This is a genomic window from Pseudomonas sp. G3-19 (assembly GCF_054855875.1).
On the sequence record NZ_JBMPIQ010000003.1, the window covers coordinates 5496680 to 5553878 of the forward strand.

The window sequence follows — 57199 nt, forward strand, 5'->3', positions numbered from 1 at the left end:
TGAACAGAGAGTTGGACATGTGAATACCTCTAGCAATAAGTGACGGGCTGCTTACTTGAGTGCGGCCGCGTAGATGTCTGGCTTGAAGCCAATCAGGGTTCGGTCACCGAGATCGAGCACCGGGCGCTTGATCATCGAGGGTTGAGCGAGCATCAGTTCGATGGCTTTCGACTGGCCGAGATCGGCTTTACGTTCGTCGTCGAGTTTGCGAAAGGTCGTGCCTGCACGGTTCAACACCGTTTGCCAGCCGTGCTCGTCACACCATTGGGTCAGGTGCTCACGGTCGATACCGGCGGTTTTGTAATCGTGGAAGTCGTAGCTGACAGCGTGTTCATCGAGCCAGGTGCGCGCCTTCTTCATGGTGTCGCAGGCTTTGATGCCGAAAAGGTGCAACGTTTTACTTGAAACGGTCAAGGAATCGCCCCCTTTACAGGTGCTGGAAAAAAATGGTGTCGGATTATGCCATGACCAAACGGTTTCGCGGCGCCGAGGTTTATCTGCTTGCAGATTACCCTGTGGGAGCGGGCTTGCTCGCGAAAGGGCCGTGTCAGTCGAAATCATTGCTCAATGACCCACCGCATTCGCGAGCAAGCCCGCTCCCACAATGGGATTTGCGACAGGGCGTGCGACATAGGTGCAACGGTCAGACGCATCCTAAGCAGCTAATATGGCAGTTCAACGCTGTCGATTGTCTGAGATTTCCGCTTTATGCAAACCGCTTATACCGTCCTGATCCTGCTGATGCTGGTCAGCGTTTCGCGGCTGGTCGGACGGGTCGTCCCGCTGCCGCTGCCCCTCGTGCAAATCGCCGCCGGTGCCTTGCTGGCCTGGCCGACACTGGGCCTGCACGTCGCGCTGGACCCCGAATTGTTCCTGTTTCTGTTCTTGCCGCCGCTGCTGTTTTCCGACGGTTGGCGCATGCCCAAACGCGAATTCTGGCATCTGCGCGGGCCGATCCTGACGCTGGCGGTTGGCCTGGTGCTGTTCACCGTGGTCGGCGCCGGTTACTTCATTCACTGGCTGTTGCCGAGCATTCCGCTGCCGGTGGCCTTCGCGCTGGCCGCCGTGCTCTCGCCGACTGACGCCGTGGCGGTCTCGGCGATCTCGCAGAACCGCTTGCCGACACCGCTGATGCACATCCTGCAAGGCGAGGCGTTGATGAACGATGCCTCGGGTCTGGTGACGTTCAAGTTTGCCTTGGTGGCGGCGGTGACCGGGGTGTTCTCGCTGGCCAATGCTAGCCTGACGTTCGTACTGGTGGCGGTCGGGGGCTTGGCCGTCGGCGTCGCGCTGAGCTGGCTGGTCGGGCGCTTGCGCGCGTGGATGATTGCCCGGGGCTGGGACGATCCGGCCACTCACGTGGTGTTCATGTTGCTGCTGCCGTTCGCCGCCTATGTATTGGCCGAGCGACTGGGTGCATCGGGGATTCTTTCGGCTGTCGCGGCGGGGATGATGCAGAGCTGGCTTGATCTGTTGCCACGGCAGACCAGCACCCGGCTGCTCAATCGCAGCGTCTGGTCGCTGCTTGAATTTGCCTTCAACGGCCTGATCTTTCTGCTGCTGGGTCTGCAATTGCCGGACATCATCAAAGCGGTGGTCAGCCACGAGCCGACGTTGTGGCCGACGCTGCTGTACCGTGGCCTCGACGTGGTGGCGATTTTCCTCGCGCTGGTGCTGTTGCGCTTTATCTGGGTACAGAGCATCTGGCGTCTGTCGGTGCTGCTGCGACGGTTGCGCGGCAAGGGCGACCTGACGCAAGTGCCGACCGCGCGATCCTGCTGGTTGCTGACTGTCGGCGGAGTGCGCGGGGCGGTGACGCTGGCCGGTGTGATGTCAGTGCCGATGTTGATGGGGGCCGAGGCGTTCCCCGAGCGTGATCTGCTGATTTTCATCGCCGCCGGGGTGATTCTGTTGTCGCTGATTTGCGCCTGCATCGCCTTGCCGTTGCTGCTGCGCGGCATCGAGAAAAGCCCGGACGACAAACGTCGTCAAGAAGTGCGCGACGCCTGGCGCAAGACCGCCGAGGCGGCGATCCATGCGCTGGAAACCGAAGAGGTCGGCCCGCAGGATGCGGCGCAGGCCGCACTCTCGGCGGAACTCAAGGCGCGGATCATGTCCGAGTATCGTCATCAGCTCGACGTGTTCAATGATTCGGCCGAAGCCCAGGCGCTGGCGTTCCAGATGGATCTGCTGGAACGCCGCTTGCGCTTGAAGGCGTTGCGGGCGCAGCGCCTGGAGTTGTATAGCCTCAGTCGTCAGCACCAGATCGGTGATGACGTGTTGCGCGAGGTTTTGGCAGACCTGGATTTAAGCGAAGCGAATCTGGGGCAGGTCAAATAGCCGACACGGACCTGATGCGCTCATTCACTCGCGGGGCAGGGATACGCGTTTGCCATGAAGATTTTGTCCTTTTCGCTGAGATCCAGATTAATGAAGAGCTGGAAGTCTCCGATGGTCCAGGACTGGCTGATGCGATAGTGCATGATCGACTTTGGATCGTATTCCGAATAAATGCTTTCGTCGGGATTGCCGCGGTCAAAGTACCAGTCGTGCAGGCGTTTGCGCGTCACGCTGGCCTGGGAGTCGTCTTCTTCCGGGTCGGCGGTGATTCCAAATTGTGCATAGATGGCTGGCTTGTCCCAGGGAATATCTGCCGTGGGATTGGTCTGTTCATGCTCCGCGCCCAGCATGTGACCGAACTCATGCATGACATTGGCTGCGAAGTAACGTGGCAGACCCGGATGCGGCCAGAGTGTCATGGTCGGCTCATCGGGATGTAGCAGAGCATCCGTACCTATCCGGGAGGAAAACGTTCCTTCCTGACTGAGTATGCGGATGTCGCCCACTTCACCTTCAACGAAATCGAATTTCAAGTTGATGTGCGGCAACCAGTTGCTGGCAGCGGCAATGGTCGCGTCCTTGAATTCCTGCGTACCGTTGAGGAAGGCAATGCGGAGAGTGCTGCCGGGAGTCCAGAATTTTGCCGGATTGTTTTTAGCCCACATTTTACTGAACCTCCGAAGTGCATTTGATGTTGCGGGAGGTGCGTGTGGTTTCGGTTTTTTTGTTTGGCTGAAGCCGGGTTGAGTGCATAACTGAACATCCATGTTTTCGTTCGTCATATGTAACTTCTCGGGTTGCTTGTTGTTCCCGGAAAGTCGCTTTGAATGAAGGATGCTAGTTGCTGCGCCTGAGCAGGTAAATTGGATATGTGTACGATTTTATGACGGATTACCGTGCCAACAGAACTGGCACGGTAAAGATGTGATTCAACGTGGGTAAATCAACTGCATGAGCTGTTTGTCTTTATCACTGATTTCGCGATTGATCGGATTCGCCCAATTGCCAAGCGTCAAATTGTTGGGAACAGGATGGTGCATGATGGATTTTCGATCGTATGGCAAGTAAAGCGCGTCGGCATCGTCAAAAGGCGTAAATATATTGTCGTCAACTTCGCCTCGCGACAGTGGATTCATCGGTCTGTTCTGGTAGTAGTTGTAAACATTTTCTTTATTCCAGGGGATTTGCGCCTTGGGGTGCTGGTGTTCGTGCATCGCGCCGAGTGCGTGGCCAAACTCGTGGATGACGACCGTCTCGAAGTCTTCGTGTTCGGGGTCGATGCCAAGGTTCATGGTTGGCGTGTCAGGAAACATATCCAGTGCATCGGTACCCAGAAATGAACTGTTCACCACACCCTCGGTGGCGATTCGGATCTCACCCTCTACGCCTTCAACGAACTCAAACTTCAAACTGATATAAGGAAGCCATTTTTCGGCGGCGGCAATGATTTTATCTTTGTGTTCCGGAGTTGGGTTATCCATGAAAGCTATTTTCAGAGTGTGTCGGCTTGGCCAAAGTTTGTCGTAGTGCACCAATGAGCGTTTTTTTCGGCTGTTGTTGAGGGTGCTGGATTTGAGTTCTTTAGCCGGTTTTTGCGGCGTGCAATATTGAAAGTTGTCCATGCTTTGTCTTGCTCCTTGATTTGTTTTTTGGGTTATTTCGCGCATGCAAAAAACCACTGCGCGAGATTAAGCTTCGGGCAGTGTCTGGAGTAGTCGTAAAGTGGTTTTAAATGTAACTTGAGGGGTATGTCCGTGCCAGATGACTGGCACGGATATTAAAAACTCAGTGTTGGCGGGTGATGAAGTCGCGGATCCGTTCTGCAGCTTCAACACATTCAGCCAAAGGCGCAACCAGTGCCATGCGCACGCGCCCGGCGCCCGGATTCACGCCGTCGACCTCGCGCGACAGATACGAGCCTGGCACGACAGTCACATGTTCCTGCTCGAACAGGTCGCGGCAGAATGCGGCATCGTCACCGGCCACGTTCGGCCAGAGGTAGAAGCTGCCGTCCGGACGCTGTACGTCCATCACCGGGCTGAGAATTGCCAGCACTGCGTCGAACTTCTCGCGGTACAGCGCACGGTTGGCGCGTACATGCACTTCGTCATTCCACGCCGCAACGCTGGCCATTTGGGTTTGCACCGGCATCGCGCAACCGTGGTAGGTGCGGTACAGCAGGAAACCTTTGAGGATATCTGCGTCACCGGCGACGAAACCGGAGCGCAGGCCCGGCAGGTTGGAGCGCTTGGACAGGCTGTGGAACACCACGCAACGCTTGAAGTCCTTGCGGCCCAGTTCGACGCAGGCGCTGAGCAGGCCTGGCGGCGGGGTCTGTTCGTCGAAGTACAGTTCGCTGTAGCACTCGTCGGCGGCGATCACAAAGTCGTATTCGTCGGCCAGGGCGATGAGTTTTTTCAGTACATCAACCGGGATCAGCGCGCCGGTCGGGTTGCCTGGCGAGCACAGGAACAGGATCTGGCAGCGTTTCCAGATGTCCGGTGACACGGCGTCGAAATCCGGGTTGAAGCCGTTTTCGTCCAGGCAAGGCAGGTAGTGCGGCTTGGCCCCGGCGAGGAACGCTGCGCCTTCGTAGATCTGATAGAACGGGTTCGGGCTGACCACCAGTGCATCGTCGCCACGGTTGACCACGGTCTGGGTGAAAGCGAACAGCGCTTCGCGGGTACCGTTGACCGGCAGCACATTGCGCGCCGGATCGATCCAGTCGCTCGGTACGCCAAAACGACGTTCGCACCAGCCGGCGATGGCTTCGCGCAGGGCCGGGATGCCGAGGGTGGTCGGATACACCGCCATCTGATCCAGATTGTTCGCCAGCGCTTCGGCGACAAAGCTTGGCGAGCGATGTTTCGGCTCGCCGATCGACAGGGCGATCGGGCGTTTGTCCGGGTTCGGCGTGACCGTGCCAAGCAGGGCGCGGAGCTTTTCGAACGGGTAGGGCTGGAGCTGGTTCAGAGCGTTGTTCATGGGGGCCTCGTTCAATGTGGGAGCGGGCTTGCTCGCGAAAGCGGTGTGTCATTGAATGATGTGTTGCCTGACACACCGCTTTCGCGAGCAAGCCCGCTCCCACAGGGGGGAAGTTGCTGGATCAAATACTGATGCGCGAAAGCTTGATATCCGGTTCCTGATTGACGCTCAGTTGCTCGACGATTGCGTCCTGCAGGCGACTGCACAGCAGCGGGTCGGAGAGCGGCTGGTTGTGGGCGTCGGTGATGAAGAACACGTCTTCTACGCGTTCGCCCAGGGTCGCAATCTTGGCGTTCTGCAGCGACAGGTCGAACTCGAGGAAGATCCCGCCGATCCGTGCCAGCAGGCCCGGGCGATCCGGTGCCGTCAGTTCCAGCACTGTCACCGGACGCTGAGCGTCGTTATGGATCGTCACCTGCGGCGCGAAGGCGAAGTGCTTGAGCTGGCGCGGCACCCGGCGCTGGATGATTGTCGGGTAATCGTCCGGATTGCGCAGTGCTTCGGTCAGGCCGTCGCGAATCTGTTTGACCCGCGCCGGGTTGTCGCCGATCGAGTCGCCGTCGGTGTCGAGCACGATGTAGGTGTCGAGGGTGAACTGGCTGCTCGAAGTGATGACCCGGGCGTCGTGAATGTTCAGGTTGAGCTGGTCCATCGCGGCCACGGTCACGGCGAAGAAATCGTGCTGGTCCGGGGCGTAGATGAAGATCTGCGTGCCACCTTCGAACTCGCGCTGGGTGGTTTCCTTGATCAGCACCAGCGGACCGCCATCGGCCGGCTGCTGCAGGATCGCGTCACTGTGCCAGGCCACGTCGCCGGCGGTGTGACGCAGGAAATAGTCATCGCCCAACTGCGCCCACAACTGCTCGACGTCGTCCGGATCGGTGCCGCCGCGCACGAGGATGTCCAGCGCCGCACTCTGGGTCTGGCGGATCTGCTCTTCGCGATCCACCGGATTTTCCAGGCCACGGCGCAGAGCGCGTTTGGTCTCGGTGTAGAGCTGGCGCAGCAGGCTGGCGCGCCACGAATTCCATAGGGTCGGGTTGGTGGCGTTGATGTCGGCCACGGTCAGCACATACAAGTAGTCCAGACGGGTCTCGTCGCTGACGATCTGGGCGAAATCGTGGATCACCTGCGGATCGGACAGATCCTTGCGCTGTGCGGTGGTCGACATCACCAGGTGGTTCTGCACCAGCCAGACGATCAGGCGGCTGTCCCACAGGGGCAACTGATGGCGCTGGCAGAACGCTTCGGCATCGACTGCGCCGATGTCCGAGTGATCGCCATGCCGGCCCTTGCCGATGTCGTGGTACAGACCGGCCATGTAGATCAGTTCAGGCTTGGGCAGTTTGGCCATGAGCTTGGCGGCCAACGGGAATTTTTCCGACACCTGGGTGTATTGCAACTTACGCAGGTGTTTGATCAGGTTCAGCGTGTGCGCATCGACCGTATAGATGTGGAACAGGTCGTGCTGCATCTGCCCGACGATGAAACCGAATTCCGGCAGGTAGCGCCCGAGGATGCCGTAGCGGTTCATCCGGCGCAGGTTGCGGTGCACGCCGATCTTGCACTTGAACAGCTCGATGAACAGGCTGGTGTTGCGGATATCGTTGCGGAAGTTGTCGTCGATCAGGTGCCGGTTCTCGCGCAGCAGACGAATGGTGTCAGCGCGTACGCCTTTGATTTCCGGCTGCTGGGCCATCAGCACGAAGATCTCGAGCATGGCGAACGGTGTGCGGCGGAACACGTTGTCGTTCCGTGCCTCGATGTAGCCGTCGTGCAACTGGAAGCGCGAGTTGATCGGCTGCGGCGGTGCTTCGTCTTCCGGGGCGAGGATGACTTCCTCGAAGTGCTGGATGATCAGGTCGCTGAGTTGGGCGATGCTCATGACCACGCGGAAGTACTGCTGCATGAAGTTTTCGACGGCCTGTTTGGCGTCGTCGCCTTCAAAGCCGAGCAGGCCGGCGATGGTCCGTTGATGATCGAACAACAGGCGGTCTTCCGAGCGCCCGGCGAGCATGTGCAGGGCGTAACGCACTTTCCAGAGGAATTCCTGGGACGACGCCAACAGGGCGTTTTCGCTCTCGACCAGGAAACCTTCACCGGCGAGGGCGCGCAGGTTCAGGGTGCCGTACTGACGCCGGGCCACCCACAGAATCGTCTGGATATCCCGCAGGCCACCGGGCGAGCCTTTGACGTTGGGTTCCAGGTTGTATTCGGTGTCGTTGTACTTGTGGTGACGGGCCTTTTGCTCGGCGCGTTTGGCCAGGAAAAACTCCTTGGCCGGCCACATGTGCGCGGTGCTGGTGACATCGAGCATGCGCTGGCGCAGGCGTTCGGGGCCGCAGATGGTGCGGCTTTCCATCAGGTTGGTGACCACCGTCAGGTCGGCGCGGGCCTCTTCGGCGCATTCGTCGACCGAGCGTACGCTCTGACCGACTTCCAGGCCGATGTCCCACAGCAGCGTCAGAAAACGCTCGATGGAATCGCGGAAGACTTCGTGATCGGCGCTGTCCAGCAGGATCAGCAGGTCGATGTCGGAATAGGGGTGCAACTCACCACGGCCGTAGCCGCCGACCGCGACCAGTGCGATATCGGCGTCTTCGCTCCAGTTGAACTGCTCCCAGGCTTTTTGCAGGATGTTGTCGACGAACCATGCACGGTCTTCGATCAGTCGGCGGATGTCGCGGCCGCTGCGAAAACGCGTGTCGAGAACCTCGCGCGCCTGGCGGATCGCCTTCTTGAACGCCGCGATGGGACTCGCTTTCAGGGCCAGTTCAGCCTGGAACTGGCCGCGGTCGAAGAGTTCGGGATCCACCTGCGGCATCGATTGGCTTTCCTTCTATAGGGCTGGGAGCGTTCTTGGGATCAGGCCGAGACGCGCGGGATGGTGTCGTCGGCGCGCAGGGTGAAGATCTCGTAGCCGGTGTCGGTCACCAGCAGGGTGTGTTCCCACTGCGCCGAGAGCTTGCGGTCCTTGGTGATGGCGGTCCAGCCGTCGCCCAATACCTTGGTGTCGGCCTTGCCCTGGTTGATCATCGGTTCGATGGTGAAGGTCATGCCGGCCTTCAGTTCCATGCCGGTGCCGGCGCGACCGTAATGCAGGATCTGCGGCTCTTCGTGGAACACCTTGCCGATGCCGTGGCCGCAGAACTCGCGAACCACCGAGAAACCGTTCTTTTCCGCGTGCTTCTGGATGATCTCACCGATGTCGCCGAGGCGGCAGCCAGGTTTGACGATTTCGATCGCCTTGTACATGCATTCCTGAGTGACCTGCGACAGGCGTTCGGCCCAGACCGGCACTTCGCCAACGTGGAACATGCGGCTGGTGTCGCCGTGGTAGCCGTCCTTGATCACGGTGACGTCGATGTTCAGGGTGTCGCCATTCTTCAGCGGCTTGTCATTCGGAATGCCGTGGCAGACGACGTGATTGATCGAGGTGCAGATCGACTTCGGGTAGCCTTTGTAGTTGAGCGGCGCAGGGATGGCCTGCTGCACGTTGACGATGTAGTCGTGGCAGATCTGGTTCAGTTGATCGGTGGTCACGCCCGGTTTGACGTGTTCGGCAATCATTTCCAGCACATCGGCGGCCAGTTTGCCGGCGACACGCATGCCAGCGATGTCCTCGGGGGTTTTGAGGTTGACGGTCATACAGGCTCTCTCTGCGCTCGGCGGCGCTTGCTGATACGGATAGGGTGGCAGGTGTGGGATTTGCGACCCTGAAAAACGCGATTCTACCAGACGAAAGGAGCAAATCCGCGCCTGCGTGCATCGCGTCTGTCTATACAATGATGCGCTTGAAGGCGATTCCAAGGGGGCTGCGCCCATGTCCCTGGTGCGATTGCAGATTCCGGGTTCCGTTTCTGTGCACCCTGTGGTATAAAATGCGCCGCTTTCCGGGGATACCCCGAAAAGCTTAAATCCACACACGTGTCGACACGATGACCTGGGTGCTTTTGGCTTTATGCCACTGGTTGGTCATTGGGATACGTGGAGGCCAAACCCGACTTATTAAGGAACTATCATGTCCCAAGTCAACATGCGCGATATGCTGAAGGCCGGTGTGCACTTCGGTCACCAAACCCGTTACTGGAATCCGAAAATGGGTAAGTACATTTTCGGCGCGCGTAACAAGATTCACATCATCAACCTTGAAAAAACCCTGCCAATGTTCAACGAAGCTCTGACTTTCGTAGAGCGTCTGGCCCAGGGCAAAAACAAGATTCTGTTCGTCGGCACCAAGCGTTCCGCTGGCAAGATCGTTGCTGAAGAAGCAGCACGTTGCGGTTCGCCGTACGTCGATCACCGCTGGTTGGGCGGCATGCTGACCAACTTCAAAACCATTCGTGCTTCCATCAAGCGTCTGCGTGACCTTGAAGTTCAAGCCGAAGACGGTACTTTCGCCAAGCTGACCAAGAAAGAAGCGCTGATGCGCTCCCGTGACCTGGAAAAGCTGGATCGTTCGCTGGGCGGCATCAAGGACATGGGCGGTCTGCCAGACGCACTGTTTGTGATCGACGTTGACCACGAGCGCATCGCGATCACCGAAGCCAACAAGCTGGGCATCCCGGTCATCGGCGTTGTCGATACCAACAGCAGCCCGGAAGGCGTTGACTACATCATCCCAGGCAACGATGACGCAATCCGCGCTATCCAGCTGTACATGGGTTCGATGGCTGACGCAGTGATCCGTGGTCGCAACAATGTTGCTGGCGGCACTGTTGAATTCGCAGCTGAAGAAACTCAGGCTGCAGCTGAGTAATCGACGCCCTGGCGTTGACTCAGTAAGCAAAAAGGGGGCTTGGCCCCCTTTTTGCCACCTCGAAAACCGTTTGTTGGCGCCCACTTGTGGCAGCGCACCTCCTGCATTTGTAACGTGCAGCAGCTACAAGGTGTTTCGGGAAGAATTGAACGCCCGTTCGATCGGGTGGAATGGTTGAAAACCTATCCAAGAGGAATTTGAAAATGGCAGCAATTACTGCAGCGTTGGTTAAAGAACTGCGCGAGCGTACCGGCGAAGGCATGATGGACTGCAAGAAAGCCCTGGAAAAGGCTGACGGCGACATCGAAAAAGCCATTGATGACATGCGTGCTTCGGGCGCGATCAAGGCTGCGAAAAAGGCTGGCAACGTTGCCGCTGAAGGCGCAATCGCAATCAAGGACGACGGTAAAGCTGCCGTTATCCTGGAAGTGAACTCGCAGACCGACTTCCTGGCTCTGCAAGACGACTTCAAAAACTTCGTCGCTGCCAGCGTTGAAAAAGCTTTCGCTGACAAGCTGACCGACGCTGCTCCGCTGATCGCTTCGCAAGAAGCTGCTCGCGAAGCACTGGTTGCCAAAGTAGGCGAGAACGTCAACATCCGTCGTCTGGCCCGTATCGAAGGTGACGTTGTAGGTTCGTACCTGCACGGCAACAAGATCGGTGTCGTTGTGGCTCTGAAAGGCGGTGACGTCGAGCTGGCCAAAGACATCGCGATGCACGTAGCTGCCAGCAACCCTGAGTTCCTGCTGCCTTCGCAAGTTTCGGCTGAAGCGATCGAGCGTGAAAAAGCTGTGTTCCTGCAGCTGAACGAAGAAAAGATCAAAGGCAAGCCAGAAAACATTGTTGAGAACATGGTCAAAGGCCGTATCAGCAAGTTCCTGGCAGAAGCAAGCCTGGTTGAGCAGGCGTTCGTCAAGAACCCTGAAATCAAGGTTGGCGAGCTGGCCAAGAAAGGCGGCGCAGAAATCGTTTCCTTCACCTACTTCAAAGTAGGCGAAGGCATCGAGAAGCCGGTCGACAACTTCGCTGAAGAAGTTGCTGCCCAGCTGGCTGCCGCCAAGCAATAAGACGGTTTTTCAACTGTCGCCCGAAAGAGGCTGCCCGCTCACGCGCGCAGCCTCTTTTCAGATGGGGTTACCATTTTTTAATTGGTTTCCACTGGGAACTGAATTACAAAGCCAGGTTCCGATGGCGCTGAAGCAGCGCCAAGCTAGAGTGAACGGCAGCTGTAAAACAGCTTGCACAGAATTTTTTAAATACGCCGCAGGAGAGATTGGCAATGGCTCAGCAGGGCAGTGGTTATCAGGCTCGCTATAAACGCATTCTACTCAAGCTTAGCGGCGAGGCCCTGATGGGCTCGGAAGAGTTCGGGATCGATCCAAAAGTGCTGGATCGGATGGCGCTGGAAGTCGGCCAACTGGTCGGTATCGGCGTACAGGTCGGTCTGGTGATCGGCGGTGGCAACCTGTTCCGTGGCGAGGCCTTGAGCAAGGCTGGCATGGATCGGGTGACAGGCGACCACATGGGCATGCTGGCCACTGTGATGAACGCCCTGGCCATGCGCGATGCGCTGGAACGTGCCAATATCTCAGCCATCGTGATGTCGGCCATTTCCATGGTTGGCGTGACCGATCACTATGATCGCCGCAAAGCCATGCGCCACCTGAACTCCAAGGACGTGGTGATCTTCGCCGCCGGTACCGGTAATCCGTTCTTTACCACGGATTCGGCAGCCTGCCTGCGTGCCATCGAAATCGATGCCGACGTCGTGCTGAAAGCGACCAAGGTTGATGGCGTTTACACCGCAGACCCGTTCAAAGACCCGCATGCCGAGAAGTTCGATCATCTGACTTATGATGAAGTGCTGGATCGCAAGCTGGGTGTAATGGATCTGACTGCTATCTGCCTGTGCCGCGATCACAAGATGCCGCTGCGCGTATTCAACATGAACAAGCCCGGCGCCCTGCTGAACATTGTGCACGGCGGCGCTGAAGGGACTTTGATCGAGGAAGGCCAACAATGATCAACGAAATCAAGAAAGACGCCCAAGCGCGTATGCAGAAATCCCTGGAATCTCTGAACCACGCGTTCGGCCAGATTCGTACCGGCAAGGCTCACCCGAGCATCCTCGGCAGCGTCATGGTGCCTTACTACGGCACTGACACCCCGCTGAGCAGCGTGGCCAACGTCACCGTGAAAGATTCGCGTACCCTGCAAGTCGTGGCCTTCGAGCGCAACATGCTCGCTGCCGTCGACAAGGCGATCCAGAGCGCCGGTCTGAACCTCAATCCGACCAACCTGGGTGAGTTGCTTTTGATCCCGATGCCTGCCCTCACCGAGGAAACGCGCAAGGGCTTCACCAAGCAGGCTCGTAGCGCAGCGGAAGATGCGCGCGTTGCCGTGCGCAACATTCGTCGTGACGCATTGGGTGAGCTTAAAAAGCTGGTCAAGGACAAGGAAATCAGTGAAGACGAAGAGCGTCGTGCCATCGCTGATATCGATAAGCTGACCAAGGAATCCGAGGCCCAGATCACCAAGGCCACGGACGAGAAAGAAAAAGACCTGATGGCCGTATAAGGGTCGAGCTTTTAATGGACAAGACCAAGCAGTCTGCGCCGTCCGCGGTGCCGCGCCATGTCGCGATCATCATGGATGGCAATAATCGCTGGGCGAAAAAACGCTTTATGCCGGGTGTCGCCGGGCATAAGGCCGGCGTGGATGCTGTGCGGGCAGTGATCGAGGTGTGCGCTGAGGCCAAGGTCGAAGTGCTCACCCTGTTCGCCTTCTCCAGTGAAAACTGGCAGCGCCCGGCCGATGAAGTCAGCGCCTTGATGGATCTGTTCTTCAAGGCGCTGCGTCGTGAGGCCAAGCGTCTGAACGACAACAACATCAGCTTGCGCATCATTGGCGATCGCTCGCGTTTCCATCCTGAGCTTCAGGCAGCGATGCGCGAAGCGGAAGCCATGACCGCCGGTGCCAACCGCTTCATCCTGCAGATCGCCGCCAACTACGGCGGTCAGTGGGATATTGCCCAGGCGGCGCAGCGTCTGGCGCGTGAAGTTCAGGCCGGGCATCTGCGTCCGGAAGACATCACACCGGATCTGCTGCAAACCTGTCTGGCCACCGGCGACCTGCCGTTGCCGGACCTGTGCATCCGCACCGGTGGCGAGCATCGCATCAGCAACTTCCTGCTGTGGCAACTGGCGTATGCCGAGTTGTACTTCTCCGACCTGTTCTGGCCGGACTTCAAACACGAAGCCATGCGCACCGCGCTGGCCGATTTCGCTTCGCGCCAGCGTCGCTTCGGTAAAACGAGCGAACAGGTCGAAGCTGGAGCCCGGGTTTAATGCTTAAACAACGAATCATCACTGCGCTGATCCTGCTGCCGATCGCTTTGTGCGGGTTTTTCCTGCTCGAAGGCTCCGGTTTTGCGCTGTTCATCGGTCTGGTCGTGAGCCTGGGCGCCTGGGAATGGGCACGCCTGGCGGGCTTTACCGCGCAGTCGTTCCGTGTCGGCTTTGCCGCTGTCGTCGCGCTGATGCTGTTCGTCATGTACGTCCTGCCGGGCCTCGCCCCTTGGGTGTTGGGCGCTTCGGTGTTGTGGTGGGCGGTGGCGACGTACCTGGTCCTGACGTACCCGCGTTCGAGCGAGCACTGGTCCACGGCGGCCACCAAACTGGTGATCGGCTTGCTGATCCTGTTGCCGGCCTGGCAAGGGCTGGTGCAGATCAAACAGTACCCGCTGGGTAACTGGCTGATCATGGCGGTGATGGTGCTGGTCTGGGGGGCCGACATCGGTGCCTATTTCTCCGGCCGTGCTTTCGGCAAGCGCAAGCTGGCGCCGCAAGTCAGCCCGGGTAAGAGCTGGGAAGGCGTTTATGGTGGTCTGGCGCTGAGTCTGGTGATCACCGCGATCGTCGGCCTGGTGCGTGACTGGACCGTGGCCGAACTGCTCAAGGGCCTGATCGGCGCTGCATTGATCGTATTCATTTCTGTGGTGGGCGACCTCACCGAAAGCATGTTCAAGCGCCAGTCCGGCATCAAGGACAGCAGCAACCTGCTGCCCGGTCATGGCGGTGTGCTTGATCGCATCGACAGCCTGACCGCTGCGATCCCGATTTTTGCCGTACTGCTGTGGATGGCTGCACCGTGAGCCGCCCGCAACAGATTACTGTTCTGGGGGCGACCGGTTCGATTGGCCTGAGCACCCTGGACGTCATCGCTCGGCATCCCGAGCGTTATCAGGTTTTCGCCCTGAGCGGCTTTACCCGCCTGAGCGAGTTGCTGGCCTTGTGCGTTCGGCATGTGCCGCAGTTTGCGGTGGTGCCTGAAGTGGCGGCGGCGCGTGGCTTGCAGGACGACCTGCGGGCTGCTGGCCTGTCCACTCGCGTATTGGTCGGGGAGGAGGGGCTGTGCCAGGTCGCCTCCGCCCCTGAAGTTGATGCTGTGATGGCCGCCATCGTCGGTGCCGCGGGCCTGCGCCCGACCCTGGCAGCAGTAGAGGCCGGGAAGAAAATCCTTCTGGCCAACAAAGAAGCGCTGGTGATGTCCGGCGCGCTGTTCATGCAGGCCGTGCACAAGAGCGGTTCGGTGTTGCTGCCGATCGACAGCGAGCACAACGCGATCTTCCAGTGCATGCCGCAGGATTTTGCCCGCGGGCTGGGTGCGGTCGGCGTGCGGCGGATTCTGCTGACGGCTTCGGGCGGTCCTTTCCGGCAGACGCCGATGAGCGAGCTGGCGCATGTTTCGCCTGATCAGGCGTGTGCGCACCCGAACTGGTCGATGGGTCGCAAGATCTCGGTGGACTCGGCCAGCATGATGAACAAGGGCCTGGAGTTGATCGAGGCCTGCTGGCTGTTCGACGCCAAGCCGTCGCAGGTCGTGGTGGTGATTCATCCGCAGAGTGTGATTCACTCGCTGGTCGACTATGTGGATGGCTCGGTATTGGCGCAGTTGGGCAACCCTGACATGCGCACGCCGATTGCCAACGCATTGGCCTGGCCTGAGCGGATCGACTCGGGTGTGGCGCCGCTGGATCTGTTTGCCGTTGCGCGCCTGGATTTCGAGGCGCCGGACGAACAGCGCTTCCCTTGTCTGCGCCTGGCGCGGCAGGCGGCGGAGGCCGGCAACAGTGCGCCGGCCATGCTCAATGCGGCCAACGAAGTGGCAGTCGCGGCGTTTCTCGACGGACGCGTTGGTTATCTGGAAATCGCGAGTATCATCGAGGACGTGCTGAACCTCGAGCCAGTGGTTGCGCTTGAGGATCTGGACGCGGTGTTTACCGCGGACGCGAAAGCGCGGATTCTGGCCGAACAGTGGCTGAATCGTCACGGCCGATAGCCGTTGCAGAACCATGGCGTCACGCGGCACTGAACAGGATTGCGGAGAAAGTAGATGAGCGCGCTCTATATGATTGCCGGCACCCTGATCGCTTTGGGTGTGCTGGTCACCTTTCACGAATTCGGCCACTTCTGGGTCGCGCGTCGCTGTGGCGTCAAGGTTCTGCGTTTTTCCGTTGGCTTCGGCATGCCGTTGTTGCGCTGGCACGACAAGCAGGGCACCGAATTTGTCGTCGCCGCGATTCCGCTGGGTGGCTACGTCAAAATGCTCGATGAGCGTGAGGGCGAAGTACCGGCCGATCAGCTTCATCAATCCTTCAATCGCAAATCGGTTCGCCAGCGCATCGCTATTGTCGCGGCGGGACCGATCGCCAACTTCCTGCTGGCCCTGGTGTTTTTCTGGGTGCTGGCGATGCTCGGCAGTGAGCAGATCCGTCCGGTCATCGGTGCCGTCGAGTCCGGCAGCATCGCGGCCAAGGCCGGTTTGAATGCCGGTCAGGAGATCGTTGCCATCGATGGCGAGCCGACTTCCGGCTGGGCGGCCGTCAATTTGCAGTTGGTCCGTCGTCTTGGGGAAAGCGGTTCCCTGCAATTGCTCGTGCGCGAGCAGGGCTCTACCGCTGACACGCCGCGCGAACTGGCGCTGGATCACTGGCTCAAAGGCGCCGATGAACCCGATCCGATTCGCTCGCTGGGTATTCGCCCATGGCGCCCGGCGTTGCCGCCGGTGCTGGCCGAGCTCGATCCAAAAGGTCCGGCGCAGGCCGCCGGTCTGAAAACCGGCGACCGCCTGTTGTCGCTCGATGGCCAGGCGCTGGGTGACTGGCAGCAAGTGGTCGATACCGTTCGTACGCGTCCTGATACCAAAATCTTGCTGCGCGTCGAGCGCGACGGTGCTCAAATCGACGTCCCGGTGACCTTGGCTGCGCGTGGCGAAAGCAAGGCGCCGAGCGGTTATCTGGGTGCTGGCGTGAAAGCTGTGGACTGGCCGCCGGAAATGATCCGCGAGGTCAGTTATGGCCCGTTGGCCGCAATTGGCGAGGGTGCCCGGCGTACCTGGACCATGAGCATCCTGACGCTGGACTCACTGAAGAAAATGCTGTTTGGCGAGCTCTCGGTAAAAAACTTGAGTGGGCCGATAACCATTGCTAAAGTGGCGGGCGCTTCTGCCCAGTCGGGCGTTGCTGATTTCCTGAATTTCCTTGCTTATCTGAGTATTAGCCTGGGGGTTCTGAATTTGCTGCCCATTCCTGTACTGGATGGGGGGCATTTGTTGTTTTATCTGATTGAGTGGGTGCGTGGTCGCCCCTTGTCGGATCGGGTGCAAGGTTGGGGGGTGCAGATCGGTATCAGTTTGGTGGTCGGAGTGATGTTGCTTGCTCTGGTCAATGATCTGGGTCGACTGTAAAGCTTCGCTGAATTGCGAATCTGCCGCATTTTGCGGCAGTTTGTTTATTGCCAGTTGGAATAAGAAAGGACTTCATGAAACGTCTGCTGCTAACTGCGGTTCTCACCGTATTGATGATCGCCGAAGTTCACGCCGAGTCCTTCACTATCTCTGATATTCGCGTCAATGGCCTCCAGCGGGTCTCCGCGGGTAGCGTCTTTGGTGCCTTGCCGTTGAACGTCGGCGAGCAGGCGGATGATCGTCGCCTGGTGGAATCCACTCGTGCGTTGTTCAAAACCGGTTTCTTTCAAGATATCCAGCTGGGCCGCGAAGGCAACGTACTGGTGATCACGGTCGTCGAGCGTCCGTCGGTCGCGAGTATCGAGATCGAAGGCAACAAGGCGATCTCCACCGAAGACCTGATGAAAGGCCTCAAGCAGTCCGGTCTGTCCGAAGGTGAAATCTTTCAGCGCGCCACCCTCGAAGGTGTCCGTAACGAGCTGCAGCGTCAGTACGTTGCCCAGGGCCGTTACTCGGCGACCGTCGATACCGAAGTGGTTTCGCAGCCGCGTAACCGTGTGGCGCTGAAAGTGAAGATCAACGAAGGCACCGTGGCTGCCATCCAGCACATCAACGTGGTGGGTAACACGGTCTTCCCTGATGACGATCTGATCGACCTGTTCGAGCTGAAAACCACCAACTGGCTGTCGTTCTTCAAGAACGACGACAAGTACGCCCGTGAAAAACTCTCCGGTGACCTGGAGCGCCTGCGTTCCTACTACTTGGACCGTGGCTACATCAACATGGATATCGCTTCGACCCAGGTGTCCATCACCCCGGACAAGAAGCACGTCTACATCACCGTCAACATCACCGAAGGCGAGAAGTACACCGTTCGTGACGTCAAGCTCAGCGGTGACCTGAAAGTGCCTGAAGACCAGGTCAAGTCGCTGTTGCTGGTGCAAAAAGGCCAGGTTTTCTCGCGCAAGCTGATGACCACCACTTCCGAACTGATCACTCGCCGTCTGGGTAACGAGGGTTACACCTTCGCCAACGTCAACGGCGTACCTCAGCCGCATGACGACGATCACACTGTGGACATCCTGTTCGCCGTCGATCCGGGCAAGCGTGCCTACGTCAATCGCATCAACTTCCGCGGCAACACCAAGTCCGAGGACGAAGTGCTGCGTCGTGAAATGCGTCAGATGGAAGGTGGCTGGGCTTCGACCTACCTGATCGACCAGTCCAAGACCCGTCTTGAGCGTCTGGGCTTCTTCAAGGAAGTGAACGTCGAGACGCCGGCCGTTCCGGGTGTCGACGACCAGGTTGACGTGAACTACGCCGTTGAAGAGCAAGCTTCCGGTTCGATCACCGCCAGCGTCGGTTTCGCCCAGAGCGCCGGTCTGATCCTCGGTGGTTCGATCACCCAGAACAACTTCCTGGGTACCGGTAACCGTGTGAGCGTGGGCCTGACCCGCAGTGAATACCAGAGCCGTTACAACTTCGGCTACGTTGACCCCTACTGGACCGCCGATGGCGTGAGTCTGGGTTACAACGCGTTCTATCGCACCACCGACTACAAAGATCTCAACATCGACGTAGCCAGCTATGCGGTAGACAGCCTGGGTGCCGGCGTCAACGTTGGCTATCCGATCAGCGAGACTTCGCGTCTGACCTTCGGTCTGTCCGCACAGCAGGACAAGATCAAGACCGGTCAGTACACCGTTGACGAGATCTTCGACTTCGTTAACAAGGAAGGCGATCAGTACCTGAACTTCAAGGCGTCTGCCGGCTGGTCCGAATCGACCCTGAACAAGGGCGTACTGCCGACCCGTGGTCGTTCGCAGAGCCTGACGCTGGAAACCACGATTCCGGGCAGCGACCTGTCGTTCTACAAACTCGACTACCGTGGTCAGTTGTTCCAGCCGATCACCGAAAACTACACCCTGCGTCTGCACACCGAGCTGGGTTATGGCGACGGTTATGGTTCGACCGACGGCTTGCCGTTCTATGAAAACTACTATGCTGGTGGTTTCAACTCGGTACGTGGCTTCAAGGACAGTACTCTGGGGCCGCGCAGTACTCCGAGTCGTGGTACCAACCCGGGTACTTCGGTTGACCCGGATCAGGATCCGCTGCCGTTCGGTGGTAACGTCCTGATCCAGGGCGGTGCCGAGGTTCTGTTCCCGCTGCCGTTCGTCAAGGATCAACGCTCCTTGCGTACCTCGGTATTCTGGGACGTGGGTAACGTTTTCGATTCGCAGTGCAAGGACACCACCAACGCAAATGGCTCGACGTCCAACACCAAGTGTAACGACATCAGCCTGAGCAACATGGCCAGTTCCGTTGGTGTGGGTGTGACCTGGGTCACCGCACTGGGTCCTCTGAGTTTTGCTCTGGCGATGCCGGTCAAAAAACCGGATAACGCTGAAACTCAAGTGTTCCAATTCTCCCTCGGCCAGACGTTCTAAGCGTCTGACCCAAGATAACGACAATGGATTTTGTAGGAGTGCATCGTGCGTAAGTTGACTCAATTGGTTCTCCTGGCCTCCGTACTGGTGGCAGGCCCGGCGTTCGCCGACATGAAAATCGCCGTTCTGAACTATCAGATGGCATTGCTGGAATCCGACGCGGCCAAGAAATACGCCGTGGATGCCGAGAAGAAGTTCGGTCCGCAACTGACCAAACTCAAGACGCTGGAAAGCAGCGCCAAGGGCATTCAGGACCGTCTGATGGCCGGTGGCGACAAGATGCAGCAGGGCGAGCGTGAGCGTCTGGAGCTGGAATTCAAGCAAAAGGCCCGTGACTTCCAGTTCCAGTCCAAGGAGCTGAACGAAGCCAAGGCAGTTGCCGACCGCGAAATGCTCAAGCAACTGAAGCCGAAACTGGATAGCGCAGTGGAAGAAGTCATCAAAAAAGGTGGCTTTGACCTGGTGTTCGAGCGTGGCGCAGTGATCGATGTCAAACCACAGTACGACATCACGCGCCAGGTTATCGAGCGCATGAATCAGCTGAAGTAACCCATGACCGTGACTATCAAGCTCGGCCAGTTGGCCGAGTTCCTCGGCGCCACCCTGCGTGGCGACCCCGAGACGCAAATTACTGGGCTAGCCACCTTGCAGGAGGCTGGCCCAGCTCAGTTGAGCTTTCTGGCAAATCCTCAATATCGCAAATACCTGGCAAGTTCCCAGGCGGCTGCGCTGTTGCTCAAGGAAGCCGATGCCGAAGGTTTTGTCGGTAACGCGCTGGTGGTGCCGGATCCTTATCTGGCTTACGCCCGTATCTCCCATCTGTTCGATCCCAAACCGAAAGCCACTGCGGGTGTTCATCCCACGGCGGTGATTGCACCGGATGCGGTGGTTGATCCAAGCGCCAGCATCGGTCCGTTTGTGGTGATTGAGGCCGGTGCGCGCATCGGTGCGCAGGTCACCCTGGGCGCCCATTGCGTCATCGGTGCCCGCAGTGAAATCGGCGAGGGCGGCTGGCTCGCTCCGAGGGTGACGCTGTACCACGACGTGCGCATCGGCAAGCGTGTAGTGATCCAGTCCGGTGCCGTTCTCGGTGGTGAAGGCTTCGGTTTTGCCAACGAGAAAGGTATCTGGCAAAAGATCGCCCAGATCGGCGGCGTGACCATCGGCGACGATGTCGAGATCGGCGTGAACACTGCAATCGACCGTGGCGCGCTGGCGGATACCGTGATCGGCAACGGCGTAAAACTCGACAACCAGATCCAGATCGCGCACAACGTCCAGGTCGGTGATCACACCGCCATGGCGGCCTGTGTCGGTATCTCCGGCAGCACCAAAATCGGCAAGCACTGCATGCTCGCCGGTGGTGTCGGCCTGGTGGGGCACATCGATATTTGCGACAACGTTTTCCTGACCGGGATGACCATGGTGACCCACTCGATTACCGAGCCAGGCGCCTATTCTTCCGGCACAGCCATGCAACCGGCGGCCGAATGGCGCAAAAGCGCGGCCCGCATCCGTCAGCTCGATGACCTCGCGCGACGTTTGAAGCAGCTGGAAAAGCGCGTCGGGGAAGTGACCCCCGGCAGCAATGCTTCATCTGATGGCTGATACCATTTCCATATCAAGTGTGCACAGCCTCTAGACTGCCTCCTTGATTTGCTAGAGGAGTGCGCGTCAGTCGCGCTCCCAATCTTTACATAGGCTTCCCCCCGAAATGATGGACATCAACGAGATTCGCGAATACCTGCCTCACCGTTACCCGTTCCTGCTGGTGGACCGGGTGGTGGAACTGGACACTGAAGGCAAGCGCATTCGCGCCTACAAGAATGTCAGCATCAATGAGCCATTCTTCAACGGCCACTTCCCGGCGCACCCGATCATGCCGGGCGTACTGATCATCGAAGCGATGGCCCAGGCTGCCGGGATCCTCGGTTTCAAAATGCTCGACGTGAAACCGGCCGATGGCACCCTTTACTACTTCGTCGGTTCCGACAAGCTGCGTTTCCGTCAGCCGGTGCTGCCGGGTGACCAGTTGATCCTGGAAGCCAAGTTCATCAGCTGCAAGCGCCAGATCTGGAAATTCGAATGCCAGGCTTCGGTCGACGGCAAGCCAGTCTGCTCGGCTGAAATCATCTGTGCGGAACGCAAGCTATGAGTTTGATTGACCCTCGCGCAATCATCGATCCGTCGGCCGTTCTGGCTGACGGCGTCGAGGTCGGCCCGTGGTCGATCGTCGGCGCAGGTGTGGAAATCGGCGAGGGTACCGTGATCGGGCCGCATGTGGTCCTCAAAGGCCCGACCCGCATCGGCAAGCACAACCGCATCTACCAGTTTTCCTCGGTAGGCGAAGACACGCCGGATCTGAAGTACAAAGGCGAAGAAACCCGTCTGGTGATCGGTGATCACAACGTCATTCGCGAAGGCGTGACGATTCACCGTGGCACCGTGCAGGACCGTTCGGAAACCACGCTGGGCGATCACAACCTGATCATGGCCTATGCCCACATCGGGCATGACAGCGTCATCGGCAACCACTGCATCCTGGTCAACAACACCGCGTTGGCCGGGCATGTCCATGTTGACGATTGGGCGATCCTTTCCGGTTTCACCCTGGTGCATCAGTACTGCCACATCGGCGCCCACAGTTTTTCCGGCATGGGCACTGCCATCGGCAAGGACGTTCCGGCGTTCGTCACCGTGTTCGGCAACCCGGCCGAAGCGCGCAGCATGAACTTCGAAGGCATGCGCCGTCGTGGTTTCAGCGAAGATGCGATTCACGCGCTGCGCCGCGCTTATAAGACCGTGTATCGCCAGGGCCTGACCGTGGAGCAAGCGTTGGCCGAATTGGCCGAACCTGCTGCGCAGTTCCCGGAAGTTGCGCTGTTTCGTGACTCGATCCAGTCGTCGACTCGCGGCATCACCCGCTGATCATGGCCAGTCTGCGTATTGCGCTGGTGGCGGGCGAAGCTTCCGGTGACATTCTGGGCGCCGGCCTCATGCGCGCCCTCAAGGCGCAACACCCGGCAGTCGAGTTCATCGGTGTTGGTGGCCCGTTGATGCAGGCCGAGGGCCTGACGTCCTATTTCCCCATGGAACGTCTGTCGGTCATGGGGCTGGTGGAAGTGCTCGGGCGGCTGCGCGAGCTGCTCAAGCGCCGCAAGGACCTGATCGCCACGCTGATCGCCGAGAAACCGGATGTGTTCATCGGCATCGACGCTCCCGATTTCAACCTCAACATCGAACTCAAGCTGCGTCAGGCCGGGATCAAGACCGTGCATTACGTCAGCCCTTCGGTGTGGGCGTGGCGCCAGAAGCGTGTGCTGAAGATTCGCGAAGGCTGCGATCTGATGCTCACCCTGTTGCCGTTCGAAGCAAAATTTTACGAAGAGAAGGGCGTGCCAGTGCGGTTCGTCGGTCATACGCTGGCCGATACCATTCCGTTGCAGGCCGATCGCGCCGCAGCGCGTGCCGAACTCGGTTTGCCCGACGGGCCGCTGGTCGCGTTGATGCCCGGCAGTCGCGGTGGCGAAGTCGGCCGTCTCGGTGCGCTGTTCCTGGATACGGCCGAGCGTCTGCGGGCCATGCGCCCGGGGCTGCGTTTCGTCATCCCGTGCGCCAATGCCGAGCGTCGCGCTCAACTCGAAGAGTTGCTGGTTGGTCGCGACTTGCCGGTCACCCTGCTCGATGGCAAATCGCACCTGGCCCTGGCGGCGTGCAACGCGGTGCTGATCGCTTCGGGCACGGCGACGCTTGAGGCGTTGCTGTACAAGCGGCCAATGGTCGTTGCGTATCGCCTGGCGCCGCTGACCTTCTGGATTCTCAAGCGCATGGTCAAGAGCCCGTACGTGTCGCTGCCGAACCTGCTGGCCCAGCGTCTGTTGGTGCCGGAATTGTTGCAGGATGATGCGACAGTCGAGGCCCTGGCTCAGACGCTGTTGCCATTGATCGAAGGCGGCGAAGAGCAGACCCGAGGCTTCGACGAAATCCACCGCACCCTGCGGCTGGATGCTTCCAATCAGGCGGCGGATGCCGTCCTCAACCTGATCGGTCAGAAACAATGAGCAAGACGATGCAGATGGGCCTGGATTTCACCCTGGTCGCCGAAGTCGAAGAACTGGTGGCCGGTGTCGACGAAGTCGGTCGCGGCCCGTTGTGCGGCGCAGTGGTGACGGCGGCGGTGATCCTCGATCCGAACCGGCCGATCCTCGGCCTCAACGACTCGAAGAAACTCACTGAAGCCAAGCGCGAGAAACTCTACGACGAGATCATCGAGAAATCCCTGAGCTGGTGCATTGCTCGCGCCGAAGTCGAGGAAATCGACGAGCTGAACATTTTGCACGCGACCATGCTCGCCATGCAGCGCGCGGTGGCCGGGCTGCATATTCAGCCGAAACTGGCGATGATCGACGGCAACCGCTGCCCGAAACTGCCGATGCGCGCCGAAGCGGTGGTGCAGGGCGACGGCAAGGTGCCGGCCATCGCTGCCGCGTCGATTCTGGCCAAGGTCAGTCGCGACCGTGAAATGGCTGCATTCGAATTGATCTACCCGGGGTACGGCATCGGCGGCCATAAAGGCTATCCGACGCCCGTTCATCTGGAAGCGTTGGTGCGGCTTGGCCCGACACCGATTCACCGGCGCTCCTTCGCCCCGGTGCGTCAGGCTTACGAGGCGCTTGAAGGTCTGACGCAGGTTTAGGCGCAAGGCTGATGTTTTGTTCGAGGCCCGGTACAATCCGGGCCTTGTTGTCTCTATGTAACTGGACAGGATCACTATGCCGGCTTCATTCGTTCATCTACGCCTGCACACTGAATACTCCCTGGTCGACGGGCTGGTGCGGATCAAGCCACTGGTCAAGGCGCTGACCGGCATGAACATGCCGGCCGTGGCGGTCACCGATCAGAACAACATGTGTTCCCTGGTCAAATTCTATAAAAACGCCATGGGCGCCGGCATCAAGCCGATCTGCGGTGCCGACCTGTGGCTGTCGAACAAGGATCCGGACGGGCCATTGAGCCGGATCAGCCTGTTGGTGATGAACGCCAAGGGTTATCGCAATCTCACCGAGCTGATCTCGCGCGGCTTCATCGACGGCCAGCGCAACGGCATGATCATCATCGAGCGTGAATGGGTCGCCGAGGCCAACGAAGGCTTGATCATGCTGTCCGCCGCCAAAGAAGGCGAGATCGGCATGGCCATGATCAGTGGCAACCCGGACGAAGCCGAAACGCTGGCGCGCGAATGGATGGCGGTGTTCCCGGATCGTTTCTATCTGGAGATCCAGCGCACCAATCGTCCCAACGACGAAGAGCAACTGCACGGTGCCGTGGCCCTGGCCGACAAGCTCGGCGCGCCGCTGGTGGCGACCAACGATGTGCGTTTCATCAAGCAGGAAGACTTCGCCGCTCACGAAACCCGCGTGTGCATCGGTGAGGGCCGTGCCCTCGACGATCCGCGGCGTTCGAAGAATTACAGCGACCAGCAATACCTCAAAAGCGCCGAGGAAATGGCCGAGCTGTTCAGCGACATTCCCGACGCGATCGAAAACACCGTCGAGATCGCCAAGCGCTGCAACATCGACGTGAAGCTGGGCAAGCACTTCCTGCCCGACTACCCGATTCCCGATGGCATGACCATCGACGAATATTTCCGCAAGGTGTCGTTCGACGGTCTGGAAGACCGCCTCAGCGTACTGCTGCCCAAGGACACTACCGAAGACTACGAGGCCAAGCGTCAGGTCTATGTCGACCGGCTGAATTTCGAGCTGGATATCATCATCCAGATGGGCTTCCCCGGTTATTTCCTGATCGTGATGGACTTTATCCAGTGGGCCAAGAACAACGGCGTGCCGGTGGGCCCGGGCCGTGGGTCGGGTGCCGGCTCGCTGGTGGCCTATGTGCAGAAGATCACTGACCTCGATCCGCTGGAATACGACCTGCTGTTCGAACGTTTCCTTAACCCGGAACGGGTCTCGATGCCCGACTTCGACGTCGACTTCTGCATGGACGGTCGTGACCGGGTGATCGACTACGTGGCCGAGAAATACGGTCGCAACGCGGTAAGCCAGATCATCACCTTCGGTTCCATGGCCGCCAAGGCTGTGGTGCGCGACGTGGCGCGTGCCCAGGGCAAGTCATTCGGCCTGGCGGATCGTCTGTCGAAGATGATTCCGTTCGAAGTCGGCATGACCCTGGAAAAAGCCTACGAGCAGGAGGAGATCCTGCGCGACTTCATCAAGGTCGATGAGGAAGCGGCGGAAATCTGGGAGATGGCGCGCAAGCTTGAGGGCGTGGTGCGTAACGTCGGCAAGCACGCCGGTGGTGTGGTAATCGCGCCGACCAAGCTGACCGACTTCTCGCCGATCTATTGCGACGAGGCCGGTGACGGTCTGGTAACCCAGTTCGACAAGGACGACGTGGAGGCCGCCGGTCTGGTGAAGTTCGACTTCCTCGGCCTGCGGACCCTGACGATCATCGACTGGGCGCTGAAAACCATCAACCGTGACCGCGCCAAGGTCAACGAGCCGCCGCTGGATATCGCGTTTATCCCGCTGGATGACAAACCGACTTATCAGTTGCTGCAAAAAGCTGAAACCACTGCGGTATTCCAGCTCGAATCCCGGGGCATGAAAGAGCTGATCAAAAAGCTCAAGCCTGACTGTCTCGAAGACTTGATCGCACTGGTGGCCCTGTTCCGTCCGGGCCCGCTGCAATCGGGCATGGTGGATGACTTCATCAACCGTAAGCACGGCCGCGCCGAATTGGCTTATCCGCATCCGGATTACCAGTATGAAGGCCTGCAGCCGGTACTGGCGCCGACTTACGGCATCATTCTGTATCAGGAACAGGTGATGCAGATCGCCCAGGTCATGGCCGGTTACACCCTCGGTGGTGCGGACATGCTGCGTCGGGCGATGGGTAAGAAAAAACCCGAGGAAATGGCCAAACAGCGCGGCGGCTTCATTGAGGGTTGTGCGTCGAACAATATCGACGCGGATCTTGCCGGTAACATTTTCGACCTGGTGGAAAAATTCGCCGGTTACGGCTTCAACAAGTCCCACTCCGCTGCTTACGGCCTGGTGTCGTACCAGACTGCCTGGCTGAAAGCCCATTACCCGGCGCCATTCATGGCGGCGGTGCTTTCGGCGGATATGCACAACACCGACAAGGTCGTGACCTTGATCGAGGAAGTGCGCACGATGAAGCTGCGCCTCGACGCGCCGGACGTGAACACTTCGGAGTTCAAGTTCACGGTGAACGACGAAGGCCGCATCGTGTACGGCCTGGGCGCGATCAAAGGTGTCGGTGAAGGTCCGGTGGAAGCGATTACCGAGGCTCGTCAGGCCGGTCCATTCAAGGATCTGTTCGACTTCTGCGCCAGGGTCGACCTCAAGCGCATCAACAAACGCACGCTGGACGGTTTGATCCGCAGCGGCGCGCTGGATCGCCTCGGGCCGTACTTCCATGACGAGCAGAAGGCTTATCAGGCCAACATCGACCGCAACCGCGCGGTGCTGTTGGCGGCGATGGAGGAGGCGATCAAGTCGGCCGAACAGACCGCGCGCACCCGCGACAGCGGCCATGCCGACCTGTTCGGCGGGCTGTTTGTCGAGGAAGATGCGGACGTCTACGCGACGCACCGCAAGGCCAAGGAGCTGACCCTCAAGGAGCGGCTCAAGGGTGAGAAAGACACTCTGGGCCTGTACCTGACCGGTCACCCGATCGACGAGTACGAAGGCGAGATTCGCCGTTTCGCCCGGCAGCGCATCATCGACCTGAAACCGGCCCGCGACACGCAAACCGTGGCCGGGATGATCATTGCTCTGCGGGTGATGAAGAACAAGAAGGGCGACAAGATGGGCTTTATCACCCTCGACGACCGCTCGGGGCGGATCGAGGCGTCGCTGTTCGCCGATGCGTTCCACTCCGCGCAGTCGTTGTTGCAGACCGACGCGATGGTGGTGGTTGAAGGCGAGGTCAGCAACGACGACTTCTCCGGCGGCCTGCGCCTACGGGTCAAGCGAGTGATGAGCATGGAGGATGCACGGACCAATCTGGCCGAGAGCCTGCGCCTGAAGCTGCACACTCAGGACTTGAAAGGCGATCAGCTACGCTGGTTGGGTGAGCTGCTCAAGCGTCACCGCGGGGCGTGCCCGATCACCATGGAGTACACCAGTCCCGATGCGAAGACCTTGCTGCAGTTCGGCGAGACCTGGCGAATCGACCCGGCGGATGCGTTGATTCAAGCCCTGCGTGACCAGTTCGGGCGAGACAACGTCTTCCTCCAATACCGTTGACCGGCAAGTGCCATCATTGCGCTCGCCCACAACCTGAATTTTTAATCTCGACCTCAGCGCGCCTCTCCCTTAAGGTAGGGCGCGAATAGACAACCGGCCGGCCCAAGCTCATTTGGGACACGACCCAAGACGGACGCCTATGAACCCGAATTTTCTAGATTTCGAACAGCCGATCGCCGACCTGCAAGCCAAGATCGAAGAGTTGCGCTTGGTCGGTAATGACAATTCGCTGAATATCGGCGATGAGATCTCCCGCCTGCAGGACAAGAGCCGCACGCTGACCGAAGACATCTTCGGCAAGCTGACCAGCTGGCAGATCGCACGCCTGGCGCGTCACCCGAAACGCCCGTACACCCTCGACTACATCGAGCACATTTTCACCGAGTTCGACGAACTGCACGGTGACCGTCACTTCTCCGACGACGCGGCCATTGTGGGCGGCGTGGCACGTCTGGAAGACCAGCCGGTGATGATCATCGGTCACCAGAAGGGCCGTGAAGTGCGCGAGAAGGTGCGCCGCAACTTCGGCATGCCGCGTCCGGAAGGCTACCGCAAGGCCTGCCGTCTGATGGAGATGGCCGAGCGCTTCAAGATGCCGATCCTGACCTTCATCGACACCCCGGGTGCTTACCCGGGCATTGACGCTGAAGAGCGTAACCAGAGCGAAGCGATTGCCTGGAACCTGCGCGTGATGTCGCGCCTGAAGACCCCGATCATCGCCACCGTAATCGGTGAGGGTGGTTCCGGCGGTGCACTGGCGATCGGTGTCTGCGATCAGCTGAACATGCTGCAATATTCGACCTACGCGGTGATCTCGCCGGAAGGTTGCGCTTCGATTCTGTGGAAAACCGCCGAAAAAGCGCCGGATGCCGCTGAAGCTATGGGCATCACCGCCGAGCGCCTGAAAGGTCTGGGTATCGTTGACAAGGTGATCGGCGAGCCTCTGGGCGGCGCCCACCGTGATCCGGCCGCTGCCGCTGCGTCGATCCGTGCCGAGCTGAGCTCGCAACTGGCGATGCTGAAGAAGTTCGACAACGAAGCGCTGCTCAAGCGTCGTTACGATCGTCTGATGAGCTACGGTCTCTGACAGATCTCGCAATACCCAATGTGGGAGCGGGCTTGCTCGCGAAAGCGGTATAACAGTCGACAGATGTGTTGATTGTTTAAACGCCTTCGCGAGCAAGCCCGCTCCCACATTTGATTTGGGCAAACAGTTAGATAGGGGTCAGTCCGTGAGTGATCTGCCGTCCCGGCTTCTGCTGAACGTTGCAGCCTGGCGCAATGCCAGGACCTGGCGCGTGGCTTTCTCCGGTGGTCTCGATTCCACCGTCCTGCTGCATCTGCTGGCCCATCTCGCCCAACACCATTCCCTGCCGGCGCTCAGCGCCATCCATATCCACCATGGCCTCCAGGCTGCGGCTGATGCGTGGCCGGCGCATTGTCAGTCGGTCTGCGATGCGCTGGGTGTGCCGCTGCACGTGATGCGGGTGACGGTGCAACCCGGCGCCAGTCTTGAAAGAGCGGCGCGGGAGGCGCGGTATGCGGCGTTCGCATCGCTGACCGAGGCTGGGGATTTGCTTCTGACAGGTCAGCACCGTGATGATCAGGCCGAAACCCTGTTGTTTCGTTTAATGCGCGGTGCCGGTGTTCGCGGACTTTCGGCGATGCCGGCGCAGCGACCGTTGGGGCAGGGCGTGCTGCTGCGGCCATTGCTCGACGTGACGCGCACCGAGCTTGAGGCTTACGCCCGCGCGCACCAGTTGCGCTGGATCGAAGACCCTTCGAACGAAGATCGGCAGTTCTCGCGCAACTATCTGCGCCATCAGGTGTTGCCATTGCTCACGGCGCGCTGGCCGCAGGCGCAGGCGAGCATGGCCCGCAGTGCGGCGCACCTGCGTGAGGCGCAAGGCCTGCTCGATGAGCTGGCGCAGCTCGATCTCGCGCAAGCCGTCACGCCGAGCGAGTTTTCATGGCTGGGCCTACCGTCGCTGGAGCTGGCGCCGCTGACGAATTTGTCCGCCGCTCGTCAGCGCAATGCACTCAGCCACTGGCTCGAACCGCTGACCCGGTTGCCCGACACTGACCATTGGTCGGGTTGGAACGACCTATGCGGTGCTGCCAGCGATGCATCCCCGGTCTGGCGTCTGGCCGACGGTGAGCTGCATCGCAGCGCCGGCCGGGTATGGTGGTTGAGCGGAGGCTGGCTGCGCGCGCCAGCGGTCAGCGTCGAGTGGCCTGACCCGTCGACGCCGCTACGCTTGGCGAATAACGGGCGTGTCATGTTCAGCGGGCAGACTCCCGTCGGGCCGCTGCGCATTGGCTATCGGCAGGGCGGCGAGCTGATGCATCTGGCGGGACGCGGCCACCGCGATCTCAAGCGCCTGCTCAATGAGCGCGCGGTGCCGGGCTTCGTCCGTGGCAGATTGCCGCTGCTGTTTCGCGGCACAGAATTGCTCGCCGTGGCGAACCTGCCTGGCCTTGACGGGCAGGGGCCGGACGGCTGGAAATTGCATTGGCAGCCAACAGACGAAGATCAAGGTTTGAGATGAAAGGGGCATTCCGGTAGACTACGCTCCCTTCTTGATACAACTTCTGTGGATTCGCCTGAATTGCAGGAGTTGCCGATTACCAAGCAGTCTTTGCTGGGCGATTCCAAAAAATGTGTAGCGAGCAACGTACCGGTGTTTCATCTGCCGGTCTGTCCCAACGCGGCGGTTTTTTTGAAAGGTGCACTGTGATTAATGCAGGTGATCGGGGGCTTCGGCCTTCCTTCGCTTTCCCCGGCGGCTCGTACCGCTTTAACGCAGACTTCTAGGGTTTTTCATGACGCGCTACATATTCGTCACGGGCGGTGTTGTTTCTTCATTGGGGAAAGGCATTGCCTCGGCTTCATTGGCGGCCATCCTGGAGGCGCGGGGGCTTAAGGTCACCATGCTTAAGCTGGATCCGTACATCAACGTCGACCCGGGCACCATGAGCCCGTTCCAGCACGGTGAAGTGTTCGTCACCCACGACGGCGCCGAGACCGACCTAGACCTGGGCCACTACGAGCGGTTCATCCGCACGACCATGACCCAGAACAACAACTTCACCACCGGCCGTGTCTACGAGCACGTGCTGCGCAAAGAGCGCCGTGGTGACTACCTGGGTGCAACCATCCAGGTGATTCCGCACATCACCGACGAAATCAAGCGTCGCATCATCAAGGGTGCCGGCGATGCCGACGTGGCCCTGGTGGAAATCGGCGGTACCGTTGGCGACATCGAATCGCAACCGTTCCTCGAAGCCATCCGTCAGCTGCGTGTGGAAGTCGGTTCCAAGCGCGCGATGCTGATGCACCTGACTCTGGTTCCGTACATCGCCACCGCTGGCGAGACCAAAACCAAGCCAACCCAGCACTCGGTCAAAGAGCTGCGTTCGATCGGCCTGCAGCCAGACGTGCTGATCTGCCGCTCCGACCATCCGGTGGATGTGTCGTCGCGTCGCAAGATCGCACTGTTCACCAACGTTGAAGAGCGTGCGGTGATCTCCCTGGAAGACGTCGACACCATCTACAAGATCCCGGCCGTGCTGCATGCCCAGGGCCTGGACGATTTCGTCGTCGAGCGTTTCGGCCTGCAATGCAATGGCGCCGACCTGTCCGAGTGGGAAAAGGTCGTCGATGCCAAGCTCAACCCAGAGCACGAAGTGACCATCGCGATGGTCGGCAAGTACATGGAGCTGCTGGACGCCTACAAGTCGCTGATCGAAGCGATGAGTCACGCCGGCATCACCAACCGTACCAAGGTCAACCTGCGTTACATCGATTCCGAAGACATCGAGAACCAGGGCACTGCGCTGCTCGAAGGTGTCGACGCGATCCTCGTTCCGGGCGGCTTCGGTCTGCGTGGCGTCGAAGGCAAGATCACCGCCGTTCAATACGCTCGCGAAAACAAGGTTCCGTACCTGGGCATCTGCCTGGGCATGCAAGTGGCGGTTATCGAGTTCGCCCGTAACGTGCTGGGCTGGAAAGACGCCAACTCCACCGAATTCGATCGCGCCAGCGGCCATCCGGTCGTGGGTCTGATCACCGAGTGGGAAGACGCCACCGGCGCGGTTGAAGTGCGTACCGAAGCGTCCGATCTGGGCGGCACCATGCGCCTCGGCGCTCAGGAATGCCTGCTCGAAGCCGGCTCCAAGGTGCACGATTGCTACGGCAAGGACGTGATCGTTGAACGTCACCGTCACCGCTACGAAGTGAACAACAACCTGCTGCCACAAATCATCGAAGCCGGCCTGAAAATCTCCGGTCGCTCCGCTGATGCCGCGCTGGTTGAAGTGGTCGAAGCACCGGATCATCCATGGTTCGTCGCTTGCCAGTTCCACCCGGAGTTCACCTCGACGCCACGTGACGGTCACCCGCTGTTCAGCGGTTTCGTAAAAGCAGCGTTGGCTCAACACCAGAAGAAGGCGTAACCCGATGGCACAGAAGATCATTCGCGTTGGCAACATCGAAATCGCCAACGACAAACCCATGGTGCTGTTCGGCGGCATGAACGTGCTGGAAAGCCGTGACATGGCCATGCAGGTTTGCGAAGAGTACGTGAAGGTCACCGAGAAACTCGGTATCCCTTACGTGTTCAAGGCCAGCTTCGACAAGGCCAACCGGTCTTCTGTGACTTCATATCGTGGTCCTGGCCTGGAAGAAGGCATGCGCATCTTCCAGGACATCAAACAAGCCTTCGGCGTGCCGATCATCACCGACGTCCACGAGCCTGATCAGGCCGCGGTCGTCGCTGAAGTCTGCGACATCATTCAGCTGCCGGCCTTCCTGTCGCGCCAGACCGATCTGGTCGTGGCGATGGCCAAGACCAACGCTGTGATCAACATCAAGAAAGCCCAGTTCCTCGCGCCTCAGGAAATGAAACACATCCTGAACAAGTGCGTGGAAGCGGGTAACGATCAATTGATCCTCTGCGAGCGTGGTTCGAGCTTCGGCTACAACAACCTCGTGGTCGACATGCTCGGCTTCGGCATCATGAAGCAGTTCGAGTACCCGGTATTCTTCGACGTGACTCACTCGCTGCAAATGCCTGGCGGTCGTTCCGACTCCGCCGGCGGTCGCCGCGCCCAGGTCACCGATCTGGCCAAGGCCGGCATGAGCCAGTCGCTGGCCGGTCTGTTCCTCGAAGCGCATCCGGATCCGGACAACGCCAAATGCGACGGCCCTTGCGCCTTGCGTCTGGACAAACTGGAGCCATTTCTGGCCCAGCTCAAAGCCTTGGACGAACTGGTGAAGAGTTTTCCGACGGTAGAAACCGCGTAAAGCTCAATTCTCCGGTAAAGTACCGCACGATTTGTCGCACATGCCCTCGGGCATGTGCGTTGTCGTCTGCAAGCTGCCCGCTGCACACCACTTGCCGACGGTAAAAAGATTTCCTCTAGCTGCGTCGTTTTCGTCAACTTTGGAGTGTTTACAACAATGGCAAAAATCGTCGACATCAAAGGTCGTGAAGTTCTCGACTCCCGTGGCAATCCCACCGTGGAAGCGGACGTGCTTCTCGACAACGGCATCATCGGCAGCGCCTGCGCGCCTTCCGGTGCATCCACTGGCTCGCGTGAAGCGCTCGAGCTGCGTGATGGCGACAAGAGCCGTTACCTGGGCAAAGGTGTGCTCAAGGCGGTAGCCAACATCAACGGTCCGATCCGCGATCTGCTGCTGGGCACCGACCCAAGCGACCAGAAAGCCCTGGACCACGCGATGATCAAGCTCGACGGTACCGAAAACAAGGCAACCCTGGGCGCCAACGCCATCCTCGCCGTTTCCCTGGCTGCGGCCAAGGCGGCTGCACAGGACCAGGATCTGCCACTGTACGCACACATCGCCAACCTGAACGGTACCCCGGGTGTTTACTCGATGCCAGTTCCGATGATGAACATCATCAACGGTGGCGAGCACGCCGATAACAACGTCGACATCCAGGAATTCATGGTGCAGCCGGTTGGCGCCAAGACGTTCTCGGAAGGTCTGCGTATGGGCACCGAGATTTTCCATCACCTCAAAGCTGTGCTGAAGGCCCGTGGCCTGAGCACCGCCGTTGGCGACGAAGGCGGTTTCGCACCGAACCTGGCGTCCAACGAAGACGCGCTGAAAGTGATCTCCGAAGCCGTGGCCAACGCCGGTTACAAGTTGGGCACCGACGTTACCCTGGCGCTGGACTGCGCGGCCAGCGAATTCTACGAAGACGGCAAGTACAACCTGTCCGGTGAAGGCCAGGTGTTCACCGCTGAAGGTTTCGCCGATTATCTGAAAGGCCTGACCGAACGTTATCCGATCATCTCGATCGAAGACGGTCTGGACGAGTCCGACTGGGCTGGCTGGAAGATCCTCACCGACAAGATCGGCGAGAAGACCCAACTGGTCGGCGACGACCTGTTCGTGACCAACACCAAGATCCTGAAAGAAGGCATCGATAAAAAGATCGCCAACTCGATCCTGATCAAGTTCAACCAGATCGGTACCCTGACCGAAACCCTGGAAGCCATCCAGATGGCCAAGGCTGCCGGTTACACCGCGGTGATCTCGCACCGTTCGGGCGAAACCGAAGATTCGACCATCGCCGACCTGGCCGTGGGCACTTCGGCTGGCCAGATCAAGACCGGTTCGCTGTGCCGTTCCGACCGCGTTTCCAAGTACAACCAACTGCTGCGTATCGAAGAGCAGTTGAATGGCAAAGCCAAGTACAACGGTCGCAGCGAGTTCCGCGGCTGAGTGGTAAATGGTAAAAAGACACCGGATTGTGTCGGAAAAGTCGTGACAGCGATGGATTTGCCACTAATCTGATGCCTTACATGCACAAGCCTGGATCTTCCAGGCTTCGTGCTATCAGACGTTTCAAAGTTTTCGCGTGGCTGTCTTTTTTCACTGGATACCTGATATTCGATGCGCAGTCCTTACTGGTTGTTTCTCGTTTTGCTCTTGCTGCTGGCCGGTCTGCAGTACCGCCTGTGGGTGGGCAATGGCAGTCTGGCGCAGGTCGCCGAGCTGAAGCAGCAGATTGCTGATCAGCACGCCGAGAACGAAGGCCTGCTGGAGCGCAATCGGGTGATGGACGCCGAAGTCAGCGAATTGAAGAAAGGCATGGAGACCGTTGAAGAGCGGGCTCGCCATGAGCTGGGCATGGTCAAGGACGGTGAAACCCTTTACCAGCTCGCGCAATGATCGATTCCCTGCCGGCCTTCTGGGCCGTGATTCCTGCCGCGGGCGTCGGTGCCCGAATGGCCGCGGACCGTCCCAAGCAATATCTGCAACTGGGCGGGCGCACAATTCTCGAACACAGCCTCGGCTGTTTCCTTGATCACCCGAGCCTCAAGGGGCTGGTGGTCAGTCTGGCTGTTGATGATCCTTATTGGCCAAACCTGGCTTGCGCCAGCGACTCGCGGATTCAGCGGGTCGAGGGCGGCACGGAGCGTTCCGGGTCGGTGCTGAACGCTTTGCTGCATTTGCATGCGCAGGGTGCCGATGACGATGATTGGGTGCTGGTGCACGATGCGGCACGGCCCAACCTGAGTCGCGACGATCTCGACAAGTTGCTGGTTGAACTGGCGGATGATGCCGTCGGCGGTCTGCTGGCCGTGCCAGCGCGCGATACCCTGAAGCGGGTCGACAAGCACGGTCGTGTGCTTGAAACCGTGGATCGCAGCGTGATCTGGCAAGCCTATACGCCGCAGATGTTCCGTCTCGGTGCCTTGCATCGGGCGTTGGCCGACAGTCTGGTGGCGGATGCGGTGATTACCGATGAAGCCTCGGCGATGGAGTGGGCCGGTCTGGCGCCCCGCCTGATCGAAGGGCGGGCGGACAACCTCAAGGTCACCCGGCCGGAAGACCTGGAGTGGTTGCGTCAACGCTGGGCCAATCGCCGCTAAGTGCTGTGTTGCCTGTTCTGCCGCCTTCGCGAGCAAGCTCGCTCCCACATTTGATTCGCGCCTGACACCCAATCTGCATCCACTGCGGATCCCCTGTGGGAGCGAGCTTGCTCGCGAAGGCGTCGGCACAGACAACCCATCACTCAGCTCCGATACTCCGGCCGCTCGGCCAACCCTTCCTTCAAAAAATCCACCAACTTGCGCACCTTCGGCGACAAATGCCGCTGCTGTGGATACAACGCCCACACCGCCGTATTCGGCGGCTGATGCGCCTCCAGCAGCGAAATCAGCGCACCACTGTGCAAATGCTCCAGCACGTAATAGTCCGGCAACTGACACAGGCCGACCCCTTGCAGCGCCGCATCCAGCACCGCTTGCCCACTGTTGCAGCGCCAGTTTCCCTGTACGCGCTGGGAAAACTCCCGGCCGTTCTGTTCCAGTTGCCACAGGTCCGAGCTGCCGATCAGGCAATTGTGCCGGCTCAGTTCCGACAAGCTGTGTGGGCGGCCATACCGTTCCACGTAGGACGGAGACGCGCACAGGTACATCCGACGCGGCGCCAGGCGGGTGGCGACCAATCGAGAATCCTGCAATCGGCCCAGACGGATCGCCAGATCCAGTCCCTCATGCACCAGATCGAGTTGGCGGTTACTCAGCTCGATATCAACGCGCAGTTGCGGGTATTGCCCCATGAACCGCGTCACCAGCGGCACGATAAACCGCTCGCCATAGGCCACGGCGCAGGTCATGCGCAGCATGCCTTTCGGTTCGCTGGTCAGGTCGCCGACCGCGCGCAGAGCTTCCTCGCGACCGTCCTGCAGGCGCTGACAATGCTGCAGAAAGGTCTGACCGGCTTCGGTCAGGGTCACACGACGGGTGCTGCGGTAGAGCAGGCGCGTCTGTAATCGATCCTCCAGCCGTACGATTTGTCGACTGATGTGTGAGGAAGAAACCCCAAGGCGTTCGGCCGCAGCGGTGAATTGGCTGCATTCGGCGACGGCGACGAACTCATCAATACCTTCCCAGCGGTTTTCGGACATTTGATTATCCCTGTACAGCAATAATATTTTGCATTTGTCCGGATTATTAATCAGTTGGCGCTGAACTACACTGCCGGTCTGGTTTTTTATTCATTGGATTCACTGGAGAGTCAGCATGATCAAGTCGCGCGCCGCCGTTGCCTTCGAGGCCAAGAAGCCGCTGGAAATCGTAGAAGTCGATGTGGCCATGCCCAAGGCCGGTGAAGTGTTGCTGCGCGTGGTGGCTTCCGGGGTTTGCCACACCGATGCCTACACCCTGTCTGGTGCGGATCCGGAAGGCATCTTCCCGTCGATCCTTGGCCACGAAGGTGGCGCGATCGTTGAAGCCATCGGCGAGGGCGTCACCTCGGTCGCCGTCGGTGACCACGTGATTCCGCTGTACACCCCGGAATGCGGCCAGTGCAAATTCTGCAAGTCGGGCAAGACCAACCTGTGTCAGGCGATTCGCGCTACTCAGGGCAAAGGTCTGATGCCGGACGGCACTTCGCGCTTTTCCTACAAGGGCCAAACGATTTTCCACTACATGGGTACTTCGACGTTCTCGGAATACACGGTACTGCCGGAAATCTCCGTGGCGAAAATTGCCAAGGATGCGCCGCTGGAAAAGGTCTGCCTGCTCGGTTGCGGTGTAACCACCGGCATCGGTGCGGTGATCAACACCGCCAAGGTCAAGCCCGGTGACACCGTGGCGATCTTCGGTCTCGGCGGCATCGGTCTGTCGGCAGTCATTGGCGCAGTGAAAGCCAAGGCCGCGCGGATCATCGCCATCGACATCAACCCGGCCAAGTTCGAGATCGCCAAGCAGTTGGGCGCCACCGATTGCGTCAACCCGAAAGACTTCGATCGTCCGATCCAGGAAGTGATCGTCGACATGACCGACGGCGGCGTCGACTTTTCCTTCGAGTGCATCGGCAACGTGCAACTGATGCGCGCGGCGCTGGAATGTTGCCACAAGGGCTGGGGCGAATCGGTGATCATCGGTGTTGCCGGCGCCGGTCAGGAAATTTCGACCCGTCCGTTCCAGTTGGTGACCGGTCGCGTCTGGCGTGGTTCGGCATTTGGCGGCGTGCGTGGTCGTACCGAGTTGCCAAGCTACGTTGACATGGCGCAGAGCGGCGAGATCCCGCTCGATACTTTCATTACCCACACCATGGGTCTGGAAGACATCAACAAGGCCTTCGACCTGATGCACGAAGGCAAGAGCATCCGCACCGTCATTCATTTCTGATCAATCGCGACGCCACGGCTACAGGCCTTGAAGGTTTATAGCCGGGGCCGCGTAGGAGTCTTTACATGAGTCTGGAAAACATCTCCTGTCAGAAAAGTTTCGGCGGCTGGCACAAGCGCTATCGCCACCGTTCCGACGTGCTCGGCTGCGACATGGTGTTTGCCGTGTACCTGCCGCCGCAAGCGGAGCAGGGTGGCAAGCTGCCGGTGCTGTACTGGCTGTCCGGTCTGACCTGCACCGACGAGAACTTCATGCAGAAGGCCGGGGCGATGCGCATGGCCGCCGAACTCGGTCTGATCATCGTCGCGCCGGACACCAGTCCGCGCGGCCCGGATGTGCCGGGTGATCCGGATGGCGCCTGGGATTTCGGCCTTGGCGCCGGGTTCTATCTGAATGCCACGCAGGAACCATGGTCGCGGCACTATCGGATGCATGACTATGTCGTGCAGGAATTGCCTGCACTGGTTGAAGCGCATTTCCCGGCGTCGGACAAACGCAGCATCAGCGGCCACTCCATGGGCGGTCACGGTGCGCTGGTCTGCGCGCTGCGCAATCCGGGGCGTTACCAGTCGGTGTCGGCGTTTTCGCCGATCAACAACCCGATGGATTGTCCGTGGGGGCAGAAAGCATTCTCCCGCTATCTGGGCGAAGACCGTTCCAAGTGGAAAGAATGGGATGCCTGCGCGCTGATTGCTGACGCCGACGAGAAACTGCCGTTGCTGGTCGATCAGGGGGATCGCGATGACTTCCTCGCCACGCAGCTCAAACCCGAAGCCCTGCAACAAGCTGCAAAACAAGCGGGTCATCCGCTGACGCTGCGCCTGCAACCGGGCTACGACCACAGCTATTTCTTCATCTCAAGCTTCATTGACGACCACTTGCAGCATCACGCACGCGCCCTGCGCGGTTAATGCAGGTAGAATCACGCCCTGACAAAAATCGGGGCGTTTTTTTATGCGTATTGGCCACGGCTACGATGTTCACCGTTTCGCTGAAGGCGATTTCATTACTCTGGGCGGCGTGCGTATTGCACACGGCTTCGGGCTGCTCGCTCATTCCGACGGTGACGTCCTGCTGCACGCCTTGAGCGATGCTTTGCTAGGCGCGGCCGCGCTGGGCGATATCGGCAAGCACTTTCCGGACACCGACCCGCAATTCAAGGGCGCCGACAGCCGTGTGCTGCTGCGGCATGTGGTCGCGCTGATCCACGCCAAGGGTTGGAAAGTCGGCAACGTCGACAACACCATCGTCGCTCAGGCACCGAAAATGGCCCCGCATATCGAAGCGATGCGCGCGTTGATCGCCGCCGATCTGCAAGTTGAACTGGATCAAGTGAACGTGAAAGCTACCACCACCGAAAAGCTCGGCTTTGTCGGTCGCGAAGAAGGCATCGCCGTGCATTCCGTTGCCTTGTTGCTGCGCGCATGAACGAACTGCAATTGCTTGGCCCGGGGGCCTATGGCGAACCACTCGGCACTGCGGTTCTGAAAGCCATCGCCGAAGATTTTCAGGTCGATGAAGTGCTCGACATCCCGTTCAGCGGCGATGGTGAGCACCTGTGGATCTGGGTCGAAAAACGTGGCCTGAATACCGAAGAAGCAGCGCGCCGAATTGCCAAGGCCGCCGGCGTGCCGTTGCGCACCGTCAGTTATGCCGGGCTCAAGGATCGTCAGGCGTTGACCCGTCAGTGGTTCAGCGTGCAACTGCCGGGCAAGGCTGATCCGGATCTGTCGGCGGCGGAAAACGACACGCTGAAGATCCTTAAAACCACGCGGCACAAGCGCAAGCTGCAACGCGGCGCGCATTCGGCGAACGGCTTCACCTTGCGCCTGACCCAGTTTGCCGGCGACAAGGATGCGATCGAGCAGCGTCTGCAACTCATCGCCAGGCAAGGCATTCCCAATTATTTCGGCGCCCAGCGTTTCGGCCATGACGGCGGTAACGTCGTTGATGCGCGTGCCTGGGCGGCGCGCAAGGCGCTACCGGAGCAGCGCAATGTGCGCTCGCGGCTGCTATCGACGGCGCGCAGTTTTCTGTTCAATCAGGTACTGGCCGCCCGGGTGGCCGATGGCACCTGGCAGCAGGCGCAAGTCGGCGATCTGCTGGCGTTCACCGACAGCCGCAGTTTTTTCCCGGCCGGTGAGGCCGAATGCAGCGATCCGCGCCTGGCGATTCTCGACCTGCACCCGACCGGTCCGCAGTGGGGCGAAGGTGACTCACCGGCCGCCGGCGCTGTCCATGATCTGGAGCAGGGGATTGCCGAGCGTGAGGCGGATCTGCGCGATTGGTTGATCAATGCCGGAATGAGCCACGAACGTCGCATCCTGCGGCTGCCCATTGGCGGGTTGTCGTGGCATTATCCCCAGCCTGACATTCTGCAACTGGAATTCGTCCTCCCGGCCGGATGCTTCGCCACCGTATTGGTGCGCGAACTCGTTGATCTGGTGCCGGTGGGGCAGACGGACAGCCCATGCGTATTCTGATTTCTAACGACGATGGGGTAACCGCACCCGGTCTCGCCGCGCTTTATGCTGCGCTGGCGGATTACACCGAATGCGTGGTTATCGCCCCGGAGCAGGACAAAAGCGGCGCCAGCAGTTCGCTGACGCTCGACCGTCCGTTGCACCCGCAATACCTGGCCAACGGTTTCATCAGCCTCAACGGTACGCCGACCGACTGCGTGCACCTGGGCCTCAACGGCCTGCTGGAGCGCGAGCCGGACATGGTGGTTTCCGGGATCAATCTCGGTGCCAATCTGGGCGATGACGTGCTGTATTCCGGCACTGTGGCGGCAGCCCTCGAAGGACGCTTTCTCGAGCGCCCTTCGTTTGCGTTCTCGCTGTGCTCACGACAGGTGGACAACCTGGCGACAGCGGCACATTTCGCGCGCAAACTGGTCGAGGCCCACGCCGGGCTGGACCTGCCGCCGCGCACGGTGCTGAACGTGAACATTCCCAATCTGCCGATCGATCATATTCGTGGCATTCAGTTGACCCGTCTGGGCCATCGCGCCCGTGCTGCGGCGCCGATGAAAGTGGTCGACCCGCGTGGCAAGGCCGGCTACTGGATTGCTGCGGCCGGTGATGCCGAAGACGGCGGCCCGGGCACTGACTTTCATGCGGTGATGCAGGGGTATGTGTCGATCACGCCGTTGCAGCTCGATCGCACTTTCAATGATGCCTTCAGAAGTCTCGACGGCTGGCTGGAGGAACTGCGCTGATGGCTCGTGAACACGAAGACAGACTGCGCAGCGGCATCGGCATGACGTCGCAGCGCACCCGTGAACGTCTGATCCAGCGGCTGTATGAAGAAGGCCTGTCCAACGCCAAGGTGCTGGAAGTGATCCGCCGTACGCCGCGTCATCTGTTTGTCGATGAAGCGCTGGCGCACCGCGCGTACGAAGACACCGCACTGCCGATCGGCCACAACCAGACCATCTCCCAGCCTTATATGGTGGCGCGCATGAGCGAGCTGCTGCTGGAGGCGGGGCCGCTGGACAAGGTGCTGGAGATCGGGACCGGTTCGGGATATCAGACAGCCGTGCTGTCGCAACTGGTTGAGCGGGTATTTTCGGTCGAACGCATCAAGGTCCTGCAGGATCGGGCCAAGGAACGCCTGGTCGAGCTTAACTTGCGCAACGTGGTGTTCCGCTGGGGCGATGGCTGGGAAGGCTGGCCGGCGCTGGCGCCGTACAACGGCATTATCGTCACCGCGGTCGCGACCGACGTGCCGCAGGCCTTGCTCGATCAACTGGCACCGGGTGGGCGGATGGTGATTCCGGTCGGCTCGGGGGAAGTGCAGCAACTGATGTTGATCGTGCGTGAAGAACACGGCTTTTCCCGTCACGTATTGGGAGCTGTGCGTTTCGTGCCATTGCTCAATGGCCCGCTGGCCTGAGCATTTATTTGCGGGCGCTGAATTCCTTGCGCTGGCCTGTGTCTTACACCGGCAGTGATGGTTTAAACGCTACGAATTGTCCACGGGCAAACGTGTGCGTGAAGCGTTTTCGCATCTTTAACGGTAAAGCCGGTTCGGCCCGTTATACTTGCGACACTACTTGCCGCGATTCGGCATTCCACATATTTCAGCCACCACAAAGGGAGCGGCGGGTGAGTCTCACAGTCATTGCGCAGCGTATGGGTAACACGAGCTTTCAGCGCCTGGTGACTGGCCTTGTATTGAGCACCTTGCTGGTCGGTTGCTCCAGCACCAAATCGAGCAACGTGCGGGTGGTCGATCGCAACAGCGCGGCGGCCCAGCGTCCGGCCGTCACGACCGGACAGTATGTAGTCCGTCCGGGCGATACGCTGTTTTCCATCGCTTTTCGCTATGGCTGGGACTACAAAGCCCTCGCGGCCCGCAACAATATTCCTACGCCGTATACGATCCACCCGGGTCAGACAATTCGCTTTGACGGCCGCACCGGTTCAACACCGACAGCGGTGGTGAGCAACGGCAGTTCCGCGCCATCATCGTCGAGCAAAACCACGGTCATCCGGCGCCAGGCGAATGGCACGACGACCACCACCGTGACCGGCTCCGGAGCCGCTGCTGCGGGGGCTGCACCGTCCGTCGCGAACAAATCGACTCCGGCTCCGATGCCTCCACCGGGCCCGGCCCCGACCGGCTGGGGATGGCCATCTAATGGCATTCTGATTGGAAAATTCTCTTCAAACGGTAGTTTGAATAAAGGAATTGATATCGCCGGAGATTTGGGACAGCCTGTTTTAGCTGCGTCTGATGGGACGGTGGTTTACGCCGGGAGTGGCTTAAGGGGCTACGGCGAATTAGTCATCATCAAACACAGCGAAACCTACGTCAGTGCCTACGGACATAACCGCAGGCTGTTGGTACGGGAGGGGCAGCAGGTCAAGGTCGGACAGACAATTGCCGAAATGGGGTCCACGGGTACAGACCGGGTGAAACTGCATTTTGAGATTCGCCGCCAAGGTAAACCTGTAGATCCGCTGCAGTTCCTGCCCAAACGTTGATTTGAGGCCAGCCTGTTCCGTCGCGTAGAGGGGACAGGCTCCAGCGCTGCCAAGGATAAAGGCGTCGCTTGAGCTTGGGGTCGAACTCACCAAAGGACTATAACAATGGCTCTCAGTAAAGAAGTGCCGGAGTTTGACATCGACGATGAGGTTCTCCTTATGGAGGCCGGCATCGATTCGGAATCTTCGATGTCGAATGATGAAGGGGCTGCTCCACCTTCCGTTCGTTCCAAATCCAGACAATCCGCTTCACTTAAACAACACAAGTACATCGACTACACTCGGGCACTCGATGCCACGCAGCTGTATCTCAACGAAATCGGCTTTTCACCACTGCTCTCCCCGGAGGAAGAAGTTCATTTTGCGCGTCTGTCGCAAAGTGGCGACCCTGCCGGGCGCAAGCGCATGATTGAAAGTAACCTGCGGCTGGTCGTGAAGATCGCCCGGCGTTACGTCAATCGGGGGCTGTCGCTGCTGGATCTGATCGAAGAGGGTAATCTCGGCCTGATCCGCGCAGTGGAAAAGTTCGATCCCGAGCGCGGCTTCCGCTTCTCGACCTACGCGACCTGGTGGATTCGTCAGACCATCGAGCGCGCGATCATGAATCAGACCCGGACGATCCGGTTGCCGATCCATGTGGTCAAGGAGCTCAACGTGTACCTGCGGGCGGCACGGGAGCTGACGCAAAAGCTCGATCACGAACCTTCACCTGAAGAAATCGCCAACCTGCTGGAAAAACCGGTGGGCGAGGTCAAGCGCATGCTCGGCCTGAACGAGCGGGTTTCTTCGGTCGACGTCTCGCTGGGTCCGGATTCGGATAAAACCCTGCTGGACACCCTGACGGATGACCGTCCGACCGATCCATGTGAACTGCTGCAGGATGACGACCTGTCGCAGAGCATCGATCAATGGCTCTCGGAACTGACCGACAAGCAGCGCGAGGTGGTCGTACGCCGCTTCGGCCTGCGCGGCCATGAGAGCAGCACGCTGGAAGACGTAGGCCTGGAGATCGGCCTGACCCGGGAACGGGTGCGGCAGATCCAGGTGGAAGGCCTCAAGCGCCTTCGCGAAATCCTCGAGAAGAATGGCCTGTCGAGCGAGTCGCTGTTTCAGTAAGCGCCTCACACGCCTGCCGCAAGAAGCCCCGACTGGTTCGGGGCTTTTTTATTGCTCGGATATTGGCTGATGACTGTCTGTGGCGAGGGAGCTTGCTCCCGCCGGGTTGCGCAGCAACCCTAAAGGTTCATGAGCGCTGCGCACTCAAGCGGGAGCAAGCTCCCTCGCCACAAAGTTCATTGCCGGACAAATGGTCAGCATTTCCATCGTTTGTAGTCTTGCGGTGTAAGCCTTGGCTTACTCTTTCGTAAGCGTTCCCCATTTTTGCAGGACGGTAGACGTCGACTACTGCCGAGAGTCGTATTTAACCAATTGATTTATATGCTTATTTTTTAATATGAAGTGCTTATTACAGCGATTTTCATCCCGCCGGGCCGATTGCTCTCGGCAGGGAACTCTCTAGTATCAGCACTGTGTCGACGGACAGACACGCCCTTCAGGGAAGAGGGGAACGGACATCGCAGGACGCGATTCATCAGGACGATGAAAAGGAATACAGGGAATAGGGAAAAATGTGGGCGGGTCATACCGCCCCTTTTTTTGCCTGTAGAAAAGTAAAATCCGAAAAAGCAAAAAGGCCCGCAAGGGGCCTTTTGGTAACGCGCGACAGATCAGCGTTCGAGGTCTTTGATCTTGCCTTTGACGCCATCCCACTCTTCGGCATCCGGCAGCGATTCTTTCTTCTCGGTGATGTTCGGCCAGATTTCAGCCAATTCAACGTTCAGTTGAATGAACTCCTGCATATCCTCCGGAACTTCGTCCTCAGAGAAAATCGCGACGGCCGGGCATTCCGGTTCGCACAGGGCGCAGTCGATGCACTCGTCCGGGTGAATCACCAGGAAGTTCGGGCCTTCGTAAAAGCAGTCCACCGGACAGACTTCTACGCAGTCGGTGTACTTGCACTTGATGCAGTTGTCGGTGACGACGAAGGTCATTTCTAATTTTCTCCTCAGGCGGCGGCAGCGTAGCCCCTTCACGGTTGGGGTCGCCAGGTTCGGGAGCGATGTCTGCCAGCCAGGCTATTAGCCAGCAGCATCCCAAACCGCGCGAGATTCTAACAGCTTGAAGCCGTTTGCGTTATATCCGGTTCTTTGCTGCTTAGATCCGGTTCTTAAGTGCATATAACAATTCGAGCGCTCGACGCGGGGTCAGGTCATCGAGATCCACTTTCGCCAACTCATCGAGCACTGGATGCGGCAGGCTGGCAAACATGTCGCTCTGCTGCGGGACCGCCGGTTTGCCTTTGACGGCAGGCTTGGGCGCTTCATGCGGCAATGCGGTGTCTTCCAGTCGGCTCAGGTGCTCCCGGGCCCGCACGATCACTTCACTCGGCACGCCGGCCAGTTGCGCCACCGCCAGGCCGTAGCTCTGGCTGGCAGGCCCCGGCAACACATGGTGCAGGAACACGATGCGCTCGTTGTGCTCGGTGGCGTTGAGGTGCACGTTAGCCACCAAAGGTTCGGCTTCCGGCAGCACAGTCAGTTCGAAATAGTGCGTAGCGAATAGAGTATAGGCACGCAGATGCGCCAGACGCTCGGCGGCGGCCCATGCCAGGGACAGACCGTCGAAGGTGCTGGTGCCGCGACCGACTTCGTCCATCAGCACCAGGCTGCGCTCGGTGGCGTTGTGCAGAATGTTGGCGGTTTCGCTCATCTCGACCATGAAGGTCGAACGGCCGCCGGCCAGGTCGTCGCTGGAGCCGATCCGGGTGAAGATCCGGTCCACCAGCGACAACTCGCAACTGGCCGCCGGCACGAAGCTGCCGATATGCGCCAGCAGCACGATCAATGCGGTTTGGCGCATGTAGGTGGATTTACCACCCATGTTCGGGCCGGTGATCACCAGCATCCGGGTGTTGTCATCCAGGCTCAGGTCATTGGCCACGAACGGCGTAGTCAGCACCTGCTCGACCACCGGGTGACGCCCTTGGGTGATGCGCATGCACGGCTCGCTGACAAAACGCGGGCAGTTCAGGTCAAGGTTCAGCGCACGTTCGGCGAGGTTGCTCAGCACGTCCAGCTCGGCCAATGCGCCGGCAGTGTCCTGCAGCGGTGGCAACTGGCTGATCAGGTCTTCCAGCAGCGCCTCGTAGAGCATTTTCTCGCGAGCGAGGGCACGGCTCTTGGCCGAGAGCGCCTTGTCTTCGAATTCTTTCAGCTCGGGCGTGATGAAACGCTCGGCGCCCTTGAGCGTCTGGCGACGGATGTAGTCTGCCGGAGCCGATTCCGCCTGCTTGCTCGGCAGTTCGATGAAGTAGCCGTGAATACGGTTATAGCCAACTTTCAGGTTGGCCAGACCGGTGCGGGCCTTTTCCCGGGCTTCCAGATCGATAAGGAACTGGCCGGCGTTTTCGCTCAGCGATTGCAACTCGTCGAGTTCGCTGTCGTAACCGGTTTTCAGCACGCCGCCGTCGCGGATCACCGCTGGCGGGTTGTCGATGATGGCTTTTTCCAGCAGCGCCGCCAGTTCCGGGTAGGTGCTGGTGGTAGTCGCCAGGCGTTGCAGGTGCGGTGCTTCGAGGTCGGTCATCGCCACTTGCAATTGCGGCAGGGCACCGAGGGCATCGCGCAGGCGAGCGAGGTCACGGGGACGCGCATTGCGCAGGCCGATACGCGCGAGAATCCGCTCGATGTCGCCGATTTCCTTGAGCTGCGGCTGCAGCTTTTCGAAGCGATAGCCGTCGAGCAAACAAGTGATCGAGGTCTGGCGCGCCAGCAGCACGGTCAGATCGCGCAGCGGACGGTTCAGCCAACGGGTCAGCAAACGGCTGCCCATGGCGGTCTGGCAGCGATCAACCACCGATTGCAGGGTGTTGTCGCGACCACCAGCCAGGTTAGTGTCGAGTTCGAGGTTGCGGCGGCTCGCGCCGTCGAGCACCACGGTGTCGTCCAGACGCTCATGGCGCAGGCTGCGCAGATGGGGCAGGGCGGTGCGCTGGGTTTCCTTGGCGTAGGCCAGCAGGCAACCGGCGGCGCCGATGGCCAGGGTCAGGGTTTCACAACCGAAGCCTTTCAGGTCTTGTGTGGAAAACTGCTGGCAGAGACTTTTCAGCGCCGAATCACGCTCGAAATCCCACGGCGCACGACGACGCACACCACGGCGCTTTTCCGCCGGCAGGTCTTTCGGCCAATCGTCCGGGATCAGCAGTTCCACCGGGTTGACTCGCTCCAGCTCCGCCAGCAGGTTTTCCCAGCCCTTGATCTCCAGCACAGTGAAGTTGCCGCTGGTAATGTCCAGCACCGCCAGACCGAACAGACGCTCGTCGCCTAGCACGGCGGCAATCAGGTTGTCGCGGCGTTCATCGAGCAGCGCTTCGTCGCTGACCGTGCCCGGGGTAATGATCCGTACCACCTGACGTTCTACCGGGCCCTTGCTGGTGGCCGGATCGCCGACCTGCTCGCAGATCACCACCGACTCACCGAGCTTGACCAGTTTCGCCAGGTAACCTTCCGCCGCGTGGTAAGGAATCCCGCACATCGGGATCGCTTGCCCCGCCGACTGACCGCGCGCGGTCAGAGTGATGTCGAGCAACTTGGCCGCCTTCTTCGCGTCTTCATAGAAGATCTCGTAGAAGTCGCCCATGCGATAGAACATCAGCTGATCCGGGTGCTGATTCTTCAGGCGCCAGTATTGCTGCATCATCGGGGTGTGGGAGGACAGGTCGGAGACGGCTTTATTCATCGGATTGTCAGGTAACTCGTTAAATGATGTAGGGCAAAAGCGAGGGCAACCGCCGGGCTTTTCCGCGATGGGCGCAAGGTTACCATGGGCGGTCGGCTCGACGCAGGCATGACGGCCGGCTGACACTTTTTGCGTTTAATTGTGATTTATGCATGATTTATGCAAATCAGCATTTGTCTTCGGAAAAAACTTCAAGCACTATGCGCGTTATGCAAAAACGCAACGTATCCTCCGTCTTAAGAGCACTGCTCGACCAGCACGGGATCTCCCCAACGGAGCTCCACCGTCGCACCGGCGTGCCTCAATCAACGCTCTCGCGGATTCTCAGCGGGAAGATCGTCGATCCTTCGGATAAAAATATCTCGAAGATCGCCGAATACTTCAATGTGAGCACCGATCAATTGCGTGGCCGCGCCGATGTCGCGATCGCGACCGGTGGCGCGCGCGATGACGTGCATGCGGAACTCAAGGACATAAGCCTGTGGGACGACGATACCCCTGTCGATGACGACGAGGTGTCGGTGCCCTTTCTTCGTGAGGTTGAATTGGCTGCTGGATCAGGAAGATTCGTCATCGAAGAGAGCGAACGCTCTAGCCTGCGCTTCGGCAAGCGCAGCCTGCGCCACAACGGTGTGCAGTTCGACCAGGCCAAATGCGTGACGGTGCGCGGTAACAGCATGATGCCGGTGTTGCGTGACGGCGCCACGGTCGGAGTCAATGCCGGCAAGTGCGGCATTGGCGATATCATCGATGGCGATCTGTACGCGATCAACCACAACGGTCAGTTGCGCGTGAAGCAGCTCTATCGTCTGCCGACCGGCATCCGTCTGCGCAGCTTCAACCGCGATGAACATCCGGACGAGGACTACAGCTTCCAGGATATGCAGGACGAGCAGATCGTCATCCTTGGTCACGTCTTCTGGTGGGGCATGTACGCTCGATAGGTACTCCCCTTCGCATAAAACCCGCCTCATGGCGGGTTTTTTTTCGCCTGAACAAAACCCTCGGCGCCTTGATTTATGCGGTCTGCATGCGTCCGTGCATTTCTCGCGCATAAATAAATGCATTTATGCATTGACTGTATATGCATCCATGCATATTCTTGCCACCAAGCCGCTCGACAAAGCGGCTGGCAACAACAGCTCTTTAGTTCCACAAGAACAGGCAGCGATGAACCGGCCTCAACGGTTCAGAGGGTTGGCAACTGACCCGGGTGTGCAGCGTAAAGCACCAAGAGCAGTTATCCGGCGGGCAGGGACCGCGGTCGGAAAAACAATTTGAATGGACTCGTACCGCGCCAGTAGCGCCGAAAAGTCAGCTTCCTTCTCGGATACAGGATTTGAAGGAAGGCGAAGGAGCGCATTACTGAAAAGCCCGGCTAAGTGCCGGGCTTTTTGGAATGCCTGCCAGATCCATCACGACATTCATCGCTAACACCGCACAAAGGAAGACTAAATGAATCTCTATGCACTGGTTGAATACAGCAAAGTTACCCAGCTCAAGGAAAGTGAAGTCAGCCCGGAAGCACCTGCTTCGCCAACTTCGTTTTGGGTTGATGTAACAGGTAATACACAGATTCGCGTCGGTTGGGGCGCAACATTCGATGGCGTCTGGACATTCACGCCGCCCTCCGAGCAAGACCTGCGCGATGAAGCGCAGCAGCAGAAATGGCAATTGCTGAATGTTGCCGCTGGCTGGTTGCTGCTCAACTCCCTGAATTACAAAGTTGAGACCGACGTTGCCACCCCGGCAGAACAAGCCCTGCTGCTGACGCACAAGCAATATTGCATCGCCGTCAGCGACATCGATAAACAGCCGGGTTATCCGGCAACTATCGTCTGGCCAGTCGCCCCGTACTGACAGACATGACAAACAGCGTTCGCTGGTAATCAATAAAAAGGAAGTTGGAATGAATCGTTACGCACTTACAACGACAGTAATGGGTTACACCGTGATTCTTCAGATCGTCGAGTCTGAGGGCGCGGCACCCGCTGTTCCGGCAAATGAACCTTTTGCCCAATGGCGCAACATCACCGGTAACGACATTGCGCAACCGGGAATGAAAATCAGCTGGGGGCCTTTTGGCGATGAGTATGTTGAGACAACTCTCCTCGAGCAACAGATGACCACCAATGGCCGCATGCAACAACGCTTTGACGCAGCCGGGCGCTGGTTGATGTTCAACCCTTTGCAATACAAGCTGGATCTCGGCATCGCCACTGCGGCAGATGAGTCGGCATTGGTTGCCTATAAGCAGTACTGCGTTGCCGTCAGCGAAGTTATCAACCAGAACACCTTCCCGACAATCAACTGGCCAGTCGCCCCGTTCTGATGCGAATGCGTTAACGCGCCTGCCTCTTAGAGCGCATTACTGAAAAGCCCGGTCTCACCAACGGGCTTTCGAAATGCCTGCCTGATTTCTGTAGCTACCCCAAAAGAACATGCGTTGCTACTGGCTCACAAGCAGTATTCCATGGCTGTCAGCGACATTGAAACAGTCCGGCTATCCGAAAAAATCATTTGGCCTGTTGCGCCTTACTGAATCTTTGGCGCATCGAGAACTTTGTCTCGGCCCATTTTGTTATAAGGAAATATTCATGAAGAAATACGTTTTCATTGAGATGAGCAATATTGCTGCGTATTCCAAGGCGGTAATGATTCAGGTCTCTGAGGACCAACCTGTCATCAATCCCCCGGGCATATCCGGCGGTTGGTACGGATTTGCAATTGAAACCGTTGTTCAAGTGGGCTGGAAGGCTACATACGGCGCGAATGGCTGGGAGTTTTCTGAGCCCACTTATCAAGACCATGTTGATCAGGTAACGCTGTTTGTACGACAGCGGCTCGGCGTAGCCGCTGGCTGGCTTGATATCAACCCGGTCAATTACAAGGTGAATCTCAGTGTTGCCACGCCAGAGGAAGAAGCCGCATGGCTCGCTTATCAGCAATATTACATTGCAGTCTCCGACGTGAAAAAACAGGCTGGCTATCCCTACACGATTGACTGGCCAGTGGCTCCGTTCTGATTCAGGCATAAGCGTTAACCCCGTCAGCGGGAGCGCATTACTGAAAAGCCCGGCCTCAGTGCCGGGCTTTTTGGAATGCCTACCTGAAGAGACATCGCTTGAACCCAACACACAACACTCATCAACTAGAACCAGGAGGCGTGACATGACAAACGAGCAACAAGCGTTGGCGGACATGCCGATCTGGCTGGTCATCCTCCTTGCCGTGGTGGGCGGGGTGTCCGGCGAAATGTGGCGCGCCGACAAGGAGGGCGCCCGTGGCTGGTCATTGCTGCGGCGTCTGGCCCTGCGCTCCGGGGCCTGCATGATCTGCGGCGTCTCGGCGATCATGCTGCTGTACGCCGCCGGGCTATCCATCTGGGCCGCCGGTGCCTTCGGTTGCCTGACCGCCATGGCCGGGGCCGACGTGGCCATCGGTCTGTACGAACGCTGGGCCGCCAAGCGCATCGGCGTCTGCGAAGTTCCCCCGCCGCGCGATCCCCAGTAACTCAACACTTTCCTGCCTCGCTGCAACTGATGCGGCGGGGCTGCGCGTGGACAATTGAAAAGGAGGTCATGCATGCCCGCACCGATCCAGCAGCCTTCGCAGCTGTTCACGGCGATGGCGACAACCTTGCGCAACAGCGCCGGCCTGAATCTGCAGGTCGGCAATCATGACGACTTCACGGCACCCGGCGCTCAGGCCTGGGCATTGATCGACTTCGACCGTAATGCACCCGGTGCACGTGCCGCTGACGGGCGAATTGCCCACGTCATGACGGTATCGCTGCAAGTCATTCCGGCACTTTCTGCGAGCGCATTTGCCGCCTGCGATCTGATCGCGGTGCTGAAAAACCTGATCACCGACAACCGTTGGAGCCTGCCCGGCGATCAATGCGATTTGCCGATGAACATTGATGGGCTGCCGTCAGTGCTCACACGCGCCGATCAGCAATACAAGGCTTGGACCCTGACTTTCACCCAGACCCTCTATCTCGGCCCGACCTTGCTCGACGACCCGCTCGGCACGCCGAAATTCGCCCGTACCTGGGAAGTCAGCGACATCGACGACCCCGACCAATACACCGCGCTGGAGGCCTGACCGATGTTCGACGCACTACTGCGCATGCAACTGGGGCCGATTATCGAGCGGCTGGCCGAGATGGAAGCGGAAATCGACGACCTGCACCGCCGCGCCGAGAGTTTCTGTCGCATCGGTGTCTGTCAGACCGTCGATGCCGCGAGCAACACCTGCCAGGTCAGCCACGGTGGACTGCTCACACCGGCGATCAAGTTTTTCAACCCGAGCGCCGGAGCGCAGAGCGAGTCACGAATTCCCAGCGTGGGCGAGCAGTGTCTGCTGCTCAACTACGGCAGCGGTGAAAGTGGCGCGCAAAGCGTGGCGTTGTTTGGTTTGAACAGTGACCGCTTTCCACCGACGGCAACGGTACCGACGCTGACGCGCCGGGTGCATGTCGACGGCACTGAAAGCGGCTACGACGACGCTACACACACCCTGCACTGGCAGAACGGCCCGGCCGCATTCAGTGGCTCTCGCGAGTCGCTTGCACTGAGCATCGGCCCGGCGCAACTGACGATGACGCCACAGCTGATCAGCCTGCAACTCGGCGCCGTCGGCCTGAGCATTGACGCCTCGGGCGTGCACTTCAGCGGCCCGTTGGTGGATCACCAGGGCCGCGTCATCAGCCCCTGAATCAAGAGCTTCCCATGATCGGAATCGATAGAGACTCCGGGGCCACGGTCGACGACTGGCTGCAGTTTGTGCAGCGCGCGACCCGGGCCCTGACCACGCCGCTGGGCACCCGGCAAAAAAGGCCCCTTTATGGCTCGCTGATCCCCACGCTGCTGGGGCAGAACCTCGGTGACGACGTTCTGCTTCTGGCCCAGAGCCACGCGGCTCAGGCGTTCTACAACGCGCAGAACGGGATCAGCGATTTTCAGCCGAGCGTGATCGTCGCCAGCCGTCAGGGCGCAGGTCTGCTGCTGCGTTTCGCCGGCACCTGGAAAAACCGTCAACAGACCTTCGAGGTAGTGACATGAGCATGTTGATCCCCGGCCAGAACCAATTGGCCGAACCGGCGCTGATCACCGTCGACGCCTTCGAAGACCTGCTCGCCGAGTTCAAGACCTTCGTCGTCGAGTACGTCGGCGCCCGAGCGCCCGAAAGCGCGGCGAAACTCAAGACCAGCCTCGACAACGAGAGCGAACTGCTGACCCTGGCGCTTGAGGCTTTCTGCGTGCGCCTGCAAACCCACGAACGCAAATACAACGCCCGCATCAAGCAGATGCTGGCGTGGTGGGCGACCGGCAGCAACCTCGATGCACGGCTGGCGGACATGGGCCTGGAGCGACAGTTGCTCGATGCGGGTGACCCGGCAGCCTTCCCGCCAATACCACCGATTTATGAAAGTGATGACGACGCCCGGCTGCGCTATTACCTGGCGCCGCATGCCCCGGCAGCGGGCTCGCGAATGCAGTATCGCCGCGAGGTATTCACCCTCGGTGAACGGCCAACGGTGAAGGTCGAATCCAGCGATGCTGGCGTGGTGAGTGTCACCTACACCTTCAACCCTGATGGCCTTGCGGCACAGGTCAAGGACGGCAACGGTCGGCGTACTGCGCCGGGCGAAGTGCAGGTCACGGTGTTGTCGCGAGACGGCGATGGCACTCCGTCTGCAGCGTTGCTGGATGGCGTTCGTCAGCACTTCGCCCGCCCTGATGTGCGACCGGAAACCGATCTGGTCACGGTCAAGGCAGCCGACATTCAGCGCTACAAGATTCGTGTCGTGGCCAAGATCAATTCCGGTCCCGATTCGGGCCTGACCAAAGTCGCCGCGCAACAGCAATTGCAGGCCTACGCCGACAGTTGCCATCGCCTCGAAGGGCGGGTCGATCCGAGCTGGATCGACTACACGTTGCACAGCGCCGGCGCCGTACAACTGCAGATTCTTGAACCGCTGGCGCCGATCGTCACCACTGCGTTTCAGGCACCGTACTGCACGGCGGTCGAGGTCGAGGTGCTGACGCTATGAATGAGCCAACGCATAGCCCGACGTTGCTGCCGGCCAACAGCTCGGCACTCGAACGTGGATTGGATCTGGGCTTTGGCGCACTGCTTGATCGCATCGCGCCGCCGTTCCCCGAACTGATGAACCCGAGCGAAACGCCGGTCGCATTTCTGCCGTATCTGGCAGCGGATCGCGGTGTCGCCGAATGGAGCACCAGCGCACCGGAAGCGGAAAAGCGCCTGACCGTCGAACTGGCCTGGCCCACCGCGCGGCAGGCCGGCACTCGCAAGGCGCTGGAGAACGCGGCCAAGGGTTTGCAACTGCGCCCCGAAGTCCGCGCCTGGTACGAACAGACGCCTCCCGGCGTGCCTTACAGCTTCAGGGTGCGCGCTTTCAGCGATCAACCCTACAGCGCAGAAATCGACGCCCGTCTCGACCGGCGTCTGGCTGATGCCAAGAGCGAGCGGGACATCCTTTCGGTGACGGTTGGCTTGAGCGCGTTCGGCAGCCACTCCATCGCCGCCGCGACTTTCTGCGGTGAGCTGACGACGGTTTATCCGGTGTTCATCGAAGGGCTCGAAACCTCTGGCGAGGCGTTCATGGCCGCCGCGATGTACACCGTCGAAACATCCACTATTTATCCTCAGGGGGCCTGAATGGCTGACTATTACACCCTGCTCACCAACGCAGGGATTGCCTACGAAACGGCGTGCAAGGCCGCGGGCACGCCGATCAAGTTGACGCAGATTTCCGTCGGCGACGGCGGCGGCTCGGTCTACAACCCGGCCGCAACCGCCACTGCGCTGAAACGCGAAGTCTGGCGCGGGCCGCTCAATGCGCTGTTCCAGGACGAGAAGAATCCGAGCTGGCTGCTCGCCGAAGTGACCATTCCGCCCGATGTTGGCGGCTGGTATGTGCGAGAGGCCGGGCTGTGGACTGACACCGGCATTCTCTACGCCATCGTCAAATATCCGGAGTCATTCAAACCGGTTCTGGCTACTTCGGGTTCGGGCAAAGAGTTCTACATTCGCTCGATTTTCGAGACCAGCAATGCATCCCTGGTGACGCTGCTGATCGACGACACCGTGGTCAAGGCCACCCGTGCCTGGGTCATGAGTTATCTGGCCGAAGAACTCGGCAAACTCGATGGCAAGCAATCGGTGCGCGTTGCGGCCTCCACCAACATCGTGTTGAACGGTGCGCAGCAGATCGACGGTGTCGCCGTGATTTCCGGCGACCGTGTGCTGCTGGCGAACCAGACCCTGGCCAAGGACAACGGCCTGTGGATCGTGGCTAACGGTGACTGGGTGCGGGCGACTGATGCCAATACCAGCGCCAAGGTCACGCCGGGCCTGACGGTCATGGTCGAGGAGGGTACGGCGAACGGCGATTCGCTGTGGCACCTGACCACGAATGCGCCGATTACCCTTGGCACTACTGCGCTGACGTTCAAGATGTTGGCGGGGCGCACAGGGATTGCTGCCGGCACTTACAAGAGTCTGACCGTTGATGAGTATGGTCGGGCGACTGCCGGGGCCAATCCTGAAACGCTGGCCGGGTTCGGGATCAAGGATTCCTACACCAAGGCTGAAGTCGAAGCTTTGATTGCCAAGGCATCGGCGTTGCCTGTGGGTTCGATTGTTGCGTTCCCGGTGGATGCACCGCCGCCGGGTTTTCTGGAGCTGGATAACAGCGTCAAGAGCAGCGCGACTTACCCGGACTTGAGCGCTTATCTGGGCGGCAAGTTTGATAAGGGTGATGAGGGTGTCGGGAATTTCCGTTTGCCGGAAGCGCGTGGGGAGTTTTTGCGCGGTTGGGATCATGGGCGGGGAGTCGACTTGGGACGTCAAGTCGGTAGCTTTCAGGCTGATGATTATAAAAGTCACAGTCACCGGTACTTTGACAGCGTAGCTGCAAACATTGACCCTTTTGGGGGTACGAGCGCTGGAGTTGTTAACGGTGTCGTAACACCTCCCGCTACGGGTGGGTATCTGGCAACTTCAGGGCCTGATTCAAACAATTTGACGTCGCCCACAACTACCGTCAATGCAGGGGGAAATGAAACTCGCCCCCGCAACATCGCTATCATGTGGTGCATCAAAGCCTGGAACGCCCCGGTCAATCAGGGAACCATCGATGTAGCCGCACTGGCCAAGGAAGTCGAACGCCTCAAATCCGCGGTTCCGGTGGGTGCTATTTTGGCCTTCCCGACGGGGATCGTTGCGCCCGGTTATCTGGAGCTGGATGGCAGTGTGCAGAGCATTGCGACCTATCCGGATTTGGCGGCGTTTCTCAGTACCACTTACAACAGGGGCGATGAGGGTTCCGGTAACTTCCGCTTGCCGGAATCACGCGGTGAGTTCTTGCGTGGTTGGGATCATGGGCGCGGGGTGGATGCGGGCCGAACTTTGGGGAGTTGGCAAAAAGGTACTTTGCAGTCCTTTGACCCATCTAATGTTAACCCCGCAGTTTCCGGTCTCTGGCACAACACCGCATCGGATGCGGATATAGGCAAGTTACACGGCCTTGATCCGCATACAGCTTTGGACTATTCCGTCAGTAACGCAGTTTTCACCACGGGCTCGACGCCGGTAAATGCAAGTGCTTTAGGTGTGTCTCGCCCTCGCAACATCGCTGTCATGTGGTGCATCAAAGCGTGGAACGCCCCGGTCAACGAGGGAAGCATTGATATTGCCGGGTTGGCCGTTTTGGCGCAGCAAGCGACTGAGTTCCATCAAGGTACGGCGAAAGTTGCCACGCAAACACAAACAGAAGACGGTGTTGATGACACGACAATCGTCACCCCAAAAAAGCTACGTTTTGGATTTTCAGCAAGTTTTACCTCAAACGGCTACATCGTTTTCCCGAAGTGGATGGGAAGTCTCATTATGCAGTGGGGGCTCTCTCCGGCCGTTGCTTCGGGTGCATTAAATACTCAAGCGTTTCCATTGGCCTTTCCTGTGTTCCCTTTCGCGGTGCTGATCAATTACGCCGATGGTGCAACACAAGTCGGTGCTGGACGTGGCAGCCCTTGGCAGCTTGGTAATTGGACTAAGACAAATTTTAATTGGTCGCATAGCGGTACATCGGCGACGGCCCAGTTTTACTGGTTTGCGGTTGGCCGATAGAGGAAAAAAATATGCGTTACTACAGCAAGTCGACAGGTTGTACCTATCTTGAAGGTATTCACAAAGAGATGCCGGCAGACGCAGTATTGATTACTCAATCACGGTTTGCCGAGGTTTTGGGCACATCCAGTCCTGGCAAAGTTCGCAGCCATGACTCGGAGGGGCTCCCAATTTGGGTTAATCCGCCAGAGCCCACGGTAGAAGTATTAGCTGCCGAAGAGCGTGTGTGGAGAGATTTGGAGTTTGAAAGAGTCAAATGGTTACGTGAGAGACATCGTGACCAAGTCGAAATTAATCAGCGGCCTACTCTAGCTCCAGAACAGTTCAGCGAACTCCTGTTTTTCCTTCGTAGCCTGCGTGATTGGCCACAATCGCCCGATTTTCCATCCAAAGATTCACGCCCGGTAGTACCGGCCTGGATCGCCGAACAGCCCGAATAAACGCCCCGCACTCCGGCGCGTTTTCTTATCCGCCCAATACATTCAACACCCGCCAAAGCCC

54 protein-coding genes (1 of these 54 only partly in view) are annotated in these 57199 nt (G+C 59.3%); 44 read left to right on the top strand and 10 right to left on the bottom strand.

The genetic code is table 11. The features are described 5' to 3' along the window. Together dapD and ACOYXI_RS24965 are read right to left on the bottom strand one after the other, a co-directional pair. Positions 1 to 19 carry the start of a 2,3,4,5-tetrahydropyridine-2,6-dicarboxylate N-succinyltransferase gene (gene dapD / locus ACOYXI_RS24960; RefSeq protein WP_139055356.1) on the bottom strand. 1016 nt of this gene lie to the left of the window's left edge, so the window shows 19 of its 1035 coding nt (coding positions 1-19); the start codon lies at positions 17 to 19; its stop codon lies off the left edge, out of view. Between the two features lie 32 nt (positions 20 to 51). Then, the gene (locus tag ACOYXI_RS24965) at positions 52 to 414 is read right to left on the bottom strand and encodes an ArsC family reductase (RefSeq protein WP_461675424.1); all 363 of its coding nucleotides are present in this window, start codon (positions 412 to 414) and stop codon (positions 52 to 54) included. A 294-nt stretch (positions 415 to 708) separates the two neighbouring features. Here ACOYXI_RS24965 and ACOYXI_RS24970 point away from each other — a divergent pair, with 294 nt between their 5' ends. Continuing rightward, positions 709 to 2340: a Na+/H+ antiporter gene (locus ACOYXI_RS24970; RefSeq protein ID WP_253149104.1), complete on the top strand. Its 1632-nt coding sequence runs from the start codon at positions 709 to 711 to the stop codon at positions 2338 to 2340. Positions 2341 to 2360: 20 nt separating this feature from the next. Here ACOYXI_RS24970 and ACOYXI_RS24975 read toward each other — a convergent pair whose 3' ends face one another. From ACOYXI_RS24975 to map, 5 genes are all read right to left on the bottom strand, one after another. Next, positions 2361 to 3122, bottom strand: a complete 762-nt coding sequence (locus ACOYXI_RS24975; RefSeq protein WP_227698862.1) for a zinc metalloprotease — start codon at positions 3120 to 3122, stop codon at positions 2361 to 2363. Between the two features lie 147 nt (positions 3123 to 3269). Further along, positions 3270 to 3962 (bottom strand): M12 family metallopeptidase, encoded by a 693-nt coding sequence (locus ACOYXI_RS24980; RefSeq protein ID WP_461675425.1) that lies wholly within the window; start codon positions 3960 to 3962, stop codon positions 3270 to 3272. A 163-nt stretch (positions 3963 to 4125) separates the two neighbouring features. Further along, positions 4126 to 5325 carry a succinyldiaminopimelate transaminase gene (gene dapC, locus ACOYXI_RS24985; protein WP_461675426.1) on the bottom strand — a complete coding sequence of 400 codons (1200 nt, stop codon included), beginning with the start codon at positions 5323 to 5325 and terminating at the stop codon, positions 4126 to 4128. Between the two features lie 121 nt (positions 5326 to 5446). Further along, a complete protein-coding gene (locus ACOYXI_RS24990; protein WP_210558092.1) occupies positions 5447 to 8149 on the bottom strand; it encodes a [protein-PII] uridylyltransferase in 2703 nt (900 codons plus the stop codon). A gap of 41 nt (positions 8150 to 8190) precedes the next feature. Further along, positions 8191 to 8973: a type I methionyl aminopeptidase gene (gene map, locus ACOYXI_RS24995; protein ID WP_007964271.1), complete on the bottom strand. Its 783-nt coding sequence runs from the start codon at positions 8971 to 8973 to the stop codon at positions 8191 to 8193. Between the two features lie 373 nt (positions 8974 to 9346). Here map and rpsB point away from each other — a divergent pair, with 373 nt between their 5' ends. From rpsB to ispD, 23 genes are all read left to right on the top strand, one after another. Beyond that, the gene (rpsB, locus tag ACOYXI_RS25000) at positions 9347 to 10084 is read left to right on the top strand and encodes a 30S ribosomal protein S2 (protein WP_003222119.1); all 738 of its coding nucleotides are present in this window, start codon (positions 9347 to 9349) and stop codon (positions 10082 to 10084) included. 203 nt (positions 10085 to 10287) lie between these two features. Then, positions 10288 to 11151 carry a translation elongation factor Ts gene (gene tsf / locus ACOYXI_RS25005; RefSeq protein WP_027611027.1) on the top strand — a complete coding sequence of 288 codons (864 nt, stop codon included), beginning with the start codon at positions 10288 to 10290 and terminating at the stop codon, positions 11149 to 11151. Between the two features lie 212 nt (positions 11152 to 11363). Then, positions 11364 to 12107 (top strand): UMP kinase, encoded by a 744-nt coding sequence (gene pyrH / locus ACOYXI_RS25010; protein ID WP_003222124.1) that lies wholly within the window; start codon positions 11364 to 11366, stop codon positions 12105 to 12107. Continuing rightward, positions 12104 to 12661, top strand: coding sequence for a ribosome recycling factor (gene frr / locus ACOYXI_RS25015; protein ID WP_047291868.1), 558 nt, complete (start codon positions 12104 to 12106; stop codon positions 12659 to 12661). The genes pyrH and frr overlap by 4 nt, the downstream gene beginning before the upstream one ends. Positions 12662 to 12675: 14 nt before the next feature. Then, entirely contained in the window at positions 12676 to 13431 is a 756-nt protein-coding gene (gene uppS, locus ACOYXI_RS25020) for a polyprenyl diphosphate synthase (protein WP_003222128.1), read from the top strand. Continuing rightward, positions 13431 to 14237 carry a phosphatidate cytidylyltransferase gene (locus ACOYXI_RS25025; RefSeq protein WP_007964272.1) on the top strand — a complete coding sequence of 269 codons (807 nt, stop codon included), beginning with the start codon at positions 13431 to 13433 and terminating at the stop codon, positions 14235 to 14237. Before uppS ends, ACOYXI_RS25025 begins: the two co-directional genes overlap by 1 nt. Beyond that, the gene (ispC, locus tag ACOYXI_RS25030) at positions 14234 to 15424 is read left to right on the top strand and encodes a 1-deoxy-D-xylulose-5-phosphate reductoisomerase (protein ID WP_461675427.1); all 1191 of its coding nucleotides are present in this window, start codon (positions 14234 to 14236) and stop codon (positions 15422 to 15424) included. Before ACOYXI_RS25025 ends, ispC begins: the two co-directional genes overlap by 4 nt. Positions 15425 to 15478: 54 nt before the next feature. After that, the gene (gene rseP / locus ACOYXI_RS25035; protein WP_047601293.1) at positions 15479 to 16831 is read left to right on the top strand and encodes a sigma E protease regulator RseP; all 1353 of its coding nucleotides are present in this window, start codon (positions 15479 to 15481) and stop codon (positions 16829 to 16831) included. A 74-nt stretch (positions 16832 to 16905) separates the two neighbouring features. Further along, entirely contained in the window at positions 16906 to 19281 is a 2376-nt protein-coding gene (bamA, locus tag ACOYXI_RS25040; RefSeq protein WP_098967465.1) for an outer membrane protein assembly factor BamA, read from the top strand. Between the two features lie 45 nt (positions 19282 to 19326). Further along, positions 19327 to 19830, top strand: a complete 504-nt coding sequence (locus ACOYXI_RS25045; RefSeq protein WP_003222140.1) for an OmpH/Skp family outer membrane protein — start codon at positions 19327 to 19329, stop codon at positions 19828 to 19830. 3 nt (positions 19831 to 19833) lie between these two features. Then, on the top strand, positions 19834 to 20889 hold the full coding sequence (lpxD, locus tag ACOYXI_RS25050; RefSeq protein ID WP_135295056.1) for a UDP-3-O-(3-hydroxymyristoyl)glucosamine N-acyltransferase: 1056 nt from the start codon (positions 19834 to 19836) through the stop codon (positions 20887 to 20889). A 106-nt stretch (positions 20890 to 20995) separates the two neighbouring features. Then, the gene (fabZ, locus tag ACOYXI_RS25055; protein ID WP_003222142.1) at positions 20996 to 21436 is read left to right on the top strand and encodes a 3-hydroxyacyl-ACP dehydratase FabZ; all 441 of its coding nucleotides are present in this window, start codon (positions 20996 to 20998) and stop codon (positions 21434 to 21436) included. After that, positions 21433 to 22209, top strand: coding sequence for an acyl-ACP--UDP-N-acetylglucosamine O-acyltransferase (gene lpxA / locus ACOYXI_RS25060; RefSeq protein WP_007964278.1), 777 nt, complete (start codon positions 21433 to 21435; stop codon positions 22207 to 22209). The genes fabZ and lpxA overlap by 4 nt, the downstream gene beginning before the upstream one ends. 2 nt (positions 22210 to 22211) lie before the next feature. After that, positions 22212 to 23342, top strand: coding sequence for a lipid-A-disaccharide synthase (lpxB, locus tag ACOYXI_RS25065; RefSeq protein WP_027611035.1), 1131 nt, complete (start codon positions 22212 to 22214; stop codon positions 23340 to 23342). 8 nt (positions 23343 to 23350) lie between these two features. After that, positions 23351 to 23977, top strand: coding sequence for a ribonuclease HII (gene rnhB, locus ACOYXI_RS25070; protein WP_027611036.1), 627 nt, complete (start codon positions 23351 to 23353; stop codon positions 23975 to 23977). A 76-nt stretch (positions 23978 to 24053) separates the two neighbouring features. Further along, entirely contained in the window at positions 24054 to 27575 is a 3522-nt protein-coding gene (gene dnaE, locus ACOYXI_RS25075) for a DNA polymerase III subunit alpha (RefSeq protein ID WP_097086450.1), read from the top strand. A 139-nt stretch (positions 27576 to 27714) separates the two neighbouring features. Continuing rightward, positions 27715 to 28662 carry an acetyl-CoA carboxylase carboxyltransferase subunit alpha gene (locus tag ACOYXI_RS25080; RefSeq protein WP_064586192.1) on the top strand — a complete coding sequence of 316 codons (948 nt, stop codon included), beginning with the start codon at positions 27715 to 27717 and terminating at the stop codon, positions 28660 to 28662. Positions 28663 to 28807: 145 nt separating this feature from the next. Continuing rightward, positions 28808 to 30124, top strand: coding sequence for a tRNA lysidine(34) synthetase TilS (gene tilS, locus ACOYXI_RS25085; protein WP_461675428.1), 1317 nt, complete (start codon positions 28808 to 28810; stop codon positions 30122 to 30124). A 274-nt stretch (positions 30125 to 30398) separates the two neighbouring features. Then, positions 30399 to 32030, top strand: coding sequence for a CTP synthase (locus ACOYXI_RS25090; RefSeq protein ID WP_003222153.1), 1632 nt, complete (start codon positions 30399 to 30401; stop codon positions 32028 to 32030). A 4-nt stretch (positions 32031 to 32034) separates the two neighbouring features. Continuing rightward, the gene (gene kdsA, locus ACOYXI_RS25095) at positions 32035 to 32880 is read left to right on the top strand and encodes a 3-deoxy-8-phosphooctulonate synthase (protein ID WP_098967470.1); all 846 of its coding nucleotides are present in this window, start codon (positions 32035 to 32037) and stop codon (positions 32878 to 32880) included. Positions 32881 to 33036: 156 nt separating this feature from the next. Then, positions 33037 to 34326, top strand: coding sequence for a phosphopyruvate hydratase (eno, locus tag ACOYXI_RS25100; protein ID WP_003222156.1), 1290 nt, complete (start codon positions 33037 to 33039; stop codon positions 34324 to 34326). A gap of 171 nt (positions 34327 to 34497) precedes the next feature. Further along, positions 34498 to 34776 (top strand): cell division protein FtsB, encoded by a 279-nt coding sequence (gene ftsB, locus ACOYXI_RS25105; RefSeq protein ID WP_007964293.1) that lies wholly within the window; start codon positions 34498 to 34500, stop codon positions 34774 to 34776. Next, positions 34773 to 35480 (top strand): 2-C-methyl-D-erythritol 4-phosphate cytidylyltransferase, encoded by a 708-nt coding sequence (gene ispD / locus ACOYXI_RS25110; RefSeq protein WP_027611041.1) that lies wholly within the window; start codon positions 34773 to 34775, stop codon positions 35478 to 35480. The genes ftsB and ispD overlap by 4 nt, the downstream gene beginning before the upstream one ends. Before the next feature lie 143 nt (positions 35481 to 35623). Here ispD and ACOYXI_RS25115 read toward each other — a convergent pair whose 3' ends face one another. Next, positions 35624 to 36520, bottom strand: a complete 897-nt coding sequence (locus ACOYXI_RS25115) for a LysR family transcriptional regulator (protein ID WP_095138366.1) — start codon at positions 36518 to 36520, stop codon at positions 35624 to 35626. Positions 36521 to 36635: 115 nt separating this feature from the next. Between ACOYXI_RS25115 and ACOYXI_RS25120 the strand changes: the two genes are divergently transcribed. From ACOYXI_RS25120 to rpoS, 8 genes are all read left to right on the top strand, one after another. Next, positions 36636 to 37748 (top strand): S-(hydroxymethyl)glutathione dehydrogenase/class III alcohol dehydrogenase, encoded by a 1113-nt coding sequence (locus tag ACOYXI_RS25120; protein ID WP_027611042.1) that lies wholly within the window; start codon positions 36636 to 36638, stop codon positions 37746 to 37748. A gap of 65 nt (positions 37749 to 37813) precedes the next feature. Continuing rightward, positions 37814 to 38659 carry an S-formylglutathione hydrolase gene (fghA, locus tag ACOYXI_RS25125; protein WP_134785548.1) on the top strand — a complete coding sequence of 282 codons (846 nt, stop codon included), beginning with the start codon at positions 37814 to 37816 and terminating at the stop codon, positions 38657 to 38659. 43 nt (positions 38660 to 38702) lie between these two features. Then, positions 38703 to 39176: a 2-C-methyl-D-erythritol 2,4-cyclodiphosphate synthase gene (ispF, locus tag ACOYXI_RS25130; protein WP_027611044.1), complete on the top strand. Its 474-nt coding sequence runs from the start codon at positions 38703 to 38705 to the stop codon at positions 39174 to 39176. Then, positions 39173 to 40231 (top strand): tRNA pseudouridine(13) synthase TruD, encoded by a 1059-nt coding sequence (gene truD / locus ACOYXI_RS25135; protein WP_461675429.1) that lies wholly within the window; start codon positions 39173 to 39175, stop codon positions 40229 to 40231. Before ispF ends, truD begins: the two co-directional genes overlap by 4 nt. Continuing rightward, entirely contained in the window at positions 40219 to 40968 is a 750-nt protein-coding gene (surE, locus tag ACOYXI_RS25140; protein WP_047601272.1) for a 5'/3'-nucleotidase SurE, read from the top strand. Before truD ends, surE begins: the two co-directional genes overlap by 13 nt. Positions 40969 to 41009: 41 nt before the next feature. Further along, a complete protein-coding gene (locus ACOYXI_RS25145; protein ID WP_169841266.1) occupies positions 41010 to 41645 on the top strand; it encodes a protein-L-isoaspartate(D-aspartate) O-methyltransferase in 636 nt (211 codons plus the stop codon). A gap of 212 nt (positions 41646 to 41857) precedes the next feature. Further along, on the top strand, positions 41858 to 42739 hold the full coding sequence (locus ACOYXI_RS25150) for a peptidoglycan DD-metalloendopeptidase family protein (protein ID WP_098967475.1): 882 nt from the start codon (positions 41858 to 41860) through the stop codon (positions 42737 to 42739). 105 nt (positions 42740 to 42844) lie between these two features. Continuing rightward, complete coding sequence (gene rpoS / locus ACOYXI_RS25155) at positions 42845 to 43855, top strand: RNA polymerase sigma factor RpoS (RefSeq protein ID WP_007964304.1); 1011 nt, start codon at positions 42845 to 42847, stop codon at positions 43853 to 43855. A gap of 611 nt (positions 43856 to 44466) precedes the next feature. Here the strand turns inward: rpoS and fdxA are convergent. Both fdxA and mutS read right to left on the bottom strand, forming a co-directional pair. Then, positions 44467 to 44790, bottom strand: a complete 324-nt coding sequence (gene fdxA / locus ACOYXI_RS25160) for a ferredoxin FdxA (protein ID WP_003222178.1) — start codon at positions 44788 to 44790, stop codon at positions 44467 to 44469. Positions 44791 to 44953: 163 nt separating this feature from the next. Further along, complete coding sequence (gene mutS, locus ACOYXI_RS25165; RefSeq protein ID WP_027611048.1) at positions 44954 to 47536, bottom strand: DNA mismatch repair protein MutS; 2583 nt, start codon at positions 47534 to 47536, stop codon at positions 44954 to 44956. Positions 47537 to 47745: 209 nt separating this feature from the next. Between mutS and ACOYXI_RS25170 the strand changes: the two genes are divergently transcribed. The 12 genes from ACOYXI_RS25170 (at position 47746) to ACOYXI_RS25225 (ending at position 57138) form a co-directional block, all read left to right on the top strand. Further along, a complete protein-coding gene (locus tag ACOYXI_RS25170) occupies positions 47746 to 48480 on the top strand; it encodes a LexA family transcriptional regulator (protein WP_461675581.1) in 735 nt (244 codons plus the stop codon). A gap of 511 nt (positions 48481 to 48991) precedes the next feature. Beyond that, positions 48992 to 49396: a tail fiber assembly protein gene (locus tag ACOYXI_RS25175; RefSeq protein ID WP_134785551.1), complete on the top strand. Its 405-nt coding sequence runs from the start codon at positions 48992 to 48994 to the stop codon at positions 49394 to 49396. A 49-nt stretch (positions 49397 to 49445) separates the two neighbouring features. Continuing rightward, on the top strand, positions 49446 to 49868 hold the full coding sequence (locus ACOYXI_RS25180) for a tail fiber assembly protein (RefSeq protein WP_103367843.1): 423 nt from the start codon (positions 49446 to 49448) through the stop codon (positions 49866 to 49868). A gap of 265 nt (positions 49869 to 50133) precedes the next feature. Next, the gene (locus ACOYXI_RS25185) at positions 50134 to 50562 is read left to right on the top strand and encodes a phage tail assembly chaperone (RefSeq protein WP_256662074.1); all 429 of its coding nucleotides are present in this window, start codon (positions 50134 to 50136) and stop codon (positions 50560 to 50562) included. A 145-nt stretch (positions 50563 to 50707) separates the two neighbouring features. Next, on the top strand, positions 50708 to 51049 hold the full coding sequence (locus ACOYXI_RS25190; RefSeq protein WP_003222183.1) for a phage holin family protein: 342 nt from the start codon (positions 50708 to 50710) through the stop codon (positions 51047 to 51049). Positions 51050 to 51121: 72 nt separating this feature from the next. Further along, positions 51122 to 51643, top strand: coding sequence for a hypothetical protein (locus ACOYXI_RS25195; protein ID WP_285374796.1), 522 nt, complete (start codon positions 51122 to 51124; stop codon positions 51641 to 51643). A gap of 3 nt (positions 51644 to 51646) precedes the next feature. After that, positions 51647 to 52255, top strand: coding sequence for a phage baseplate assembly protein V (locus ACOYXI_RS25200; protein ID WP_461675430.1), 609 nt, complete (start codon positions 51647 to 51649; stop codon positions 52253 to 52255). 14 nt (positions 52256 to 52269) lie between these two features. Beyond that, positions 52270 to 52602, top strand: coding sequence for a phage baseplate protein (locus ACOYXI_RS25205; RefSeq protein WP_003222189.1), 333 nt, complete (start codon positions 52270 to 52272; stop codon positions 52600 to 52602). Continuing rightward, entirely contained in the window at positions 52599 to 53594 is a 996-nt protein-coding gene (locus ACOYXI_RS25210) for a baseplate J/gp47 family protein (protein ID WP_134785553.1), read from the top strand. The genes ACOYXI_RS25205 and ACOYXI_RS25210 overlap by 4 nt, the downstream gene beginning before the upstream one ends. Beyond that, entirely contained in the window at positions 53591 to 54226 is a 636-nt protein-coding gene (locus ACOYXI_RS25215) for a phage tail protein I (protein WP_134785554.1), read from the top strand. The genes ACOYXI_RS25210 and ACOYXI_RS25215 overlap by 4 nt, the downstream gene beginning before the upstream one ends. Next, positions 54227 to 56698: a phage tail-collar fiber domain-containing protein gene (locus ACOYXI_RS25220; protein WP_461675431.1), complete on the top strand. Its 2472-nt coding sequence runs from the start codon at positions 54227 to 54229 to the stop codon at positions 56696 to 56698. A gap of 11 nt (positions 56699 to 56709) precedes the next feature. Continuing rightward, positions 56710 to 57138 (top strand): phage tail protein, encoded by a 429-nt coding sequence (locus tag ACOYXI_RS25225; protein WP_461675432.1) that lies wholly within the window; start codon positions 56710 to 56712, stop codon positions 57136 to 57138. The last annotated feature ends 61 nt before the right edge of the window (positions 57139 to 57199 follow it).

Excerpts from the sequence above, each read along its gene's own strand:
- ACOYXI_RS24970 (WP_253149104.1), top strand. The coding sequence starts at position 709 with ATGCAAACCGCTTATACCGTCCTGATCCTGCTGATGCTGGTCAGCGTT.
- ACOYXI_RS24975 (WP_227698862.1), bottom strand. The coding sequence starts at position 3,122 with ATGACGAACGAAAACATGGATGTTCAGTTATGCACTCAACCCGGCTTC.
- ACOYXI_RS24980 (WP_461675425.1), bottom strand. The coding sequence starts at position 3,962 with ATGGACAACTTTCAATATTGCACGCCGCAAAAACCGGCTAAAGAACTC.
- dapC (WP_461675426.1), bottom strand. The coding sequence starts at position 5,325 with ATGAACAACGCTCTGAACCAGCTCCAGCCCTACCCGTTCGAAAAGCTC.
- ACOYXI_RS24990 (WP_210558092.1), bottom strand. The coding sequence starts at position 8,149 with ATGCCGCAGGTGGATCCCGAACTCTTCGACCGCGGCCAGTTCCAGGCT.
- map (WP_007964271.1), bottom strand. The coding sequence starts at position 8,973 with ATGACCGTCAACCTCAAAACCCCCGAGGACATCGCTGGCATGCGTGTC.
- rpsB (WP_003222119.1), top strand. The coding sequence starts at position 9,347 with ATGTCCCAAGTCAACATGCGCGATATGCTGAAGGCCGGTGTGCACTTC.
- tsf (WP_027611027.1), top strand. The coding sequence starts at position 10,288 with ATGGCAGCAATTACTGCAGCGTTGGTTAAAGAACTGCGCGAGCGTACC.
- pyrH (WP_003222124.1), top strand. The coding sequence starts at position 11,364 with ATGGCTCAGCAGGGCAGTGGTTATCAGGCTCGCTATAAACGCATTCTA.
- frr (WP_047291868.1), top strand. The coding sequence starts at position 12,104 with ATGATCAACGAAATCAAGAAAGACGCCCAAGCGCGTATGCAGAAATCC.
- uppS (WP_003222128.1), top strand. The coding sequence starts at position 12,676 with ATGGACAAGACCAAGCAGTCTGCGCCGTCCGCGGTGCCGCGCCATGTC.
- ACOYXI_RS25025 (WP_007964272.1), top strand. The coding sequence starts at position 13,431 with ATGCTTAAACAACGAATCATCACTGCGCTGATCCTGCTGCCGATCGCT.
- rseP (WP_047601293.1), top strand. The coding sequence starts at position 15,479 with ATGAGCGCGCTCTATATGATTGCCGGCACCCTGATCGCTTTGGGTGTG.
- bamA (WP_098967465.1), top strand. The coding sequence starts at position 16,906 with ATGAAACGTCTGCTGCTAACTGCGGTTCTCACCGTATTGATGATCGCC.
- lpxD (WP_135295056.1), top strand. The coding sequence starts at position 19,834 with ATGACCGTGACTATCAAGCTCGGCCAGTTGGCCGAGTTCCTCGGCGCC.
- fabZ (WP_003222142.1), top strand. The coding sequence starts at position 20,996 with ATGATGGACATCAACGAGATTCGCGAATACCTGCCTCACCGTTACCCG.
- lpxA (WP_007964278.1), top strand. The coding sequence starts at position 21,433 with ATGAGTTTGATTGACCCTCGCGCAATCATCGATCCGTCGGCCGTTCTG.
- lpxB (WP_027611035.1), top strand. The coding sequence starts at position 22,212 with ATGGCCAGTCTGCGTATTGCGCTGGTGGCGGGCGAAGCTTCCGGTGAC.
- rnhB (WP_027611036.1), top strand. The coding sequence starts at position 23,351 with ATGCAGATGGGCCTGGATTTCACCCTGGTCGCCGAAGTCGAAGAACTG.
- dnaE (WP_097086450.1), top strand. The coding sequence starts at position 24,054 with ATGCCGGCTTCATTCGTTCATCTACGCCTGCACACTGAATACTCCCTG.
- ACOYXI_RS25080 (WP_064586192.1), top strand. The coding sequence starts at position 27,715 with ATGAACCCGAATTTTCTAGATTTCGAACAGCCGATCGCCGACCTGCAA.
- ACOYXI_RS25090 (WP_003222153.1), top strand. The coding sequence starts at position 30,399 with ATGACGCGCTACATATTCGTCACGGGCGGTGTTGTTTCTTCATTGGGG.
- kdsA (WP_098967470.1), top strand. The coding sequence starts at position 32,035 with ATGGCACAGAAGATCATTCGCGTTGGCAACATCGAAATCGCCAACGAC.
- eno (WP_003222156.1), top strand. The coding sequence starts at position 33,037 with ATGGCAAAAATCGTCGACATCAAAGGTCGTGAAGTTCTCGACTCCCGT.
- ftsB (WP_007964293.1), top strand. The coding sequence starts at position 34,498 with ATGCGCAGTCCTTACTGGTTGTTTCTCGTTTTGCTCTTGCTGCTGGCC.
- ispD (WP_027611041.1), top strand. The coding sequence starts at position 34,773 with ATGATCGATTCCCTGCCGGCCTTCTGGGCCGTGATTCCTGCCGCGGGC.
- ACOYXI_RS25115 (WP_095138366.1), bottom strand. The coding sequence starts at position 36,520 with ATGTCCGAAAACCGCTGGGAAGGTATTGATGAGTTCGTCGCCGTCGCC.
- ACOYXI_RS25120 (WP_027611042.1), top strand. The coding sequence starts at position 36,636 with ATGATCAAGTCGCGCGCCGCCGTTGCCTTCGAGGCCAAGAAGCCGCTG.
- fghA (WP_134785548.1), top strand. The coding sequence starts at position 37,814 with ATGAGTCTGGAAAACATCTCCTGTCAGAAAAGTTTCGGCGGCTGGCAC.
- ispF (WP_027611044.1), top strand. The coding sequence starts at position 38,703 with ATGCGTATTGGCCACGGCTACGATGTTCACCGTTTCGCTGAAGGCGAT.
- truD (WP_461675429.1), top strand. The coding sequence starts at position 39,173 with ATGAACGAACTGCAATTGCTTGGCCCGGGGGCCTATGGCGAACCACTC.
- surE (WP_047601272.1), top strand. The coding sequence starts at position 40,219 with ATGCGTATTCTGATTTCTAACGACGATGGGGTAACCGCACCCGGTCTC.
- ACOYXI_RS25145 (WP_169841266.1), top strand. The coding sequence starts at position 41,010 with ATGACGTCGCAGCGCACCCGTGAACGTCTGATCCAGCGGCTGTATGAA.
- rpoS (WP_007964304.1), top strand. The coding sequence starts at position 42,845 with ATGGCTCTCAGTAAAGAAGTGCCGGAGTTTGACATCGACGATGAGGTT.
- fdxA (WP_003222178.1), bottom strand. The coding sequence starts at position 44,790 with ATGACCTTCGTCGTCACCGACAACTGCATCAAGTGCAAGTACACCGAC.
- mutS (WP_027611048.1), bottom strand. The coding sequence starts at position 47,536 with ATGAATAAAGCCGTCTCCGACCTGTCCTCCCACACCCCGATGATGCAG.
- ACOYXI_RS25170 (WP_461675581.1), top strand. The coding sequence starts at position 47,746 with ATGCAAAAACGCAACGTATCCTCCGTCTTAAGAGCACTGCTCGACCAG.
- ACOYXI_RS25175 (WP_134785551.1), top strand. The coding sequence starts at position 48,992 with ATGAATCTCTATGCACTGGTTGAATACAGCAAAGTTACCCAGCTCAAG.
- ACOYXI_RS25180 (WP_103367843.1), top strand. The coding sequence starts at position 49,446 with ATGAATCGTTACGCACTTACAACGACAGTAATGGGTTACACCGTGATT.
- ACOYXI_RS25185 (WP_256662074.1), top strand. The coding sequence starts at position 50,134 with ATGAAGAAATACGTTTTCATTGAGATGAGCAATATTGCTGCGTATTCC.
- ACOYXI_RS25190 (WP_003222183.1), top strand. The coding sequence starts at position 50,708 with ATGACAAACGAGCAACAAGCGTTGGCGGACATGCCGATCTGGCTGGTC.
- ACOYXI_RS25195 (WP_285374796.1), top strand. The coding sequence starts at position 51,122 with ATGCCCGCACCGATCCAGCAGCCTTCGCAGCTGTTCACGGCGATGGCG.
- ACOYXI_RS25200 (WP_461675430.1), top strand. The coding sequence starts at position 51,647 with ATGTTCGACGCACTACTGCGCATGCAACTGGGGCCGATTATCGAGCGG.
- ACOYXI_RS25205 (WP_003222189.1), top strand. The coding sequence starts at position 52,270 with ATGATCGGAATCGATAGAGACTCCGGGGCCACGGTCGACGACTGGCTG.
- ACOYXI_RS25210 (WP_134785553.1), top strand. The coding sequence starts at position 52,599 with ATGAGCATGTTGATCCCCGGCCAGAACCAATTGGCCGAACCGGCGCTG.
- ACOYXI_RS25215 (WP_134785554.1), top strand. The coding sequence starts at position 53,591 with ATGAATGAGCCAACGCATAGCCCGACGTTGCTGCCGGCCAACAGCTCG.
- ACOYXI_RS25220 (WP_461675431.1), top strand. The coding sequence starts at position 54,227 with ATGGCTGACTATTACACCCTGCTCACCAACGCAGGGATTGCCTACGAA.
- ACOYXI_RS25225 (WP_461675432.1), top strand. The coding sequence starts at position 56,710 with ATGCGTTACTACAGCAAGTCGACAGGTTGTACCTATCTTGAAGGTATT.